Source organism: Candidatus Symbiopectobacterium sp. NZEC151, from assembly GCF_025962655.1.
Lineage (GTDB): Bacteria > Pseudomonadota > Gammaproteobacteria > Enterobacterales > Enterobacteriaceae > Symbiopectobacterium.
Genome location: NZ_JAGFPE010000005.1, coordinates 57672 through 115342, shown reverse-complemented (window position 1 = coordinate 115342; position 57671 = coordinate 57672). Strand labels below are relative to the sequence as shown.

General features: G+C 54.2%; 46 protein-coding genes and 1 riboswitch (1 of these 47 only partly in view). Of the genes, 19 read left to right on the top strand and 27 right to left on the bottom strand.

All coding sequences use genetic code 11. The annotated features are described in order from the left end of the window. Window positions 1–7: 7 nt before the first annotated feature. Window positions 8–610 (top strand): 3-isopropylmalate dehydratase small subunit, encoded by a 603-nt coding sequence (leuD, locus tag J5067_RS15950; protein ID WP_264651533.1) that lies wholly within the window; start codon window positions 8–10, stop codon window positions 608–610. A 33-nt stretch (window positions 611–643) separates the two neighbouring features. Here the strand turns inward: leuD and J5067_RS15945 are convergent, their stop codons facing one another. After that, a complete protein-coding gene (locus J5067_RS15945; RefSeq protein WP_264651623.1) occupies window positions 644–1546 on the bottom strand; it encodes a LysR family transcriptional regulator in 903 nt (300 codons plus the stop codon). Window positions 1547–1650: 104 nt separating this feature from the next. Here J5067_RS15945 and J5067_RS15940 point away from each other — a divergent pair, with 104 nt between their 5' ends. Next, complete coding sequence (locus J5067_RS15940) at window positions 1651–2280, top strand: NADPH-dependent F420 reductase (protein WP_264651532.1); 630 nt, start codon at window positions 1651–1653, stop codon at window positions 2278–2280. A gap of 359 nt (window positions 2281–2639) precedes the next feature. Here J5067_RS15940 and J5067_RS15935 read toward each other — a convergent pair whose 3' ends face one another. Together J5067_RS15935 and sgrT are read right to left on the bottom strand one after the other, a co-directional pair. Beyond that, on the bottom strand, window positions 2640–3644 hold the full coding sequence (locus tag J5067_RS15935; protein WP_264628266.1) for a pentapeptide repeat-containing protein: 1005 nt from the start codon (window positions 3642–3644) through the stop codon (window positions 2640–2642). A gap of 479 nt (window positions 3645–4123) precedes the next feature. Continuing rightward, entirely contained in the window at window positions 4124–4288 is a 165-nt protein-coding gene (gene sgrT, locus J5067_RS15930; protein ID WP_264651531.1) for a glucose uptake inhibitor SgrT, read from the bottom strand. A gap of 90 nt (window positions 4289–4378) precedes the next feature. Here sgrT and sgrR point away from each other — a divergent pair, with 90 nt between their 5' ends. The 6 genes from sgrR to ilvN all read left to right on the top strand — a co-directional run bounded on the left by sgrR (window position 4379) and on the right by ilvN (window position 11890). After that, window positions 4379–6052, top strand: a complete 1674-nt coding sequence (gene sgrR / locus J5067_RS15925) for an HTH-type transcriptional regulator SgrR (RefSeq protein ID WP_264651530.1) — start codon at window positions 4379–4381, stop codon at window positions 6050–6052. A gap of 24 nt (window positions 6053–6076) precedes the next feature. After that, a riboswitch (TPP riboswitch) is annotated at window positions 6077–6206 on the top strand. Between the two features lie 101 nt (window positions 6207–6307). Next, on the top strand, window positions 6308–7264 hold the full coding sequence (gene thiB / locus J5067_RS15920) for a thiamine ABC transporter substrate binding subunit (RefSeq protein WP_264651622.1): 957 nt from the start codon (window positions 6308–6310) through the stop codon (window positions 7262–7264). Next, window positions 7240–8868, top strand: a complete 1629-nt coding sequence (gene thiP / locus J5067_RS15915; protein ID WP_264651529.1) for a thiamine/thiamine pyrophosphate ABC transporter permease ThiP — start codon at window positions 7240–7242, stop codon at window positions 8866–8868. The genes thiB and thiP overlap by 25 nt, the downstream gene beginning before the upstream one ends. Further along, complete coding sequence (gene thiQ, locus J5067_RS15910; protein WP_264651528.1) at window positions 8852–9559, top strand: thiamine ABC transporter ATP-binding protein ThiQ; 708 nt, start codon at window positions 8852–8854, stop codon at window positions 9557–9559. Before thiP ends, thiQ begins: the two co-directional genes overlap by 17 nt. 368 nt (window positions 9560–9927) lie before the next feature. Next, entirely contained in the window at window positions 9928–11592 is a 1665-nt protein-coding gene (ilvB, locus tag J5067_RS15905) for an acetolactate synthase large subunit (RefSeq protein WP_264651527.1), read from the top strand. 4 nt (window positions 11593–11596) lie between these two features. Beyond that, window positions 11597–11890 (top strand): acetolactate synthase small subunit, encoded by a 294-nt coding sequence (ilvN, locus tag J5067_RS15900; RefSeq protein ID WP_222158218.1) that lies wholly within the window; start codon window positions 11597–11599, stop codon window positions 11888–11890. A gap of 64 nt (window positions 11891–11954) precedes the next feature. On the opposite strand, the gene J5067_RS15895 is transcribed toward ilvN, so the two are convergent. The 12 genes from J5067_RS15895 to J5067_RS15840 all read right to left on the bottom strand — a co-directional run bounded on the left by J5067_RS15895 (window position 11955) and on the right by J5067_RS15840 (window position 24939). Beyond that, window positions 11955–12305, bottom strand: a complete 351-nt coding sequence (locus tag J5067_RS15895; RefSeq protein ID WP_264629061.1) for a YebY family protein — start codon at window positions 12303–12305, stop codon at window positions 11955–11957. Between the two features lie 133 nt (window positions 12306–12438). After that, entirely contained in the window at window positions 12439–13212 is a 774-nt protein-coding gene (locus J5067_RS15890; RefSeq protein WP_264651526.1) for a DedA family protein, read from the bottom strand. 200 nt (window positions 13213–13412) lie between these two features. Beyond that, window positions 13413–14108 (bottom strand): ABC transporter ATP-binding protein, encoded by a 696-nt coding sequence (locus J5067_RS15885; protein ID WP_264644543.1) that lies wholly within the window; start codon window positions 14106–14108, stop codon window positions 13413–13415. Continuing rightward, window positions 14101–14880: an ABC transporter ATP-binding protein gene (locus J5067_RS15880; RefSeq protein ID WP_264651525.1), complete on the bottom strand. Its 780-nt coding sequence runs from the start codon at window positions 14878–14880 to the stop codon at window positions 14101–14103. The genes J5067_RS15885 and J5067_RS15880 overlap by 8 nt, the downstream gene beginning before the upstream one ends. Then, the gene (locus J5067_RS15875) at window positions 14870–15913 is read right to left on the bottom strand and encodes a branched-chain amino acid ABC transporter permease (protein WP_264644541.1); all 1044 of its coding nucleotides are present in this window, start codon (window positions 15911–15913) and stop codon (window positions 14870–14872) included. The genes J5067_RS15880 and J5067_RS15875 overlap by 11 nt, the downstream gene beginning before the upstream one ends. After that, on the bottom strand, window positions 15913–16812 hold the full coding sequence (locus tag J5067_RS15870; protein WP_264623732.1) for a branched-chain amino acid ABC transporter permease: 900 nt from the start codon (window positions 16810–16812) through the stop codon (window positions 15913–15915). Before J5067_RS15870 ends, J5067_RS15875 begins: the two co-directional genes overlap by 1 nt. A gap of 24 nt (window positions 16813–16836) precedes the next feature. After that, complete coding sequence (locus J5067_RS15865) at window positions 16837–17973, bottom strand: ABC transporter substrate-binding protein (RefSeq protein ID WP_264644540.1); 1137 nt, start codon at window positions 17971–17973, stop codon at window positions 16837–16839. A gap of 450 nt (window positions 17974–18423) precedes the next feature. After that, entirely contained in the window at window positions 18424–19452 is a 1029-nt protein-coding gene (locus J5067_RS15860) for a substrate-binding domain-containing protein (RefSeq protein ID WP_264644539.1), read from the bottom strand. 29 nt (window positions 19453–19481) lie between these two features. Beyond that, window positions 19482–20891 carry a sucrose-6-phosphate hydrolase gene (locus J5067_RS15855; protein ID WP_264651524.1) on the bottom strand — a complete coding sequence of 470 codons (1410 nt, stop codon included), beginning with the start codon at window positions 20889–20891 and terminating at the stop codon, window positions 19482–19484. Beyond that, entirely contained in the window at window positions 20891–22261 is a 1371-nt protein-coding gene (locus J5067_RS15850) for a sucrose-specific PTS transporter subunit IIBC (protein WP_264651523.1), read from the bottom strand. Before J5067_RS15850 ends, J5067_RS15855 begins: the two co-directional genes overlap by 1 nt. Window positions 22262–22334: 73 nt before the next feature. Next, window positions 22335–23849, bottom strand: a complete 1515-nt coding sequence (locus tag J5067_RS15845; protein ID WP_264644536.1) for a carbohydrate porin — start codon at window positions 23847–23849, stop codon at window positions 22335–22337. Window positions 23850–24012: 163 nt separating this feature from the next. Continuing rightward, window positions 24013–24939: an aminoimidazole riboside kinase gene (locus J5067_RS15840; RefSeq protein ID WP_264651522.1), complete on the bottom strand. Its 927-nt coding sequence runs from the start codon at window positions 24937–24939 to the stop codon at window positions 24013–24015. Between the two features lie 488 nt (window positions 24940–25427). Between J5067_RS15840 and J5067_RS15835 the strand changes: the two genes are divergently transcribed. The 4 genes from J5067_RS15835 to rluA all read left to right on the top strand — a co-directional run bounded on the left by J5067_RS15835 (window position 25428) and on the right by rluA (window position 33290). After that, the gene (locus J5067_RS15835) at window positions 25428–27002 is read left to right on the top strand and encodes a sensor domain-containing diguanylate cyclase (RefSeq protein ID WP_264651521.1); all 1575 of its coding nucleotides are present in this window, start codon (window positions 25428–25430) and stop codon (window positions 27000–27002) included. Between the two features lie 85 nt (window positions 27003–27087). Beyond that, window positions 27088–29475: a DNA polymerase II gene (locus J5067_RS15830; RefSeq protein WP_264651520.1), complete on the top strand. Its 2388-nt coding sequence runs from the start codon at window positions 27088–27090 to the stop codon at window positions 29473–29475. Window positions 29476–29683: 208 nt separating this feature from the next. Beyond that, complete coding sequence (rapA, locus tag J5067_RS15825) at window positions 29684–32587, top strand: RNA polymerase-associated protein RapA (protein WP_264651519.1); 2904 nt, start codon at window positions 29684–29686, stop codon at window positions 32585–32587. A gap of 49 nt (window positions 32588–32636) precedes the next feature. Then, on the top strand, window positions 32637–33290 hold the full coding sequence (rluA, locus tag J5067_RS15820) for a bifunctional tRNA pseudouridine(32) synthase/23S rRNA pseudouridine(746) synthase RluA (protein ID WP_264644531.1): 654 nt from the start codon (window positions 32637–32639) through the stop codon (window positions 33288–33290). Window positions 33291–33337: 47 nt separating this feature from the next. Here rluA and djlA read toward each other — a convergent pair whose 3' ends face one another. Then, window positions 33338–34246, bottom strand: a complete 909-nt coding sequence (djlA, locus tag J5067_RS15815; protein WP_264651518.1) for a co-chaperone DjlA — start codon at window positions 34244–34246, stop codon at window positions 33338–33340. A 185-nt stretch (window positions 34247–34431) separates the two neighbouring features. Between djlA and lptD the strand changes: the two genes are divergently transcribed. From lptD to apaH, 6 genes are all read left to right on the top strand, one after another. Further along, the gene (gene lptD, locus J5067_RS15810; RefSeq protein WP_264644529.1) at window positions 34432–36795 is read left to right on the top strand and encodes an LPS assembly protein LptD; all 2364 of its coding nucleotides are present in this window, start codon (window positions 34432–34434) and stop codon (window positions 36793–36795) included. A 78-nt stretch (window positions 36796–36873) separates the two neighbouring features. Continuing rightward, complete coding sequence (gene surA / locus J5067_RS15805; protein WP_264651517.1) at window positions 36874–38181, top strand: peptidylprolyl isomerase SurA; 1308 nt, start codon at window positions 36874–36876, stop codon at window positions 38179–38181. After that, window positions 38178–39179, top strand: coding sequence for a 4-hydroxythreonine-4-phosphate dehydrogenase PdxA (pdxA, locus tag J5067_RS15800; RefSeq protein ID WP_264651516.1), 1002 nt, complete (start codon window positions 38178–38180; stop codon window positions 39177–39179). The genes surA and pdxA overlap by 4 nt, the downstream gene beginning before the upstream one ends. Further along, complete coding sequence (gene rsmA / locus J5067_RS15795; protein WP_264644526.1) at window positions 39179–39997, top strand: 16S rRNA (adenine(1518)-N(6)/adenine(1519)-N(6))-dimethyltransferase RsmA; 819 nt, start codon at window positions 39179–39181, stop codon at window positions 39995–39997. The genes pdxA and rsmA overlap by 1 nt, the downstream gene beginning before the upstream one ends. A gap of 14 nt (window positions 39998–40011) precedes the next feature. After that, complete coding sequence (apaG, locus tag J5067_RS15790) at window positions 40012–40389, top strand: Co2+/Mg2+ efflux protein ApaG (protein WP_264644525.1); 378 nt, start codon at window positions 40012–40014, stop codon at window positions 40387–40389. 2 nt (window positions 40390–40391) lie between these two features. Further along, the gene (gene apaH, locus J5067_RS15785; protein ID WP_264651515.1) at window positions 40392–41249 is read left to right on the top strand and encodes a bis(5'-nucleosyl)-tetraphosphatase (symmetrical) ApaH; all 858 of its coding nucleotides are present in this window, start codon (window positions 40392–40394) and stop codon (window positions 41247–41249) included. 45 nt (window positions 41250–41294) lie between these two features. Here the strand turns inward: apaH and folA are convergent, their stop codons facing one another. From folA to J5067_RS15770, 3 genes are all read right to left on the bottom strand, one after another. Next, window positions 41295–41774 carry a type 3 dihydrofolate reductase gene (gene folA / locus J5067_RS15780; RefSeq protein ID WP_264644770.1) on the bottom strand — a complete coding sequence of 160 codons (480 nt, stop codon included), beginning with the start codon at window positions 41772–41774 and terminating at the stop codon, window positions 41295–41297. A gap of 108 nt (window positions 41775–41882) precedes the next feature. After that, window positions 41883–42353, bottom strand: a complete 471-nt coding sequence (locus tag J5067_RS15775; RefSeq protein WP_264644523.1) for a threonine/serine exporter — start codon at window positions 42351–42353, stop codon at window positions 41883–41885. Beyond that, window positions 42344–43120, bottom strand: coding sequence for a threonine/serine exporter ThrE family protein (locus tag J5067_RS15770; protein WP_264644522.1), 777 nt, complete (start codon window positions 43118–43120; stop codon window positions 42344–42346). Before J5067_RS15770 ends, J5067_RS15775 begins: the two co-directional genes overlap by 10 nt. Window positions 43121–43336: 216 nt before the next feature. Here J5067_RS15770 and J5067_RS15765 point away from each other — a divergent pair, with 216 nt between their 5' ends. Continuing rightward, window positions 43337–43951, top strand: coding sequence for a LysE family translocator (locus J5067_RS15765; protein ID WP_264651514.1), 615 nt, complete (start codon window positions 43337–43339; stop codon window positions 43949–43951). 77 nt (window positions 43952–44028) lie between these two features. On the opposite strand, the gene J5067_RS15760 is transcribed toward J5067_RS15765, so the two are convergent. From J5067_RS15760 to ileS, 8 genes are all read right to left on the bottom strand, one after another. Beyond that, window positions 44029–46992 (bottom strand): serine/threonine-protein kinase, encoded by a 2964-nt coding sequence (locus J5067_RS15760; RefSeq protein WP_264651513.1) that lies wholly within the window; start codon window positions 46990–46992, stop codon window positions 44029–44031. Between the two features lie 211 nt (window positions 46993–47203). Beyond that, window positions 47204–50428, bottom strand: a complete 3225-nt coding sequence (gene carB, locus J5067_RS15755; protein ID WP_264651512.1) for a carbamoyl-phosphate synthase large subunit — start codon at window positions 50426–50428, stop codon at window positions 47204–47206. 14 nt (window positions 50429–50442) lie between these two features. Continuing rightward, window positions 50443–51591, bottom strand: coding sequence for a glutamine-hydrolyzing carbamoyl-phosphate synthase small subunit (gene carA / locus J5067_RS15750; protein ID WP_264651511.1), 1149 nt, complete (start codon window positions 51589–51591; stop codon window positions 50443–50445). 447 nt (window positions 51592–52038) lie between these two features. Next, window positions 52039–52857 carry a 4-hydroxy-tetrahydrodipicolinate reductase gene (gene dapB / locus J5067_RS15745; protein WP_264651510.1) on the bottom strand — a complete coding sequence of 273 codons (819 nt, stop codon included), beginning with the start codon at window positions 52855–52857 and terminating at the stop codon, window positions 52039–52041. Window positions 52858–53156: 299 nt separating this feature from the next. Then, window positions 53157–54107, bottom strand: coding sequence for a 4-hydroxy-3-methylbut-2-enyl diphosphate reductase (ispH, locus tag J5067_RS15740; RefSeq protein ID WP_264651509.1), 951 nt, complete (start codon window positions 54105–54107; stop codon window positions 53157–53159). Beyond that, window positions 54088–54561: an FKBP-type peptidyl-prolyl cis-trans isomerase gene (gene fkpB / locus J5067_RS15735; RefSeq protein WP_264644515.1), complete on the bottom strand. Its 474-nt coding sequence runs from the start codon at window positions 54559–54561 to the stop codon at window positions 54088–54090. Before fkpB ends, ispH begins: the two co-directional genes overlap by 20 nt. Beyond that, the gene (lspA, locus tag J5067_RS15730) at window positions 54558–55070 is read right to left on the bottom strand and encodes a signal peptidase II (RefSeq protein ID WP_264644514.1); all 513 of its coding nucleotides are present in this window, start codon (window positions 55068–55070) and stop codon (window positions 54558–54560) included. Before lspA ends, fkpB begins: the two co-directional genes overlap by 4 nt. Next, window positions 55070–57671, bottom strand: the 3' portion of a protein-coding gene (ileS, locus tag J5067_RS15725; RefSeq protein WP_264644513.1) for an isoleucine--tRNA ligase. 212 nt of this gene lie beyond the right edge of the window; only the last 2602 of its 2814 coding nucleotides appear in the window; its start codon lies beyond the right edge, outside the window — the gene reads right to left on this strand; it ends in the stop codon at window positions 55070–55072. The genes lspA and ileS overlap by 1 nt, the downstream gene beginning before the upstream one ends.

The window sequence follows — 57671 nt, the reverse complement described above, 5'->3', positions numbered from 1 at the left end:
ACGCCTGATGGCTAAATTTACCCAACATACCGGGCTGGTCGTGCCGCTGGACGCCGCCAACGTGGACACGGACGCGATCATCCCCAAGCAATTTTTGCAGAAGGTCACGCGCACCGGTTTCGGCCAACATCTGTTTCACGACTGGCGTTTTCTGGATGACGCAGGCCAACAGCCCAACCCTGAGTTTGTGCTGAATAAACCGCGTTACAAAGGGGCTACCGTCCTGCTGGCGCGAGAAAACTTCGGCTGCGGTTCCTCCCGTGAGCACGCACCCTGGGCGCTGACCGACTACGGTTTTCATGTGGTGATCGCCCCAAGCTTTGCGGATATTTTCTACGGTAACGCGTTTAACAACCAACTGCTGCCGGTAAAACTGAGTGACGCTGATATCGACGACCTGTTCAAACTGGTCGACGGCACACAGGGCATTACCTTTACCGTCGATCTGGAAGCGCAGACGGTCGATGCCGGTGGGAAAAAATACCCGTTCGAGATCGACAGCTTCCGCCGTCACTGCATGATCAACGGGCTGGACAGCATCGGCTTGACGTTGCAACACGAAGACGCCATTGCGCGCTACGAACAGCAGCAACCGGCATTTTTGCGTTAAATCACAAGGCACCGCGCTGCGGTGCCTTCTTTTTCACAAGCCTAAACCTTCGCCAAAAGCCTCCCTCAACGCCTCCACAAAACAGCGAATCTTGACCGTTTGCCGCCGTGCCGCAGGCACCAGCACATGCATCGGGCGGGCGGGGCCTTGATACTCCGGCAGCACCTGCACCAAACGTCCGGCCTCAATCTCTTTGTCTAACACATCGGCAGGACCCAGGGTGACGCCATAGCCCTCGATTGCCGCATGCAGCAGCGCTTTCCAGTCATTGGCGCGAAATCGCCCGGTTGGCCGGACTTCTTCGCTCTGCCCTTCACGCTGGAACAGCCAGCGACACGGCACGGTGGGCGTCCATTCGCCATACACCAGACAAGCGTGATGCGCCAAATCACTGGGTTTTTCAGGGAAACCTTCGCGCGCCACATAGGTAGGTGAGGCGCAGGCAATCAGCCGATAGGGCCTTAGCGGCCAGGCGATCAACGAGCTGTCGGCCAGTTCACCGATGCGTACGATCACTTCAAAACCCTCCTCAATCGGATCGACCATCCGATCGTTAAGCGTCAGCTCGATCTGCGTATCTGGATAACGATCGAGATAGCGGGTAATAAAGGGCGCAAGCGCATAAGCGCCAAAGGTAACGGGCGCATTAACCCGAATGGTCCCCGATGGCGTTGCTTTCATCTCCAGCGCAATCGCCTCTGCCGCTTCAACTTCCGCTAACACAATCTTGCAGCGTTCATAATAGCTGCGACCGATATCGGTCAAACTTTGACGTCGCGTGGTGCGGTTGAGCAAGCGTGCGCCGAGACGCGCCTCCAGCCAAGCCACATGCTTAGCCACTCCTTGCGGGGAGAGGCGCAACACCTCGGCCACTGCGGCAAAAGAGCCCAACTCAGCGGCTTTAACAAAGATGTGCATGCTGGTCAGCCTGTCCATCATTCACTCCAATTGGTTGTTTATTTATGTCTCATTTGTCATTTTATCTTATTTTAGTGGTGAATTACGCTCTCTGTTGATGAATGACGCAACAGGAGATCAGCATGAAAATAGGCATTATTGGCGCAGGCTTTGTTGGGCGAACGATTGCCACGCTCGCGGTTAACAGCGGGCATCAGGTGATGCTCAGTAACTCACGCGGCCCGCAAACGCTGTTCAGCTTCCGCTCGATGGTGGGCTGTCAGGCAGGAACGGTGGAACAGGCTATTCAGTTTGGTGATGTAGTGGTGATAGCCGTTCCGCTGACGGCCATCGATCAATTGCCTGCCGCGCTGCTGGCAGGCAAGCAGGTGCTTGATGCTGTCAATTATTACCCGGAGCGCGATGGTCAGGTTGATGTGCTCGACAGTGCGCAAACCACCACCAGCGAACTGCTGGCGCGCCATCTACCCGGAGCCATCATCACCAAGGCGTTCAATGCCATTCAGATGACTCAGTTGGAAAGCGATGGTTTACCGGTGGGCAGCCCCAACCGTCGGGCATTGCCACTGGCGGGGGACAATGTGCAAGGCAAGCAGATTGCCAGCGAACTGTACGAAACCTTCGGTTTTGATGCGGTCGATGTGGGTGCGCTCGCCGAAGGATGGCGCTTTGAGCGAGGTACGCCTGCTTACTGTGTGCGTATGACTAAAGAGATGTTGCTGGCAGCGCTGGCAAAAACCCCGGCAAGGTGATTGTTTCGCACCTATATCGGGTTTAGGCGGCCAGAATGAGGATCACCAATTAGCATTAATGATCTTTATAAAAAGCAAGTCTGGATGGTTTCAGGCTTGCACATTGCAGTGTTGAAATAAACAACCACGCATGTGAAAAAAATCACATCAATATCAAATGATAACCCTGCCAATTAAAATGCGATTAATAAAAACAGACAATTATAAATTACACATCAATGAACCAAGCTCAAACAATTACCTAACGATTTTATAACCAAGGATTTGTAATGCAAATCCCAACACCCTCTATATAATAGGAAAATAAACCATTGCATTCATTTTCTAATTTATCTACATGGTTAAAGGTTATCATCTGCCTATAGTCCAAATGGGTTAGTTCCAGCCATGTTAGTTCCTTCCACATTAATCTTGAGCAGGTTAGCTCTTGTTAATATTGCGTCGCGCAGGTTAGCTCTTTTCAGGTTAGCGCTGCTCAGATTGGCATCGGTCAAGTCAGCGTTGCTCAGGTCAGCTCTGATCAAGTTCGCGTTGCTCAGGTTCGCGTTGGTTAAGTCAGCCTCAATCAGGACAGACATTGTCGCGTCTGCGTGGGTTAGGTCTGCTCCGTTTAGTTTGGCATTTAGCAGCTCAGCTTGGGTCAAGTCAGCGTTGCTCAGGTTAGCATTGGTCAGAACAGCATCGTTTAGCTCAGCCCTTTTCAAGCTAGCATAGTTCAGGTTAGCATTGGTCAGGTCAGCGTCACTCAGAACAGACATTGACACGTTAGCGTGGGTTAGGTCAGCTCCGTCTAGTTTGGCATTGCTCAGGTCAGCACCGCTAAGATCAGCGCGTTTCAGGTCAACATCGCTTAGAATTGCGTTTCTTAGATAAGCGCCTTTCAGGTCAGCACCACTCAGGTTAACGCCTTTCAGGTTGATAACCCCATCATCAGTTAAGATATCTTTAATACAGGTGATATTGAGCAATGCTTTCAATTTGAGTGTTTGGAATATATTAAAAAAATTTTCAGCATCAATTTCTTGATTTTCTGACTTATTGCCTTTTGTTACTTCTACAGTAACTTTGTTTGTATGGTCTGTGTAATAAAATGACACCTCACACCCATGAATGCAATCTACGTGTATTTTCCTGCCATCTTCCATTTCTTTGGCTGTGAGTCCGCTAAAAGCACTTTCCATTTTCGTCATTATTTGATTATATAAATCCTCCTTATCTTTTCGTATTTTACCAAATGTAATAAAATTGATAATGTGTTCGAGTAATCCTTTTGGTGAAGTCATCTCTTTTATGGAACTGTCTGTTCCTATCATGGACATGGATAAATCATTTAATAAACGCCCTGCTGATGTATTAAGTAACATTGAAATAACCACAGTCAAAAAAAATATAATTTAATGTAAGTTTTTTGTTATGTTGATTTAATCGGGTTTATAACCGATATTGGTTGCAGTTTATAATGCGGGATTAACGGTCGACCAACCATTTTTTCAAGGTGCTCAATCCACACATCCAGCCACTGATACTAATCAGTGAGATAATCGTGAAGGTTGTAACGGGCCATAATGTCCCCATCGGGTGGCCGAGACGCTTCTCGATGACATGAAGCGGCGCACCAGGTTCTGAACAGTCCTTCACTAGTCATGAAGCGACTAAGGCCCATCTCTGTTTTATCTACTTTGTCTCGGCGTTTTCAGCGTGACTGTCTGCATATAGTCTCTGTAAGCAATGTGTACACGCCTCTTACCTAATACGCAAAATGCACACAAAAATGCCAGCGGCGCAAGCCGCTGGCTGGTGAAAAGCACCATTACTCAGAAGTTTCTCTACTACCTGAACAGCACTAGAGCCAGTGCCGGTACTCTTCTTCCGACATCGCATCGGTATGCCACTGTGTCACTTGCTGTAACAACGCCAGCTTTTGCTGGGCGCTGATCCTCCTCAGCCAGCAGCCAGGGCAGTGCAAGAAGTAGTGCCGGTAAAATTGATTGAGCCGTGAAATCGCCATCAGCCACCTCCGTGCTTTCCATGTTGTGCAGTATCGCCGTAATATAGGGAAAGATAAATTGATGACTTTAGTTCGCGGAGTTCCTCTTTTATGTCTTCGACACGTTTGCAACAGCAGTTTGTGCGCCTCTGGCAGCGCTTTCAGGGGCAAGATACCGACACCACGCTCGAAGAGCTGGCCGGGGTATTACTCTGCTCGCGCCGTCATATCCGTTCACTGCTGGGAGCCATGCAAAAAGAGGGATGGCTGCTGTGGCAGGCGGAAGCGGGACGCGGCAAACGCTCCCGTCTCAGTTTTATCTATACCGGCTTAACGCTGCAACAACAGCGCGCAGAAGACCTGCTGGAGCAGGATCGCGTCGAACAGTTGATCCAGTTGATCGGTGATAAAGAGACGGTACGCCAGATGTTGCTTTCCCACCTGGGCCGCCGTTTTCGTCAGGGGAAACACCTGCTGCGCGTGCTCTATTACCGTCCGCTGCGTAACCTGCTGCCCGGTTCTGCACTACGACGCTCAGAGATGCATATCGTCAGGCAGATCTTCAGCGGGTTAACCAAGATAAATGAGGAAAATGGGGAAATCGCACCGGACCTCGCGCACCACTGGCAGCAAATTACGCCTCAACATTGGCGTTTTTATTTGCGCCCGGCGATCCGGTTCCACGATGGACGCGAGCTGATGATGAAGGATGTCATCGCCTCGGTGATGCGCTTGACGTCGCAGGCCTTGTTCTCACATATCACACGCGTGACCTCCCCCATTCCCTTCGTTATCGATGTAGAACTGAGCGAACCCGATGGCTGGCTCCCCTGGCTGCTCGGCAGCGCACATGCCATGATCCTGCCCCACGACTGGCAGGCACAGGCCGATTTTGCGCGCCACCCTGTCGGCACCGGCCCCTACGCGGTGGAGAAAAACAGCGATAGTCAGTTGAAAATAAAAGCCTTTGATGACTATTTCGGCTACCGGGCGCTGATCGATGAGGTCAATATCTGGGTGCTGCCAGACGCCTCCGAAGAGCTGCCGGTATCCATTCAAGTACACAGCGACACCACCACGCGCGACGAGTTGGAAAGCCGCATGGAGGAAGGGTGCTATTTCCTGCTGTTTGATACCCGCTCTGCGCAGGGCGCGAACAGCGAGGTACGCCGCTGGATCAGTCAGATTTTCCACCCCATTGCCCTACTCGGCCAGACCGACAATACGCGCCGCTATGACTGGTCACCGGCGTACAGTCTGTTGCCACGCTGGCACCACCAGCGTCTCGTCAACCTGCAACCCAAACCCGCCGGACTCACGGACGTGACGCTGACGTTTTATCAGGAGCACCCCGAGTACCGCATCATTGGCGAGATCATGCATGATCTGCTGGCGCAGCAGGGCGTTACGTTGCATATACAGAAAGTCGACTACGAGCAATGGTATCTGGGAGAAGCGCAAAGCGACATCTGGCTGAGCAGCGTCAACTGCTACCCGCCGCTGGAGTTCTCGCTGTTCGCCCTGCTGTATGAGTTACCGCTGCTGCGTCACTGCCTGAGTGATTCGTTACAACAAGATGTACAGCGCTGGCGCGCTCAAACGCTCTCTATCGCTGATTTCAGCCAGCGCCTGATTGAAAGCGGTGAGATCCATCCGCTGTTTCACCACTGGTTACAGTTGCAGGGGCAGCGCAGCATGCGCGGCGTGCGCATGAATATGTTGGGCTGGTTCGACTTCAAATCCGCCTGGTTTGTGCCGCCGGAGCACGACGCCGACTTTCCCTGATGCTACAAACCCTTTACAATAATGACGTTCTCAACGGGGTGCAGGCCGTTTGTTGATAATATCGCCTTGTCAACGCACGGTATTTATGCTGAGAAAATACCCGTCGAACCTGATCCGGTTAATACCGGCGAAGGGATTTGAGAGTGCATTCGCCTGCCTCAAAGTCCTTTGCCACCCTAATCTACCCAGGAGTGCAAAGTGTTACAGTCGCTATTATCCCGTTTATTGCTTCCCGTTTTCGGCCTCACCGCCCTGATGCTCGGCTCCGCTGCCGCGAATGCCAAGCCTGCGTTGACCGTTTACACCTACGATTCCTTTGCGTCTGAATGGGGCCCCGGCCCGGCAATTAAAAAAGCCTTCGAACAAGAGTGCGAGTGTGAATTGAATTTCGTCGCGCTGGAAGATGGCGTTGCTCTGTTGAACCGCTTGCGCATGGAAGGCAAAAACAGCAAAGCGGATATTGTGCTGGGGCTGGATAACAACCTGCTCAAAGCGGCATCAGATACCGGGCTGTTTAGCGCACACAACGTAAAAACCGACGCGTTAACGCTGCCGGGCGGTTGGAACAATGCCACGTTCCTGCCTTATGATTACGGCTACTTCGCGTTCGTCTACAACAAAGACACACTAAAAAATCCACCGACCAGTCTTGATGCCCTGATCAACAGCGATCAGCCGCTGAAGGTGATTTATCAAGACCCGCGCACCAGTACGCCGGGGCTGGGCCTGCTGCTGTGGATGCAAAAGGTGTATGGCGATAAGGCCCCCGACGCCTGGCAAAAGCTGGCACGTAAAACCGTTACCGTCACCAAAGGGTGGAGTGAGGCTTATGGCCTGTTCCTCAAGGGCGAGGCGGATCTGGTGCTGAGCTACACCACCTCTCCGGCCTATCACATTATCGAAGAGAAAAAGACGAACTACGCGGCGGCGCTGTTCAGCGAAGGCCACTATATGCAGGTTGAGGTTGCCGGGCAGTTGAGCGCCAGCAAGCAACCGGAACTCGCAAACCGCTTTATGCAGTTTATCCTCAGCCCGACGTTCCAAAGCCTGATCCCAACCACCAACTGGATGTATCCGGTCACCGGCGTGGCACTGCCGGAAGGATTCCAGTCGCTGGCGCGCCCGGAAAAAGCGCTGTCCTTTAGCGCACCAGAGGTGGCGGACCTGCGCGGGCAGTGGATTCAGGCATGGCAACGCGCCGTCAGCCGCTGATCCCACACTGGCTCTGGCCGGGGCTGTTCACCGCCGCATTGCTGGCAGGCGTAGCCCTGCTGGCGTTTGGCGCACTCTGGCATCAGGCACCGGATACCCCATGGCAAACGCTGTGGGGTGACAGCTATGTGTGGTACGTGGTGCGCTTTACCTTTTGGCAGGCATTGCTTTCGGCGTTACTCTCCACGCTGCCCGCCATTGTGCTGGCTCGCGCCCTTTACCGCCGCCATTTTCCTGGCAGAACCTGGCTGTTGCGCCTGTGTGCCATGACGCTGGTGTTACCGGTGTTGGTGGCGGTATTTGGCATACTGCGCGTTTACGGGCGACAGGGCTGGCTGGCTCAGGGCTTAAGCGCACTCGGTTTTGACTACACCTTTTCCCCCTATGGACTGCAAGGGATCCTGCTGGCCCACGTGTTCTTTAATCTGCCGCTGGCGACACGCCTGCTGTTGCAAGCCCTGGAATCCATCTCCACGGAACAACGTCAGTTAGCGGCACAGTTGGGCATGAATACCTGGCAAACCTTTCGTCTTATTGAGTGGCCCTGGTTGCGGCGTCAGATCCTGCCCAGTGCGGCACTGATTTTCATGCTCTGCTTCGCCAGTTTTGCTACCGTGCTGTCACTCGGCGGCGGCCCGCGTGCCACCACCATCGAACTGGCTATCTATCAGGCATTGAGTTTTGATTACGATCCCGCGCGCGCCGCAGGGCTGGCGCTGATCCAGATGGTCTGCTGTCTGGGCTTGGTGTTACTGAGTCAACGACTCGGATCGTGGTTTGCCGTGGGCAATACCCAACAATTGCGCTGGCGCAACCCGCAGGATTCGCTGGCCGGACGTCTGGGCGATACCGTGATTATCCTGGCAGCGCTGTTATTGCTGGTGCCGCCCTTGCTGGCCGTGGTGCTGGACGGCCTCAATCCGGCGATGCTGACGGTGCTGAAACAGCCCGCACTGTGGCAAACGCTGTGGACATCCCTGCGTATCGCACTCGGTGCGGGTGCGCTGTGCGTTATCCTGACGCTGATGCTGCTGTGGAGCAGTCGTGAGCTGAAACTGCGTCAGCAGCGACTGGCCGGACAGTTGATGGACATCAGCGGCCTGCTGATTCTGGCGATGCCGGGCATTGTATTGGCGACCGGTTTTTTCCTCATTCTCAACAACACCGTCGGGTTACCGACCTCACCGTATGGGCTGGTGGTCACCACCAACGCGCTGATGGCGATCCCCTATGCGCTCAAGGTGCTGGAGAACCCGATGCTCGACGTGGCACAGCGCTATAACCTGTTGTGCCACTCTCTGGATATTCGCGGCTGGCATCGTCTGCGGCTGATTGAGCTGCGCGCGTTGCAACAACCCATTGCGCAGGCGATGGCGTTTGCCTGCGTGCTGTCGGTCGGGGATTTCGGCATTATTGCCTTGTTTGGCAATGAGCAGTTCCGCACGCTACCCTTCTATCTTTACCAACAAATTGGCGCTTATCGCAGCGCAGACGGTGCAGTGACCGCACTGTTACTGATGCTGCTCTGTTTCGCGTTGTTTACCGTGATGGAGACATTGACCCTGTGGCAAAAACGGGCGGGCCGACATGCTGTCGCTGAATAAACTCACTTATCTCTATCAACAGGCTCCCATGCAGTTCGATGTCAACATCGCGGCGGGAGAGCGCGTTGCCCTGCTGGGGCCAAGCGGTGCCGGCAAAAGCACGCTGCTCAGCTTGATTGCCGGGTTTTTATTACCGAACAGCGGCGAACTGTGGCTCAATGGCGACGATCACCGTCATACGCCGCCCGCAGAGCGTCCGGTGTCGATACTGTTTCAGGAAAACAACCTGTTCCCGCACCTGACGCTGGAACAAAATATTTCGCTTGGCCTGCACCCCGGCTTGCGTCTCACGGCAGCACAGCGTCAGGCATTACACGCGATTGCGGAACACGTGGGCTTAAGCAGCCTGTTGCAACGCCTGCCCGCGCAGGTTTCCGGCGGTCAACGCCAGCGCGCCGCATTGGCCCGTTGCCTGCTGCGTCAACGCCCTATCCTGCTGCTGGATGAGCCGTTCTCCGCGCTGGACCCGGCGCTGCGTCAGGATATGCTCACGCTGGTCGATACGGTATGCACAGAACAGCAGCTTACGCTGCTGATGGTCACTCATAATCTGGATGATGCGCTACGTATTGCCCCACGCAGCCTGCTGTTGGTGGAAGGTAACATCGCCTATGACGGCCCCACCATGTCGCTGTGTGACGGCAGCAGCGAGGCGGCGCGAATACTGGGGATTAGCGCAGCGCGTGACTGATCGTCTACACCGGGTGGCTACTCAACACAGGGTATTTTGTGAGCTGAATAAAATTTTCACTTTTTATTCCTTGTGGGTATTGCGCCTATTGCAACGGCCGTGCTTATATAAAACGGCTAATTAACTGACTGATTGACAGGAACACCGTGAGACACTCCGCTGCTATGACTTCTGCACTACTACACACCGCGCATGTTGACGCGGTCGTCGTCGTGCGCGTGGTCGTGGTGGTCGTCGTCGGCGACGCGCCGTAACGGGTTCCGAATCACAGCACGATTCCCAAACCCCGCCGGCGCCAGCCGAGCGGGGTTTCTTGTTTTTACCTCCCCCGCTCCGAAAACGCACCGGCCCAGATGAAGGATATTACTATGCGTTATACCGGAGCACAGTTGATCGTCCGGCTGTTGGAACAGCAGGGCATCACCACGGTAGCGGGCATTCCCGGCGGGGCGGCACTGCCGCTGTACGATGCGCTGGGGCAGAGCAAAACCATTCGCCATATTCTCGCTCGTCATGAGCAAGGGGCAGGGTTTATCGCGCAGGGCATGGCGCGCGCCAGTGGCAAAGCCGCCGTTTGTCTGGCTTCCAGCGGCCCGGGAGCCACTAACCTGCTGACCGCGATTGCCGATGCGAAACTCGATTCCATCCCTCTGGTGTGCATTACCGGTCAGGTCTCCTCGTCGATGATCGGTACCGATGCCTTTCAGGAAGTGGATACCTATGGCATTTCCATCCCCGTCACCAAACACAACTATCTGGTACGGGACATCAACGAACTGCCGCGCGTGATTTCAGACGCGTTTCGCATCGCGCAATCAGGACGTCCCGGCCCGGTGTGGATCGATATTCCGAAAGATATTCAAACCGCTACCATCGAATTGGCAGAGCTGCCCGCGATTGCTGAACGCGATCTCACGCCCGGCATCGATACACACGCCATCGCGCAGGCCGCCGCGATGATCAATGCGGCCGAGCGCCCAATCCTCTATCTGGGCGGCGGCATCATCAGCGCCGAAGCCCACAAACAGGCGATTGAACTTGCCGAGCGCGCCAACCTGCCCACCACCATGACGCTGATGGCGCTCGGTGCCATGCCGACGGATCACCCGCTGTCACTCGGCATGTTAGGCATGCACGCTGCCCGTGCCACTAACCTGATTTTGCAGCAGTCAGATTTGCTTATCGTGCTGGGGGCGCGCTTTGACGATCGCGCTATCGGTAAAGCGGAGCAGTTCTGCCCGGATGCCAGCATCATCCATATTGATATCGATGCGGCGGAGCTGGGAAAAATTCGTCAGGCGCACGTTGGGCTGCATGCCGATGTGGGTGAAGCGCTGACACAACTGTTGCCGTTGATTGAGCCGCAAAAACGCGAGAAATGGCATCAGACGGTATCCGAGCTACAGCAAACCTATCCGTTCCGCATGCCGGGCGCTGACGATCCGCTGAGCCACTACGGGCTGGTGCAGGCGACCGCACGGGCGTTGACGGACGATGCTATCATCGCCACCGACGTGGGCCAGCATCAGATGTGGGTGGCGCAGAGCTATCCGCTGCGTCGGCCGCGCCAGTGGCTGACCTCCGGCGGTCTCGGCACCATGGGGTTTGGTTTGCCCGCTGCAATGGGTGCTGCGCTGGCAGAGCCCGACAAAATTGTGGTGTGCTTTTCCGGCGACGGCAGCATCATGATGAACATTCAAGAGATGGCGACGGCGGCCGAAGAAGGGCTTAACGTTAAGATCATCCTGATGAACAATCAGGCATTAGGGCTGGTGCACCAGCAGCAAGACCTGTTCTATGGGCAGCGCATCTTCGCTGCGGATTACCGCTACCAAACGGATTTCGTCAGCATCGCTCGCGGCTTTGGCTTCGCGGCGTACGATCTGAATAACGCAGACGATCCGACTGCCATGCTGGCAGATGCCCTGCACACGCCGGGTCCGGCGCTGATTCATGCGGCTATCGATGCTAACGAAAAAGTATACCCGATGGTGCCGCCGGGCGGGGCCAACACCGACATGATTGGAGACTGACACCATGCAAAATCAATCAACTTCGTCTCACGTAACGCTAGAACTGGCGGTACGCAACCACCCAGGCGTAATGTCTCATGTGTGTGGACTGTTCGCCCGTCGCGCTTATAACGTGGAAGGCATTCTGTGTATGCCGCTGGCCGGGGGCAAAGAGAGCCGTATCTGGCTTCTGGTGCAGGAAGACAGCCGACTACCGCAGATGATAAGTCAGGTGGAAAAGCTGGAGGATGTGCTACAGGTGCGCCGCCACGGTGCCGACATGCGCATTTTTGATCAGGTGGCTGAGTTTTATCGTTAACGCTCGGCCCATTACCGCGATTAGCAGGATGCGCTGAGTCATCCTGCTAGCGGGCACATGGCGATTAATTACAGAGTTCGCGGCCTTCCATCATGATATCGACGGTAGACATTTGATAACCCGCCACTTGCGGATCCGGCTTGGTAACGGCTTTATTATTCAAAATGGTTGCCTTGCCCAGTTTACGGCCTGAATCAGCCAGCGCATTTGCCATACCATTAAGCGCATACACCTTGCCATCTTTACTGTTTTTCAGCACCACGATGCCCGTCGAACAAATGAGTTCCCCTTTCTCAAAGGTGAACGGCCATTTATCCCCGTAGCTTTTTGCCGTAATCGTTTTGCTTTTATCCCCAGCGGCATAAGCCCCTGCGCTCATCAACAGCACCAGCGCCGTAATCACGATCTTTTTCATTGTTTTTCCATCCATTGGTTATGATAGTAACGTGAACAACGGCAACCCACTGGGTTGCCGCTGCCTTCACGCGGGGATGATAGTAAAACAACGTTTCAAACAGATCTACTTTCGTGACGTATCAACAGGTTAATTAACCACGCAAAATCACTTTCCCGAGCAGATGGCTGTATACCGGCATCATCGGGTGTTGAAGTAACATCACCACCCCGGCGACGGCGGCCGTCATGGTCAACGGTGCCAACCAGCGCAAACGCACTATGGTTAACCACTTCAAACGTTTATGGCTTTTGGTTTGCTTGCGGCTGTTCCACCAGCGCCAGCCTAGCCATCCGGCAAGCCACACCACGATTGCCACCCCCAGCAGCAGCCAGCGAAATGACGCGCTGTTGCCACCGGAAGGAATGTCATACGCGACGCCCGCCAGAATGCCCGGCATAAAATAGACCGGCGGCCAGACAACGCAACCGATGATATTCGGCAGCGCAAAGCGCGCAGGGGGAAGTGCCAGCATTCCTGCCACCATCGGGATCAACGGGCGGGTTGGACCCACGAAGCGCCCGATAATCACCGTGGGCATCGGGTGTTGGTGCAAGGCGTGCTCTGTGCGACGCAGCAAGGTCTGGTATTTCTTTAAAAACGACCAGTTGTGCAGCGGCGTTTTGAATTTCCAGCCGATGAAATAGGATATCCAATCGCCGAGCAGGCAGCCCACCAACCCGGCCCCCCACGCCGCGTACAGGCTCAGTTGCCCGCTACCGATGAGCGCGCCCAGCGTCGCCATCATCACCGTACCGGGCAGCAATAGCCCCACCAGCGCCAGCGATTCTAAAAAAGCCACTAACATCACCGCAATCAGCGAATAAGTGACAGATTGGGTCACAAAATGATCCAGCCACGCTTCCATAAAGTCCTACCGGGTTATTAACGGCACCTTTGGTTTACTAAACAGTATGTTCGATAAACAGTACGTTGGATAAAGGGGAGAGCATTGTCAGGATCATAGCAGACGGCGTCAATGGCGGGTTTTTCTATACCAACAATTACGGGCAATCTCATGATTTCCGCGTGCGCGGAAATCATGAGTAGACAGGCACTCGCGCAGGGTCATCCCCCGAGATACATCCGTTTCACCTCAGGATTGGCGAGAATATCCGCCGCTACACCGTGCAGCACGATGTTGCCATTCTCCAGCACATAGGCACGATCGGCGATTTTCAATGCCGCCGTCGCGTTCTGTTCCACCAGCAGAATGGTGATATTTTCCTTCTGCAACTGTTTGATAATGTTGAACACCTCACCCACAATCTTCGGTGCCAGCCCGAGACTGGGTTCATCCAGCATCAGCAATACCGGTTCACTCATCAAGGCGCGGGCAATCGCCAGCATCTGTTGTTCACCGCCGCTCATGGTGCCCGCCATCTGATGGCGACGCTCCTTTAAGCGTGGAAACAGGGCGTACATCTTTTCGCACAGATAATGGAAATTGACCGGGTTGTTGTAGGCTCCCATTTTCAGGTTTTCTTCAATGGTCAGGTTGGTGAACACCTTGCGCCCTTCCGGCACCAGCGCCAGCCCTTTGCGCACAATCTGGTGCGTTTGGCTGTGTGTGACCTCTTCATTGAGGAAGGTGACCGTGCCCGACGATTTCACCATGTTCAGAATGCCGCTCAGCGCTGAGGTTTTGCCTGCGCCGTTACTGCCGATCAGCGTAACGATTTCGCTGTTGTTAACCTCGATATCGACGCCTTTCAATCCCTGAATCAACCCGTAAAACACCTGTAGATTTTCGGCCTTAAGCATAGTCGATGTCCCCCAGATAGGCGGCGATCACAGCTTTGTCGTTGATCGCCTCCTGCGTCTTGCCGCTAAACAGCGGTTTGCCGTAGTCCAGCACCATCACGCGTTCACACAGCGTGTTGACAAACGACATGTCATGTTCGATTAACAGCACCGTCAGTTTGAAGTCATCGCGCATTTTGAAAATCAACTGCGCCAGTTCGCTGGTCTCTTTCGGGTTCATGCCTGCGGCGGGTTCATCCAGCAGCAGCAATGACGGCGAGGTCGCCAGTGCGCGGGCGATCTCCACCTTGCGCTGATTGCCGTAGCTGAGGTTAGTGGCCAACGCATTGGCATGCTGGGCGATACCGATATACTCCAGAATCTTCATCGCTTCTTCTTTGGCTTTGCGTTCTGCCGAAAAGAAACGCCCCACGTGCAGTGCCGCTTCGATAAACGAGTAGTGAATCGCGCGGTCGAAACCGATCAGCACGTTCTCCAGCACCGTCATGGAGCCAAACAGGCGGATATTTTGAAAGGTGCGCGCAATCCCCTTGTTAACCACCACGTTGGGTTTAAGCCCGGTGATGGTGGTATCCCCTAAACTGACGCAGCCCGAGGTCGGCTTGTAGTTCGAGGTGATCACGTTGAACATAGTGGTTTTGCCCGCGCCGTTTGGGCCGATAAGCCCAAAGATCTCGGCTTCATTGATGCTGAAACTGACGCCATCAATCGCGCGCAGCCCGCCAAACTGCATCACGACGTTGTCGACGTTAAGAACCGTTTTATTTTCCATGGCGGCGCTTCCTGTTGATTTCCCAAATCTCCTGTTTCCCCAGCAGCCCTTCGCGGGCAAACAGCATAATGATCAGCAACACCAGAGAGAACACCACCATGCGCAAGCCCGGATGCGAGCCCAGATCCTGACCGAACAGGTTGAGCGGCTGATCGAGGAAACGCAGCCATTCACCGCTACCAATCACAATGATGGTGCCGAGGATCGCCCCGGTGGTGCTGCCCAAACCGCCCAGCACGATGATGATCAGCAGTTGGAAGGTCAGCATAAAGTCAAACAGATCGGGAGAAATGATGGTCAGTAACGATGCCAGCAGGCCACCGCCGATACCCTCGAAAAAGGCGCTGGTGGCAAAGGCATAGGTCTTCATGCGGAAGGTGTTGATGCCCATGGCAATCGCCGCATCTTCATCATCACGCACTGCCTTCATGGCACGGCCGTATTTGGAATACACCACCTGCAACACCAGCACGATGGCCGCCAGCGCCACCAACCCACACCAGAACAGCATATTGCTGGCCTGCGGGATCTCATTGATGCCGATGGCACCGTTGGTGATTTGCGGGTTATTGATCGCCAGAATTTTGATAATAAAGCCAAAACCCAGGGTCACAATCGCCAGGTAGTCGCCGCGCACCCGGAACACCGGAAACGAGAGACACACCGCCAGCACCGCAGCACACAGGCCGCTGATCAACAGCGCTGGTAAAAACGAGGTGTGGATAGCCAAAATGAACGGACTGGGCGCGGCCATTTCGTACATGTTGGTTTTGGCATCGGCGGTTAACAGCAAAATCGCGGTCACGTAGGCCCCTACCGCAACAAAGCCGTTTGGCTCCAGCGAGAGCTGGCCGGTGACGCCGTTAATCAGGTTGTAGCTCACCGCCAAGATCATAAAGATGAAGATGTTGCAGATAATGCGAAGGATGTAGTCGTTAAACAGGTTCTGAAAAACGCTCAGCATCAACACACTGACAATCAGCAGCGCGGCGTAACAAAAAAGCTGAGAGAGAGACGTGGCTGGCATTTTCATCAGAAGCGACTCCTTTCCAACCGTTCGTCGCCCATAATGCCGACCGGTCTGAATAACAAAACCAAAATCAAAAACATAAATGCAAAGGCATCTTTATAGCCACCCAGTTCCGGCACGGCAGCAACCGCCACCACTTCGGTGAATCCCAGAATAAAGCCGCCGATCACCGCGCCGGTGACGCTGCCGATCCCGCCGAGTACTGCGGCGGCAAAGGCTTTCAGACCGATCAATACCCCCATCAACGGATCGATGGTGGGATAGCTGGTGGCATAAAAGATCCCGCCGAGTGCCGCCAGCGAGCTGCCGAGTGCAAACACAAACGCGATGATATGGTTGGCATCGATCCCCATCAGGCGCACGGTGTTGACATCAAAGGCCACAGCGCGGATCGCCATACCTTGACGGGTGCGGTAGAGAATGAACAAGATCCCGGCCAGCAATACCAGCGTCACCAGCGGCACAATCCAGGCCACGTTGGTGATGATGATGCTGCCGAAGGTGATAGTGCGGTTGAAAAACGGCGGCGTTTCAAAGAAACGCGGGCTGCCGCCAAACAGCACGTTGAACAGGTTTTCCAAAAAGAAGCTGACACCGATGGCGGTGATCAGCATGGAGATTTTTGACGCGCCGCGCAGTGGCCGATAGGCAATCTGGTCAATACAGACCCCAAGCAGCGCAGAAAACAGCACGGCAAACAGAATTGCTGCCCCGAAGGGCAGCGCAAAATAGGTGGTACCAAACAGGGCAAGAAATGCCCCCACCATCATGATATCGGCATGAGCAAAGTTGATCAGACGCAACACGCCATACACCATGGTATAACCGATGGCGATCAACGCGTACATACTGCCCAAACTCATGCCGTTAACCACCTGTTGGAAGAAAATGGCTGCATCCATTTTTTAATCCTTATTTTCCCGCGATTACGGGTTTACCACCGTTTTGAACGCCAGTTCGCCGTTTTTCACTTCGTTGATCACCGCACTGCGGATGGCGTCGCCATCTTTCAGCGTCAGCGTGCCGGTGATGCCGGTGAAGCCGCTGGTAGCACGGATTTTGTCATTGACACAGACACGATCTTTCGGGTTATCACACTGGTTCATGGCATTGACGATCATCTTGTAGGCATCCGCCGTCATCGCGCCCCAGGTGTGAGTCGGTTCGCTGTATTTTTCCGTCCAGGCCTTGATGAATTTCTCCCCTTCAGGCGTTTGCTCTTTGGCGTTCGGCGAGTAGTAATCGGTGGTCATGTAACCTTCTACCGCATCCTGACCCAGCTTGAAGAACACCGGATCTGCCGCCAGACCGTCACCGCCGACTACCGGTACTTTTAAGCCCAGCTGTTTGGCCTGCACCGCAATCAGCGCGCCTTCGGTGTAGTAGATCGGCATATAAATCATGTCGACATTCTTGGCTTTGACCGAGGAGAGTTGTGCTTTGAAATCTTTGCTGCCCCCCGGAGCCTGCACTTCGATAGGAATGGTGCCGCCGTTTTTCAGGAACTGAGTACGGAACGCTTTGGCGAGGCCAACGGAGTAGTCGTTGCTGCTGTCATACATGATAGCCGCGGTTTTGGCCCCCAGATCGCGCGATGCCAGGTTAGCGCCGACGATGCCCTGGAAGCTGTCTGAGAAGCACACGCGGCTCACATATTGACGGCCACGGGTGACGCGGTCGTTGGTAGCGGTGGGAGAAACCAGCGGGGTTTTGGTGTCTTCCGCCATTTTGGTCATCGCCAGCGTGTTGGTAGAGGTCACTTCACCGATCACTGCGTCGACTTTATCGCTTGAGACCAGACGCTGCATAGCGTTAGCCGCTTCTACCTTGTCGCTCTTATCATCAATAACGATCAGTTTGATGGTATCGCCATTTTTCAGTTTCGGCTCCATGCTGTTTACCAGCTCAACGCCTTTCTGAGAGGGCTGACCATATCCGCTGAGCGGGCCGCTTAACGGTAACACTACGCCGATTTTAATTTCTTCCGCCATCACGTTGGCGGCACCCATGACAGAGGAAACCAATGCTGCTGCTACCGTCAGTTTGACCAGTTTGTGATTCATATCATCGCCTCATCAGTAATAAGAGATTACGTCCCTTTAGTAGAATGGAGCCACAGAGTTGGCCCAGTGCGTCGATCAGTGAGCGTGCCACAGGGATATATTCTGTTAGCGAGAAAAGAATCAGCAACAACTGTGCCAGAAGTAAAAAACGGCAATCAATCAATTGATAAATATGAATAAAACTCAGGAGAGAAGGTGGAAAAGCCGGTCATTGAAAAAGCGCCGTCAAGGACATTGCACCAATTCGATTCGTGCGTGCCAGCTAAAAGTGCAGTGGATGGAAATATAACTTTCTATTAAAAAACAATTAACCTTTTTAGCGCTTATAGACATTTCTCTTATTTGCAAAACCGATAATCACTGAGCCAGTGCTAATTCGTTATCACGTTTATATTTCAACACTGGCAGTATTAATTTGGTTTTTAATTTTTTAATGCTGCAAAAACACCATTAATCCCTATTTTTATTTTCTGCTTCATGTCGCCACTGTAAGGTGGCGGGCAAATAACGTTGCAACGCGGTGGGCTCTTCATCATTAACCAACTGGGTAATCATTTCGAAGCAGTGATAGGCCAGTTGGCGGCAATCCTGTTGCACGGTATCAATACGAATAGACAGCGAATCATACAGATAGTGATCGTCGAAACTCGCCAAATGGATATCGCTATTGAGCAGGTTGTGTTGACTCATATAGCGCAATACCCCCTCTAGCAAACCGCAGGCGGCGGTAAACAAAGCTTTAGGTGGGCGCCCGAGCCGTGCGCACAATGATGCAAACATTTCATAACCGCTGCTGGGGTGGTAATTGCCATGAATAATCCACTCCGGTTTCAGCTCAACACCGGCACGTGCCAACCCCTGGCGAAACCCTTCCAACCGATCTCGCGTTGGCGACAAGCGAGATTGCCCGCCAAGAAAATAAAACTCATCAGGGTGCTGGCGCGCAATACGCTCCACCAGTTGCGCCGTGGGAGTGATGGAATCGGTGATCACCAGCGGTAGCGTGGTGTCATTCATGTGCCTGTCGAACAGCACCACCGGCAGTTGTTCATTAAGCTTAATGTAATCACTGTCGCTCAACATGCTGGAAGCCACAATCAACCCATCTACCTGCCGTGAAACCAGGTTGTTCACCACCACCGTTTCCTGACCGGGATTCTCATCGGTGCAGGAGATCAATAATTGCAGCCCCGCTTCCCGACACAAATTTTCCAGTTCGTGAGAAAAAACCGCAAAACCATAGTTGGTGATTTCCGGCACCACCAGCCCCAGCGTATGGCTACGGTTATCGCGCAGCAGCCGCGCATGAATACTCGGCTGGTAGTGTTGCTGTTGAGCAATGGTAAGCACACGTTCGCGCGTTTCCTGTGCGACACGCAGCTCTTTACCGCGCCCGTTAAGCACCAGACTGGCGGTTGCCTTGGATACTCCCGCCAGCGCGGCGATATCACTAATGGTGATGCGTTTGGTTTTTCTCACAACAGTGCGTCATTTAGTAAAATAATCCCTTATTCTACCATGCATGATCGCAACGACCAGTAGCGCGCTCGCAGATTCGTACCACCGCTCAATGCCAACGTGGCGGGATGCACGGGGAAATAGCGGCTGCTCATCACCCCTTCGCCGCCGTTAATGAAGATTTCTACGCTGGAACGATCGCACAAGATGTGCAGTTCGCGCACATCTCCCGGCCAATAGCGGTATTGCCACTCACCGGTTATCCGGCTAAGCCTTGCCAGACGCAGGCCATCGGATTGCCAGGTGAGTATCAGCGTATCGGCAAAATTGAGCATTATCGGCCCTTGGCTGGCAAGTTCCAGTTCCAGGCTCTGCGCTTCCAGCACTGGGGCGTCATCCGCCAGGCCCTGCCAGTGTTGCTCATCCTCACGTAATCCTTGCAATTCACGTATCGGACGTTGGTAAAGCTTGCCATTGTGTTGCGACAGCTCACGCACGCAGGTCATCTGGTGGATCCAACCCTGCGCGGTGGTGGGTTGAGACATCTCCTCGCCATCCGGTACGCCCATCCATCCCACCAGCAAGCGTCGCCCGTCCGCGCTCAGCGTCGTTTGCGGGGCATAAAACTCGAATCCGGCATCCATTTCCACCAAAGGGCCGTGGCGATAACGGGCCCGATGGTAATCGAGCTCACCAGAGACATAGGCGCTCGGGTAACTGTTGAGAAAACGCGTTTCTTCCCGCGCCACACCCTGCGGGCAGACAATCAGAAAATCGTTATCATCCAGGGTGAATAAGTCCGGGCATTCCCACATGAATCCGGCATCGCCAAGCCCGCCGATGCCGCTGCCGGCGATCTCGCCCAACGGTTGCCACTGCATAAGATCGTCAGAGCGCAGGAGCAACACTTTTCCCTGTTTTTGCTGGTCTTGTGCCCCCAGCACCATGTACCAATGCTGCTGGTGATGCCACACTTTCGGGTCGCGCACGTGGCCGGTGTACCCTTCCGGCAATGGGATAACCGGCCCCAGCTTGTCGAAACCGCCGTGGGCATTTTGTACCGCCAGACACTGCCAGGCCGTGCGCTCACCGTTATCAAACTTGACGTTGCCGGTATAGCACAGTGTCAGCATGCCGTGATTATCCACCGCGCAGCCAGAGTAACAGCCGCTGCGGTCGTACTCGCTGTCCGGCATCAGCGCGATAGGCTCATGCTGCCAGTGCAACAGATCCGGCGAACTCCAATGCCCCCAGCATTTATTGGCATGCTGGCAACCCAGAGGATTCCACTGATAAAACAAGTGATAACGCCCCTGGAAGTGAATAAAGCCATTGGGATCGTTCAGTAATCCGGTCACCGGAGCCAAATGCCAGCCGGGATAGTGACTGTCTTGTTGAGCCCGTGATTGACCTTTCATCACTGCCTGCAAAATGTCAGGCAGCAGAGGCTGTAGCGTCATTACTCTGAATCCGTTTTATAGTTAAGTAGGCAAGAAACCACAAAGGCCGTGCCGAAAGCGATGACCATCCCGATGATATAATTCATCAACGAACTGGCCTGCACGATAGCCATACCCGGTATGCCGGTTAATCCCACCGCCGTCATGTACACATGCACCGAGACCACCCAGGCACCGCCTGCCGCTCCGCCGATCAATGCAGCAATAAACGGCTTCACAAAGCGCAGATTGATACCGAAAATGGCCGCTTCCGTGATGCCTAACAGCGCCGAAAATGCAGAAGGCAGCGCAATCGCTTTGATTTTCGCATCCCGAGTTTTAAACCATACCGCCAGACAAGCGCCGCCCTGCGCCACATTGGCCATTGCCCAAATGGGCAACAAAAAGTTGACGCCAATCGACGGGTTGCCGAGCAGTCCCGCTTCGATGGCATGGAAACTGTGGTGCACCCCGGTAATAACAATAGCGGAATAGAGCCCACCGAACAGCAATCCCGCCAACCAACCGGCGTGCGCGATTAGCGTGCTGAGCACAAACGAGATGCCATCGCCCAGTACACGGCCCGCCGGCCCGATGATCAGCAAGGCAACAAACCCGGAGATAATCACCGTGAGGAAAGGCGTCAGAATCAGATCGAGCGCATCAGGAATCACCCTACGCAATTGCCGCTCCACGACACTCATAAACCACACCGCCAGCAGGACGGGAAAGACCGTGCCCTGATAGCCAATCATCGCTATTTCAATGCCGAAAAAATCCATGGTATGGAAACCGGCAGCAACCCCCCAGGCATTAGTGAGCGCGGGGTGCGTCAAAATGCCCCCAAGCGTAGCCCCGAGATAGGGGTTACCACCCAACTCACGCGCTGCGGTAAAGCCGATCAAAATCGGCAGAATGATAAACGCGGCGGAACTGCACATGTCCAGCATGATATAGAGCGCATTATCCGCGCTCACCCAACCGTAGGTTTTCACCATGCCGAGCAGGCCCATCAGTAAACCGGAGGCGACGATGGCAGGGATAATCGGCACAAAGATGTTAGACAGCAAGCGAGCCACACGCTGGAGCGGGTTCAGTTTACGCGCAGCGATTTTCGCTACGTCGGCTTTGCTGGTTTCACCAATCCCTGCCACCTGAATCAGCGCAGCGTAGACCTTATTGACGATCCCAGTACCGAAGATGACCTGCAACTGTCCGGCGTTACGAAAACACCCTTTAACCCCGTCCACTTTACCGATCGCAGTAGTATCCGCCTTGGCATCTTCCACCAGGACAAGGCGCAGGCGCGTCGCGCAATGCGCGGCGCTGGCAATGTTCTCTTTTCCGCCCAGCAACGGCAACAATGACCGGGCAATCTGTTCAACGTCCATAGCAACCTCTGTGTTTTCATTATTTTCGTTGTCAGTGCCCCTGGCGAAGCCGCCTCCGCCAGGGTGATATCAATCAGAACCAGGTTTCCATCTGTACGCCAAAGTTCCACTCGCCACCGGCGACAAAACCATTGCTGCCAAAGCTATCGCTTTTGGCATAGTTATCCAGCCGGTGGTCCCAATCCATCCAGGTAGCAAACAGACGAATCTCTGGGCGTTTGAGGAATTCGCCAATGTCTCCGGCTTTTAGCGTCGGTGCGACGGTAAGCTTGTAGAAATTACCGCTTACCGCATTGCGACTGTTGTAGCCCTGCGGCCGCAGATCCATATATTGATAGCTGCCTTCATATTGCATTTCAAAGTTACGGGTAATTTCTTGAATAAACCGCAGGTTGAGGGTTGCCCACTCGTAGCTATCCCCTTTTACGTAGCGATCCTTGCTGGTTTGCGCCAACAGCGCGGGCGCGATGTGCCAGCCGCCGCCGAGTGGCGTGATGCCGTAGCTCGCCAGCCGCCAGGTATTCGCCTCTGGCAACAGCGCACCGTCAGAGCCTATCGACTTCACCTCAGCCCCCAACCCGTGCCCATACAGCAACGCAGTCTTGGATGAGCCTTCGCGCACGCCATAGAAACTCTCATTGTGTAACCCCAACAGCGCGTGGACCCCGTTGTTAGCAGCATCGCCTTTCACCAGATGGTTATCCACATCGCGCCGCGCATCGTTATCTTTAGCACGCATACCGCTGACCATCAGTTGAACCGGCCCCTGAAAATGATTGAGGCTGAGAATGTAATTCTGCGCTGTATTCTCACTGTTCTCGATGTCCCCGAAAGTGCGGCCATAAACCGAGAAATTGCTATGCGCGTTCTCATCCAAGCGCATATCGTAGATACCCGCGCCGGTCCCTGCGAGGAATACCACATCGGAATCAATCCAGTGGATATCGAAGTTATCGCGATCGAAGCGTTTCCCCGCCCATACCGTGCTGTCTTTAAACGCCCCGGTGAACGTCGGCAAATGGCCCAGTTCGGTAAACGCCTGACGCAGATTGAGATCGCTGCTGGATGCCGTCCAGTCGTTATAGCTGCGCTGTCCATCGGCCAGCATCACCTTGAATCGGGTAGTGGCACCGCTCGCCAATGTCTGTTTATGTTCAAGGTTTAATTCAACGTAGGTATCCGGCTCGTTGCCCAGACGTCCGACATGACCGCCAGTTTCTCCCGCAGGCGTCACCGAGGGGCCACCTTGCGTTTTTGCCGCTGAATTATTCATCAACAGGCCGGAGCGCGCATAGCCATGAAATTCGAAACCGCCGTTGTCACTGGCCTTTTGCTCCAGCTTGGCCGTGCGCTGTTCAACCTGCGCCGTGGTGGTTTGCGTTTTCTGCTGTACGGTAGCCAGCTCACGCGCCTGCTTTTCCGCCGCATCAGCCCGGTTTTCCGCCATGCTCGCACGCTGCTCCGCAGCCTGAAGTCGCTGCTCCAGCGCCATCAGGCGCGCTTCAATACTGCTCTTGCCTGCATCAGCAATCGCCGTACCTGAGCCCATTAACAAGCCGAGGGTGAGGGTAAGAGTACTTTTTTTCATTATTGTGTCTCCCTAAGGAAGCATATGTATCGGTACATTAATTAGCTAAACCGGTTTAGGTTGAAATCATAGACAGGGTTATTTTTCCCGCGCAATGAAATTTGCTAAACCGGTTTAGTCATTGTGAAGCAAGTCGCAAAATGCCGATCAGATGCAAGGTTCCTCAGGGGAGCTGTTGCTGAAGTTGTTCAAGATAAGGCAGCGCAGTCATTGCGCCTTTTGCTGTGGTTGCCAGTGCACCGCAGAGTTGTGCATAGCTTAGGTGGCGGCTGAGCGCAGTAACGTCATGTGGCAAACCGTGTTCAGCCAATCCCCACAGCAGCCCGGCGACAAAAGCATCTCCAGCGCCCGTAGTGTCCACACTCACCACGGGTCGCGCTGCATAATGGTGAATATCACCGTTAAACCACGCGAGTACGCCAGACTTACCCTGAGTAACCAACAGCAGTCTGATGCCATTTTCCTGCGCAAGCCTGGCCATACTATGCGGTACGTCCTCACTGCCGGATATAAACAACCGTTCCTCTTCCGACAGCTTCACCACATCAGCCAGAGGCAGCGCCTGCCGCAGACACTCTCGCAGTAACGTTTTGTTCGGCCAGAGATCTTCACGGATATTCGGATCGAAACTGACGAAACCGCCCTGGGCGCGCATACGCGTCATCGCGGTATAGGTTGCGGTACGCGATGGCTCGGCAGACAAGGCTATCGAGCAGGTATGCAGCCATTCGCCGCGGTGAAATACCGGCAAATCCGCGGTTTCAAGGAACAGATCGGCACTCGGGCGCACCATAAAGGTAAATGAACGCTCCCCCTGTTCGTCCAAAGCAACAACCACGGTTGAAGTACGGTGCGCGGGATCGCAACGCAGGTAGCGGATATCCACGTGCTCATCGTGTAATGTTTGCTTCATAAAATGGCCAAAGGGATCGTCCCCCACGCGACCAATAAAACAGCTACATCCCTTAAGCCGTGCGATGCCCACGGCCACATTGGCAGGCGCACCGCCGGGGCACTGCAACAAACGTCCCTGACCTTCAGGGAGTAAATCCACCACTGCATCGCCCAGCACCCATACTCTTGCCGTCATGATAGTCTCCTAATAAACCGCAAGCTAAACATTAATTAAAACGGTTTAGCTATGCAATAGACAGACAGAACAACGCGACAAAGGATGAGCTGAAAATTGTGATTTAGATCACAATATACAGAAGGGAGCATTCATGAATTATTATAATAATGAGAGGTAGAACATAATAACGTTTTAATACAACGCCGTGATTATCTAAATTATTTTCACTTCTGCCGTGTTCAAAAAGTGTTACGTTTGTTACCGATAAATGACGCTTTTGCACCATTTTCTCGCTTCGCGATAATAGCAGGATTGATGCAATTCAAATTATTTCCTATCTGACAGATTTTAAATAAAAAATGGCATCCACACCTGGGTTATCGAAACACATTGGCGGCAAAGTAAAACAGCAATAATGCCCCCGTCCCAGCAAAAGAGAAGGTATACATAATAGGCAACAACCCTTATCATGAATAACCTTTTCGCCAGGCTTTTTGTCCCTATTTATGTCTTCTAGCGTATTTCACCATGTCGGATTACGCCGTTTAATCCTTCTATTGGCGGTAATGAGTGCCCTGATCACGCTCGCGAATAGCTTTTACGCCACCTACCGCGTGCAGCGCGATCTGTTGATTACCAATACGCTGGAATCAAACCGGGTTTACGCCAGCAAGCTGGCCGCCGAAACGCAGATCTTTTTTGAGAATGCGCAACAGCAGTTGGCCTACAGCGCCACGATCCTGGCAGAAGACTTTAGCGACACGGTCAATCTGGTGCAAGAATCCGATCGGCTACGTTTGCAAACCCACAGTTTTAATTCGGTGCTGGTGGCGGATGCCAAAGGCGTGGTGCGCGCCACCTCGCCGGATACCTTCCAGCTTATCGGACAAAAGCTGACGACCGAAGGCGCACTGGCGGCGCTGAAAGAGCGCGTGCCGCTGATCAGCCAACCCTATATCTCTGCGGCGGAAAATCTGATTGTCTTGATATCCAGCCCAATTTTCGATCGGTCCGGGCGCTATCTGGGGTTTGTTGGTGGTTCTATCTATCTGAAAAAAACCAGCATCCTGAATACCCTGCTCGGGCAACACTACTACCGTGACGGCTCCTATATTTACGTCACCGACAGCCAGCGGCGCATGCTCTATCACAGAGACAACGTGCGTATAGGGCAAACGGAAACCAACAATTTGGTGGTCCCCCATCAAGGCCCGACCAACGGCAGCCAGCAGATGGTGAACTACGTCGGTGAAAAGATGCTGGCAGGTTTTGCTATCGTTCCGGCCACCGGCTGGGAAGTTGTCGCGCTGCGGCCAACGTTAGAGACGCTGAAGCCACTCGATGGCCTGATGCTTAACGTGCTGCGTCATACGCTACCGATGGCGTTGCTGACCATTTTGTGCGTTTGGCTGCTGGCCCGTTTGATTGCCCAGCCGCTGTGGTTGCTGGCGCGCAGCGCCAATAAGATGGATGCCAACGACATCTCTGAAGACATCAACAAGATCTCATCCTGGTATTTTGAGGCGACACAGCTCAAACAGGCCATGCTGATTGGCATCAATCTGTTACAGCAAAAGATTGGCAAGCTGCGTTTCGAAGCGCAAACCGATCCCATGACCGGCCTGTACAACCGCCGCGGACTGGATACCATTCTGAAGTATTGGCAGACCCTGCACCGGGATTTCGCCATTATCGCGCTGGACATCGACCATTTTAAACGGGTTAACGACACCTTCGGTCATGACACGGGGGATGCGGTCATCACGTTTATCGCAGAACAGTTAAGAACCGGTTCTCGCGACAGCGATATTTTGTGCCGCAGCGGCGGCGAGGAATTTTTAGTGCTGCTCCCGGAAACGTCGCAGGATATTGCCGAGCAGATCGCCGAACGGTTGCGCACCAGCACGGAGGCAATGGCATCGCCTGCGGGTAACATCACCATTTCACTGGGTGTTTCCCTGTGGCGCGCGGACAAGAACGGCGATTTTACCATCGACCAGGCGCTCAAGCTGGCCGATAAGGCGCTCTATCGCGCCAAGCAGGAAGGCCGTAATCGTGTGGTGCTGGCTCCGGGTGCTTGAAGATAGCGGGTGTGAAGATAACACTAGACTATAACTGTATATATAACCATACTTAATACTTCTCTCTTGGCTGAGGTATTCAAGCGTGGCGCAGGCGTCTCAGGGGTTTATTCTTACCCGCCACTGGCGTGACACCCCCGCTGGCATTCAGATTGATCTCTGGCTCGCCACCGACGGTGGTCCGGTGCTGGTTGCTTTGCCACCTCAACACGCGGTGGCCTTCATTCCCGCGCAGCAGCAGGCGCGCGCTGAAGTGCTGCTGAATGCCGATACCTCCGCGCCGCGTAAGCAGCGTCCCCCCTCGTTGCGCCCCCTGACCCTGCATGATTTTCACCATCAGCCGCTGCTGGGCCTCTATTGCTCCCATTATCGCCAACTGCTGGCGCTGGAAAAGCGATTACAGGAAGCGGGCATTACCGTTTATGAAGCCGACATCCGCCCGCCCGATCGTTATCTGATGGAGCGCTTTATCACCGCACCGGTGTGGTTCAGCGGTCAACCCGCCGGGCCGAACGCGGTGGTTCAAGCCCAGATGAAGCCCTGCCCTGACTATCGACCCCGGTTAAAACTGGTGTCGCTGGATATCGAAACCAGCCGCCATGGCGAGCTTTACTGCATCGGGCTGGAAGGGTGCGGACAGCGTCAGGTGTATATGCTGGGGCCAGAACCCGACGATGCGCCGCCTGCGCCTGAATTTGCGCTGGAATATGTCAACAGTCGCCCGCAATTGCTGGAGAAACTTAACGCCTGGTTTGCAGAGCACGATCCCGATGTGATCATCGGTTGGAATCTGGTGCAGTTTGACCTGCGCGTGCTGCAAAAACACGCCGAGCGTTATCGCATCCCGCTGCGCTTGGGGCGCGGCAATCAGGAACTGGAGTGGCGCGAGCACGGATTCAAACAGGGGCATTTCTTTGCCAGTACGCCAGGGCGGCTGATCGTAGACGGCATTGATGCCTTGAAATCTGCTACCTGGAATTTTCCCTCGTTCAGTCTGGAGTACGTGTCCCAGACGCTGCTGGGCGAAGGTAAACTGTCGGATAATCCTTACCAGCGCATGGATGAAATCGAGCAGCGTTTTGCGCACGACAAACCCGCTCTCGCCCGCTATAACCTTCAGGACTGCGAGCTGGTCACGCGCATTTTTGAAAAAACCGATCTGATGTCGTTCCTGCTGGAGCGCGCCACCGTCACCGGATTGGCGGCGGATCGCAGCGGCGGGTCGGTCGCCGCATTCAGCCACCTGTATCTGCCGCGCATGCATCGTCTTGGTTACGTAGCTCCCAATCTGGGTGAGGTTGCCGTGGAGGCAAGCCCTGGCGGCTTTGTGATGGATTCAGCGCCTGGGCTGTATGACTCGGTGTTGGTGCTTGATTATAAAAGCCTGTATCCCTCGATCATCCGTACCTTTCTGATCGACCCGGTGGGGCTGGTTTGCGGCATGCAGCAGCCGGATGACGATGCTTCGGTGCCCGGCTTTCGCGGCGCTCGCTTCTCGCGCCAGCAGCACTGTCTGCCCGCCATTGTCGAGCAGATTTGGCAGGGGCGTGATGCCGCCAAGCGCGCCGGAAATAAACCGCTGTCGCAGGCGCTGAAAATCATCATGAACGCCTTCTATGGCGTGCTGGGGGCTAGCGGCTGCCGTTTCTTCGATCCGCGTCTGGCCTCCTCTATCACCCTGCGCGGCCACGAGATCATGCAGCAAACCCGCGCCTTGATTGAGGCGCAGGGCTATCAGGTGATCTACGGTGATACCGACTCCACCTTTGTCTGGCTGAAACGCGCGCACGATAATGATGAGGCCATCGAGATAGGCCGTAAGCTGGCCCAGTTGGTCAATCACTGGTGGCAAAACCACCTGCAACAAACAGTAGGGCTGACCAGCGCGCTTGAGCTGCAATTTGAAACCCACTATTGCCGCTTTCTGATGCCGACCATTCGCGGTGCGGAACAGGGCAGCAAGAAGCGCTATGCGGGTATGGCGCAGACGCCTGACGGGGAAAAAATCGTCTACAAAGGGCTGGAAACGGTACGCACCGATTGGACCCCGCTGGCGCAGCAGTTTCAGCAACAGCTGTATGCGCGTATTTTCCGCCAGCAGCCTTATCAAACCTGGCTGCGTGAATATGTCGAAAAAACCCTGAACGGCGAGTTTGACGATCTGCTTGTCTACCGTAAACGACTGCGTCGCCCGCTCAGTGATTACCAGAAAAACGTACCGCCGCACGTGCGTGCCGCCCGACTCGCTGACGACTACAACCGCCAGATAGGTCGCCCACTTCAATACCAGAACGGCGGTTGGATCAGCTATGTGATGACGCAGAGCGGCCCGGAGCCGATGGAAACCCGCCACTCGACGCTGGACTATACTCACTATGTTGAGCGCCAACTGCAACCGGTGGCCGATGCCATCCTGCCGTTTTTACAGGATGATTTTTCCAGCCTGATTACCGGCCAGATGGGATTATTTTAAGCGTTGAATGGATGACGAATGCCGCGCCTTCCATTACCATACACCCCTTTCAATACTCTAAATAATTCGCGTTGCAGAAAGGCGGGGATCTGCCTGACTGAAAACGGGTATGCATTACCACCACTAACCATTCATCTCCAAAGGGATTAACGACAGGCTTTTCCCTGTCCGACATGCCCGACAATGACAAATATCGAGCTACGAATTTATGCTTTTTACACTTGGTCAACGCTGGATCAGCGATACGGAAAGCGAGCTGGGACTGGGCACGGTTGTTGCTCTGGATGTACGCATGGTCACACTGCTTTTTCCCGCAAGCGGAGAAAACCGCCTCTATTCAAGAAGCGATGCCCCGATTACTCGTGTCATGTTTAATTCTGGCGATACCGTCACCAGCCACGAAGGCTGGCAGCTCAGCGTCACTGAAACCCGCGACGAAAACGGGTTGATCGTGTATATCGGTGAACGCCTTGATGACGGCACCCCGGCAGAACTGCGCGAAGTGATGCTGGACAGCAAGTTGACCTTTAATAAGCCGCAGGATCGCCTGTTTGCCGGGCAGATCGATCGTATGGATCGTTTTGCCCTGCGCTATCGCACGCGTTTACACCAACAGGCTCAGGCGTTGCAGCCTTGGGGCGGCCTGCGCGGCATGCGCGCCAGCCTGATCCCTCACCAGTTGCACATTGCGCGCGAAGTGGGTCAGCGCCACGCGCCACGCGTGCTGCTGGCCGATGAAGTGGGTCTGGGCAAGACCATTGAAGCCGGGATGGTTATCCACCAGCAACTGTTGGCCGGGCGCGCTGAACGCGTGCTGATCGTGGTGCCGGAAACCCTGCAACATCAGTGGCTGGTGGAGATGCTGCGCCGCTTTAACTTGCTGTTTTCCCTGTTTGATGATGAGCGTTATGCCGAGGCCAGACTCGACAGCAGCAACCCGTTTGAAACCGAGCAGTTGATCATCTGCTCCCTACGTTTTGTTCAGAAAAATGCGGCGCGCTTTGAACAATTGCTGGCGGCACATTGGGATTTGCTGGTAGTCGATGAAGCACATCACCTCTCCTGGAGCGAAGCCGCTCCTAGCCCTGAATATCAGGCGATTGAACAGCTGGCACAGCGCATTCCTGCCGTGCTGCTGCTGACGGCAACCCCTGAGCAGCTCGGTCAGGAGAGCCACTTTGCTCGTTTGCGGCTGTTAGATCCAAACCGTTTCCACGACTACCGTGAATTCGTAAAAGAGCAGCAGCAGTATCGTCCGGTGGCAGATGCGGTTGCGCTACTGCTTGCCGGTGAAAACCTCAGCAAAGATGAGATGAACCTGCTCACCGAACTGCTGAGCGAGCAAGACTGCGAACCGCTGCTCAAAGCGGTCAATAGCGACACCGACGATCGCCAAACGGCGCGTCAGGAACTGATCGCCATGCTGATGGACAGGCACGGCACCAGCCGCGTGCTGTTCCGCAATACGCGCCAAGGCGTAAAAGGCTTCCCGCAGCGGGTGCTGCATCAGATCAAGTTACCGCTGCCCGCGCAATACCAGACCGCCATTAAAGTTTCCGGCATCATGAGCGGCGGTAAAACGCCGGAAGCACGCGCGCGCGACATGCTGTACCCGGAGCAGATTTACCAAATGCTGGAAGGGGACGATGCCACCTGGTGGAACTTCGATCCGCGCGTTGAGTGGCTGCTCGGCTACCTGACCGCCAATCGTGACAAAAAAATATTGGTGATTTGCGCCAAAGCGGCCACCGCCTTGCAGCTTGAGCAGGTGCTGCGCACGCGTGAAGCGATTCGCGCCGCCGTCTTCCACGAAGGGTTGTCTATCCTTGAGCGCGATCGCGCAGCGGCCTATTTTGCCTCGGAAGAGGATGGCGCACAGGTGCTGATCTGCTCGGAGATCGGCTCTGAAGGACGCAACTTCCAGTTCGCCAGCCATCTGATCATGTTCGATCTGCCGTTTAATCCGGATCTGCTGGAGCAGCGTATCGGACGTCTGGATCGTATCGGACAAACGCAAGAAATTCAGGTGCTGGTGCCCTATCTGGAAAACACCGCGCAGGCGCTGCTGGTGCGTTGGTATCACGAAGGGCTCGATGCCTTCGAACATACCTGCCCAACGGGCCGCACCATTTATGATGCCCATTACAGCACGCTGATTGAGCGCCTGAGCGCTCCCGGTGAAAGCGACGGGCTGGATGAGTTTATTCATGCCTGCCGTCAACAGCATGATGCGCTGAAAGCACAGCTCGAACTCGGCCGCGACCGCCTGTTGGAAATGCACTCTAACGGCGGTGAAGCCGCGCAGGGGCTCGCCCAATCCATCGCGGAACAGGACAACGACGTTAACCTGGTCACTTTCGCCCTGAATCTGTTCGATATCGTCGGCGTGAATCAGGAAGATCGCAGCGATAATCTGATTATTCTGACGCCTTCCGATCATATGCTGGTGCCGGATTTTCCCGGCTTGCCGCAGGATGGCTGCACCATCACCTTCGAACGTGAGCAGGCGCTGTCGCGGGAAGATGCACAGTTTGTCAGTTGGGAACATCCGCTGATCCGCAACGGCATGGATCTGATTTTGTCCGGCGATACCGGTAGCTGTGCCGTTTCATTGCTGAAAAATAAAGCGCTGCCCGTGGGGACGCTGCTGGCTGAACTGGTCTACGTGGTGGAAGCACAGGCACCGAAACAGTTGCAGTTGACGCGCTTCCTGCCGCCCACACCGCTGCGTTTACTGATGGATCGCACCGGTAAAAATCTGGCACCGCAGGTCGAGTTTGAAAGCTTTAACCGCCAGCTCAACGCGGTGAACCGTCATACTTCCAGCAAGTTGGTGAACGCCGTGCAGGCTGACGTCCACAGTATGTTGCAACAGGCCGAACCGCTGGTTGCCGCTCAGGCGCAGCAGTTGATTATCGAGGCGCAACAGCAGGCCGATCTGCAACTGCGCCGCGAACGCGAACGTCTGGAAGCCCTGAAAGCGGTCAACCCGAACATCCGTGACGATGAGTTGCTGGCGCTGGAAACACAGCGGGAGCAGGTATTGCTCAATCTGCATCAGGCCAACTGGCGACTGGATGCCATTCGTTTGGTGGTGGTCTCTCACCAGTAGTCAATAATGCCAGCGGCAACGGCCCTCCGTTGCCGCCGCAGGAGCCATCATGGAACCCTATAACCCGCCCCTCGATCCCTGGCTGCACGTGCTGTATCAGGATCAACACATTATTGTGGTCAACAAGCCCAGCGGCTTGCTCTCCGTGCCCGGCAGAGCGCCTGAGCACCACGACAGCACGATGAGCCGCATTCAGCGGGATTTTCCCCACGCGGAATCCGTGCATCGTCTCGATATGGCCACCAGCGGTGTGATTGCCGTGGCGTTGACCAAAGCGGCCGAGCGGGAGCTGAAACGCCAGTTTCGCGAACGTGAACCCAAAAAATCCTATATCGCACGCGTATGGGGATGGCTGGAGCACGATGAAGGATTGATCGATCTGCCACTGATTTGCGACTGGCCCAATCGCCCAAAACAGAAGGTCTGTTTTGAAGAAGGGAAACCGGCGCAAACCCAGTATCAGGTTCTGGCACGCGAGGCCGATGGCACCACGCGCGTGAAGCTGATGCCGATTACCGGGCGTTCACACCAATTGCGTGTGCACCTGCTGGCACTCGGACACCCGATCCTCGGTGATGGTTTTTACGCTCACCCTGAAGCCAAAGCGCTGGCACCGCGTCTGCTGCTGCACGCGCAGGAACTGGCTATCACGCACCCTGCTTTTGGTACACCGATACATTTTCGCTGTGAGCCTGATTTCTGATTTTTAGGGTAATCGTCGAGAAAAACGTGGGAAAAACCGGAGAGGGGTTACTTGGCGACGTGGCTGCTCTTCAAAAATTCATAGGCCGCCTGAATGTCTTGCGCCTTGCGTTTTGCCATGTCCATCATGCGCGGAGAGAGCCCCTTGCCCGCCAGTTTATCGGGATGGTGCTCGTTCATCAGTTTACGATAAGCGCGTTTTACCGTAGCGGCATCATCACTGGTGCGCACGCCCAGCGTGCGGCAGGCACTCTCAAGCGTAGGCCCGCGCGTATAAGGTGGCTGCTGACGCTGCCCGCCCTGCGATTGCCCGCCATACGACTGTCCGCCGTAGGATTGATTGCGGCGCTGGTAGGATTTGCCATTCTGCCTCGATTGATGTTGCTTCGATTGGCCCTGTTGCTGCTGAGACTGGCGCTGCTGCCCTTCCATATGGCGCATGAAAAACTCGAACTGTTCACGCGTCACGCCCAGTTCATCCGCAAACACGTACAGTAACCGGCGTTCGTTCGGGTGCAGTGCACCGTCGTTAAACGCGACCTGAAGTTGGATATCAAGAAACATTCTGATCATATCGAAGCGACCCAGGCAGGCATCGCGCAGCTTACGCAGCTTGGTGCGTACCGGGAACGCATTGGATTTCCCTTCACGAAAGGCCTTCTGCGCCGCCAGACGTGCCTCACCAAACAGCTCCAGCCGGTCCATCATCAAGGTGGCAGCATGAATATCCGCTTCGGTGACGCGTCCTTTGGATTTGGTCAGGTGCCCCATGGCCTGAAAGGTGGTGAGAAAAAACAGCGACTGTCGGGTAGACTGTGCGGAGAAAAAATCACGGCGACGCGCAGCCCTGGCTCGATCAACCATATGGCCCATCAGCACGCCCGTAATCACTCCCCACACGCCGCCGCCGGACATAATACCCAGTATCAAGCCCAGCAACTTGCCCCAATAGCGCATATACTTCCTCAAATCCTCATGCCGTCGGCCAAAAATTGCTTTATCATACCCGTCATTTAGCGTTGCACCTAACGGCAGAGCAGAGAAACAGTGGGGAATTTACACTGGCGCAACGTAAGCCAGTGATATAGTCTCTGACCGTTTGCCGGCATGATGCCCTTGATGACGGAACACCGATACCGCGTATGAAAAAATGTTTTCCAACTCTGCTGGCCACCTTGATTGGGTCGGCGCTCTACAGCCAACACGCGTTGGCCGATCTTGCCGCCCAGTGCCGGCTTGGCGTTCCTACGTTCACACGGCCGCTGGTCACTGGCGAGCCCAATACGCTCCCGGTGCATATTCAGGCGGACAAAAGCGAAGCCAACTATCCGGATAACGCCCGTTTCCTGGGTAACGTCAATATCGAGCAAGGCAACAGCCGTTTGCAGGCCGATCAGGTTGAACTGCGCCAGACCGGCACTGACACCGCGGGTGCCCCGGTTCGCACCATCACCGCCACCGGCAATGTCAATTATGATGACAACCTGGTCATCCTGAAAGGCCCCAAAGCCTGGTCTAACCTGAATACGCGAGATACCGACGTGTTTCAGGGCGATTACCAGATGGTTGACCGTCAGGGCCGTGGCGATGCCGATAAAATGCAAATGCGCGGTGACAGTCGCTACACCATTCTGGAAAACGGCTCTTTCACTACCTGTCTGCCGGGTGATGATAGCTGGAGTGTCGTCGGTTCGGAAGTGATCCATGACAGGGATGAGCAAGTTGCTGAAATTTGGAATGCGCGCGTCAAAATTGGCAACGTTCCGGTCTTCTACAGCCCTTACCTGCAACTGCCCGTGGGTGACAAACGCCGTTCCGGCTTTTTGATTCCCAACGCCCGCTACAGCGGCAGCAGCGGCTTTGAACTGATCACGCCCTATTACTGGAATATCGCACCCAATATGGATGCGACCATTACACCGCACGTCCTGACCAAGCGCGGCGTACAGTTGCAAAACGAGTTCCGTTACCTTGCCACCCCGGGCTCCGGTACAGTGCAGTTGGACTGGTTGCCGAATGACAGAGCCTATCGTCGCGACAATATGGACGACAAAGATACGCGCTGGCTGTTCCACTGGCAGCACGAAGGTATCATGGATCAGGTGTGGCGCTTTAACAGCGATTACACCAAGGTCAGCGATATTAACTATTTCAAAGACCTCGATTCTTCTTACGGCTCCACGACCAGCGGCTACGTGAACCAAAAATTCAGCGTCGGCTATGCCAACCAGAATTGGGACGCCACGTTATCCAATAAACAGTTCCAATTGCTGGCAGCCAACACCAACAATGATGTTTACCGCGCCGAACCCCAACTCGACCTCAACTACTACCGAGAGGATATCGGCCCATTCGACATGCATCTTTATGGGCAGGCGGTAAAATTTACCAACATGAACAACAGCCTCCCCGAAGCGACGCGTTTCCATGCCGAGCCAACGGTCAGTCTGCCATTGACCAACCGCTGGGGTAGCCTGAACACCGAAGCGAAGCTGATGGCCACCCATTACCAGCAAACCAATCTGGAACGTTTTCGTACCTACCCCAACAAGCGAAATGACATTGACAGTGATGCGCTGAAAGACTCGGTCAATCGCGTTTTGCCGCAGTACAAAGTTGACGGCAAACTGGTGTTTGAACGCGAAATGGATTGGTCCAACGCCTTTACCCAAACGCTGGAGCCGCGCGTCCAGTACCTGTACGTGCCTTACCGCGATCAGCGCAGCATTTACACCTATGACTCCACGCTGCTGCAAAATGACTACACCGGCCTGTTCCGCGACCGCAGTTACAGCGGGTTGGATCGCATCGCGTCGGCCAATCAGATTGCGACCGGTTTGACCACCCGCGTTTATGATCAAAATCTGGTGGAACGTTTTAATGCTTCCGTCGGTCAAATCTATTACTTCGATCGCCCCAGAACCGGGGATAGCACCACGGTCATGGACCAAAACGACGATAACGGCAGCCTGGTGTGGGCCGGTGACAGCTACTGGAAGATTAACGATGTGTGGGGCATGCGCGGCGGTTTGCAATATGACACCCGCCTTGAGAGCATTTCTCAGGGCAACGCGGTGCTGGAATACCGTCAGGATAGCGAGAAACTGGTGCAGTTAAACTACCGCTATGCCAGCCGGGAATATATTCAAAACTCGGTACAGAATCTGTTGCCGAGCCAAGCCTATCAACAGGGCATTTCGCAGGTGGGGATCACCGCAGCGTGGCCAATTGCCGAGCGGTGGTCAGTGGTCGGTGCGTATTACTACGACACCAAAGCGAATCAAACCGCCAACCAGCGTATCGGCTTTCAATACAATACCTGTTGCTGGGCCGTCAATATGGGCTACGAGCGGAAAATTACCGACTGGAACACCAATCGGCAATCCAGTGAGTACGATAACAAGTTCTCGATCAACATCGAGCTACGGGGTTTAAGCAGCAATGAAACGCTGGGTGCGCAAAAAATGCTGCGCTCCGGTATTCTGCCTTATCAGCGCGCATTCTGATGCGGTCGTGCGCGCGTGGAATAAACGGTAACACATCAACTTTTAATCCGCCTTGCGGGTGAAACTAACGGGAAAGGTATGAAGAACTGGAAAACGCTTATCCTCGGGCTGGCCCTCAGCGCCAATGCAGCGGTTGCTGCGCCACAGGTTGTTGATAAAGTCGCCGCCGTCGTGGACAACAGCGTCGTGCTTGAAAGTGATGTCAGCACGCTTTTACAGTCCGTGAAGATGAATGCGCAGCAAGCGGGACAACAGTTACCGGATGAGAGTACGTTGCGCCACCAGATCCTCGATCGTCTGATTATGGATAACATCATTTTGCAAATGGCAAAAAAAATGAATATCCAGATTGGTGATGCGCAGTTGGATCAGGCCATCAATAATATTGCGGCTCAAAACCGCATGACGCTCGACCAGCTAAAAAGCCAGTTGGCCTATGAGAATTTGACCTACAGCAGCTATCGCAATCAGATTCGTAAAGAGATGACGATTGCCGAAGTCCGTAATAACGAAGTGCGTCGCCGCATTACGGTCCTGCCTCAGGAAGTTGACGCGCTGGCAAAACAGATCGCTAACCAGACCGGTGAAGACGCTGAACTGAACCTGAGCCACATTCTGATCCCGCTGGGAGAAAATCCGTCACAGCAACAAGTGGATGACGCTGAAAACCTGGCTAAATCGCTGGTACAACAGCTGCAAGGCGGGGCCGATTTTGCCAAACTGGCTATCGCACATTCAGCGGATTCACAGGCGCTGAAAGGCGGCCAAATGGGCTGGGGTAAACTTCAGGAGATCCCGTCCCTGTTCGCCGAACGTCTGACACAGACCCAAAAAGGCCAGGTGGTCGGTCCGATCCGTTCCGGCGTGGGTTTCCACATTTTGCGCGTTAACGATATTCGCGGCGGCGACAAATCCGTTTCCGTTACCGAAGTGCATGCACGCCACATCCTGTTGAAACCGTCTGTCGTGATGAACGACAGCCAGGCACAGGCTAAACTGGATGAGGTTGCGCAGCAGATCAAACGGGGAACCACCGACTTTGCCGCTCAGGCAAAACAGCTTTCACAAGATCCCGGCTCGGCCAATCAGGGCGGCGATCTGGGCTGGGCAACGCCGGATATGTACGATCCGTCATTCCGCGATGCGCTGATGAAACTGCGCAAAGGGGAAATCAGCGCACCGGTCCACTCCTCCTTCGGCTGGCACTTGATTCAACTGTTAGACACACGTCAGGTAGACAAAACCGACGCGGCGCAGAAAGATCGTGCTTACCGCATGCTGTTTAACCGTAAATTTTCGGAAGAGGCGCAAACCTGGATGCAGGAACAACGTGCAGCCGCTTACGTGAAGATCGTTAACGGCAGCGACAGCAGCTCAGCACAATGACCACAACCACGTCTCGTATCGTGATCACCCCCGGCGAACCCGCCGGGATTGGTCCCGACCTCATCATTCAATTGGCCCAGCGCGACTGGCCGGTAGAACTGGTGGTGTGCGCCGACCCCACGTTGCTGGGTAGCCGAGCGAAGCAGTTGGGTCTGCCGTTAACGCTGCGAGACTACCAACCCGGAACCCCTGCCAGCGCGCAACGTCCGGGCTCGCTGACGATATTGCCGGTGTCATTATCCGCAGAGTCTTCTCCCGGCGAGCTTAACGTCGACAACGGCCTGTACGTGGTAAACACGCTGGCTCGCGCCTGTGATGGCTGCCTGAGCGGCGAGTTTGCCGCACTGGTAACCGGGCCGGTGCATAAAGGTATCATCAACGATGCCGGTGTGCCTTTCAGCGGACACACCGAGTTTTTCGCCGATCGCAGCGGCTGCGAAAAAGTGGTGATGATGCTGGCAACCGAGGGACTGCGCGTGGCGCTGGCGACCACGCACCTGCCGCTGGCTGACGTTTCCCGTGCCATTACCCGCGACAGCCTGCATGAGGTGATTGCGATTTTGCAGCGCGATCTCCAGCAGAAGTTTGGTCTGGCCCGTCCGTGCATTTACGTGTGTGGACTTAATCCACACGCCGGCGAAGGCGGCCATATGGGACGTGAGGAGTTGGATATCATCATTCCTGCGCTGGATGAGCTGCGCGCACAGGGGATGAATCTGGTGGGCCCGTTGCCCGCAGATACGCTATTCCAGCCCAAATACCTGAAAGAAGCAGACGCCGTACTGGCGATGTATCACGATCAAGGGCTGCCGGTATTGAAATACCAGGGGTTTGGCCGAGCGGTTAACATTACGCTAGGCTTACCCTTTATCCGAACCTCTGTCGATCACGGCACCGCGCTCTCGCTGGCGGGAACCGGTGACGCAGAACCGGGCAGCTTTATCACGGCATTGCAGCTTGCCATCAACATGACTCAACACCATAACGAAACACCGTAATGAATAATCGCGTCCATCAAGGCCACTTTGCCCGTAAGCGTTTCGGGCAGAATTTTTTAAACGATCAGTTCGTGATCGAGAGTATTGTCTCCGCCATTCATCCCCAGGCCGATCACGCCATGGTGGAGATTGGTCCCGGCCTCGGCGCGTTAACGCTGCCCGTTGCCGAACACCTGACCCGGTTTACGGTTGTCGAACTGGACCGCGATCTGGCGGCTCGATTAACGGTACATCCGCAGCTCAAAGATAAGCTAACCGTTATCCAGCAAGATGCCATGACGGTGAATTTCTCCGAGCTATCACAACAGATTGGTCAGCCGTTACGCGTTTTTGGCAACTTACCTTACAACATATCAACGCCGTTGATGTTCCATCTGTTTAGCTATACTCACGCTATTCGCGATATGCACTTCATGTTGCAAAAAGAAGTGGTGAACCGCCTTGTCGCTGGTCCGAACAGCAAAGCCTATGGTCGGTTAAGCGTGATGGCACAATACTATTGCCAGGTGATTCCGGTACTCGAAGTGCCGCCTACCGCCTTTACGCCGCCGCCCAAAGTGGATTCTGCTGTCGTGCGTCTTGTTCCGCATGCCGTACAGCCTTATCCTGTTGCTGATGTCCGCGTGCTGAGTCGCATTACCACAGCCGCATTTAACCAGCGCCGCAAAACATTGCGCAACAGTCTGGGCAATGTGTTCAGCGTCGAGCAGCTTATCGCGTTAGAGGTTGATCCCACCACCCGTGCGGAAAATATCTCTGTAGAGCAATACTGCCGGCTGGCCAACTGGCTGTCTGAGCATCCGCCAACGCAGGAATAACTGGAAGTGTCGCGATGATTAATACGCCCCGTGTTTGTGTTCAGGTTCAGAGTTTTTATGTTGAAGCGCAGTCCGAGCCCGATGAGAGCCGCTTTGTCTTTGCTTACACCATCACAATCCGCAATCTGGGGCGTAATCCTGTCCAACTGCTTGGGCGTTACTGGATGATCACCAACGCCAACGGACGTCAAACTGAAGTTCAGGGCGAAGGCGTGGTCGGGGAACAACCGGTGATCGAACCTGGCAGTGAATTTCAGTACACCAGCGGTACGGTGCTGGAAACGCCGCTGGGCACGATGGAAGGTCATTACCACATGATCGATCATCAGGGCGATGCCTTTCAGGTTCCTATTTCTGTTTTTCGTTTAGCGATCCCCTCACTGATTCATTGATTATGTCTACCTATTTAATTGGCGATGTGCACGGCTGCTTTGACGAGCTAATGGCGCTGTTGGCGCAGGTTTCTTTCAATCCGGCGCACGACAGGCTGTGGTTTACTGGCGATCTGGTGGCACGCGGTCCGGCTTCCTTGGAGGTGCTGCGCTATGTGCGTTCGTTAGGCTCGGCCGCACAGACGGTGCTGGGCAACCACGATCTTCATTTGCTGGCGGTTTATGCGGGTATCAGCAGGAACAAGCCGAAAGACAGGCTTAACGATCTGCTGAACGCACGGGATGTTGATACCCTGATTAACTGGCTGCGCCGCCAACCGGTGATGCTGGTCGACGACGATCTCAAACTGGTGATGGCCCATGCTGGCGTAACGCCGCAGTGGGATCTGGCCACCGCGCAAATGTGCGCACGGGAAGTGGAAGCCATACTCAGCAGCGACAGCTATCCACTGTTTTTGGACGCCATGTACGGCGATATGCCCAATCACTGGAGCCCGGAACTGAGTGGTTTGCCGCGTCTGCGCTTTAGCACCAACGTATTCACCCGCATGCGCTACTGCTTCTCAGGCGGGCAGTTGGACATGATATGCAAAGAGGCACCGTCACAGGCACCTTCATTGCTCAAGCCGTGGTTTTACTTGCCCAGCCCGGTCGTAGAAGGGAATGCAGAAACGCCGGGCTACGCCATCGCATTCGGCCACTGGGCCTCTCTGGAAGGAAAGTGGACGCCGGATAACATTTATGCGTTGGATACGGGCTGCTGCTGGGGAGGCGAATTGACGATGTTGCGCTGGGAGGATAAGCGGATCTTTACTCAGCCGTCATTGGCACAAGGCATGGCAGCAGTCGGCGCAGAATAAGTAAAACACGCGCGGCCAGATTGCCCCGCGCGTGCGCCTATTCAGTTAACGCCGTTCGAGAATCTCAAAGCAATAGCTGTGCGAGTTCTTCTCATCAGCATCATGAAACTCGCTGAACACCGATGACCAGGCATCCGGTTCGTACTCCGGGAAATGGGTATCACCTTCCACTTCGGCGTCAATGTGCGTCAGATACAGACGTGAAGCCTGGGGCAGCATTTGCTGATAAATACTGCCGCCACCAATCACCATCACCTCTTCCGCCCCTTCGGCCGCTTCCAACGCCGCCTCCAGGGTCGACACCCAGGTCACACGCTCATCGTCGCCGGCATGGCTGCTGACGACAATATTTTTCCTTCCCGGCAATGGCTGGCCGATAGAGCGAAACGTGTTACGCCCCATAATAATGGGCTTATTTAACGTCTGGCGCTTAAACCACGCCAGATCCGCCGGCAAATGCCACGGCATGGCGTTTTCCATGCCGATAACACGATCTACCGCCAGTGCTGCAATCAAACTAATCACCATGGTAAAGCCCTATAGCTCAAAAATTGCAGACACTATACGTAAAGGTGATGGGTACGTCGATACGGCGATTTTCTGATGGGCAAAATAAGCAAAATCTTAATGCCGCTACACGCCAGGACGTTTGCGATACAACCAAATCCCCGGAAGAGACAACCCAATCGACAACGCACCGACAATAAATGAGGCCTTAAGGAAATGCGTGATCAGTACGCGCATCAACGCTTCGCTGTATCCCTGATGGGAAAGCTCCACCAGCGAGATCATCGCGGTATACGCTGAAATACCGGGGAACATCGGAATCACCGCCGCAACGGTAAACACTTTCGGGTGCGCCAGCAGCCAGCGCGACCAGCGGATCCCGATCACCCCGATCAATATGGCCGCCAAAAACGATCCCCATTCGACAGGCATGCCCATCTGCACGCACAGGAAACGCGCACCGTGCCCCACGCCACCCAGCAGTGCGCAATAAGGCAGCGCCTTGACCGGCACATTGAACACCATAGCAAAACCCAGCGCAGGCACTGCCGCCAGCAAGACATCCTGCAATAGCCCCCACAGCAGCGTTAAGCCCATGTGCGTAACCCCCATATTGCCATTGCAGCCACGACGCCAATACAGGTTGCCAGCGTCAGCAGGCTGGCAACCGCCCAGCGCGCCAGCCCGGTATTCACATGCCCTTTAAACATATCCGCTACCGCGTTAATCAGCGGAAAACCGGGCACCAGCAGCAGCACACTGGCCGCCATCGCCACCGTCGAGGTTTGATGAAACGTCGGAACACGCAGCAACAGCCCGGATACCGACGTGGCGACAAAGGCGGTAATACAGAAGTTGATCAAGGGATTGAGATGGCGCGACGTCAATACCTGACGCACATACATTGCTACACCGCTGGCAAGCATGGTGACCACAAAGGCATCCCAACCGCCGCCGTTGAGCTTACTGAAACAGCCGCACGACAGCGCAACGATAGTCACCACCAGCCAGCGCGGATAGCGCAGCGGCTTGATGCCCGTCAGGCGTTTTTCAACGCCAGCGACATCCAGCAGCTTGTGCTCAGCCATGATCACCACGTGCTGCACCTCTGTCACCACATGCATGTTGATGCCACGATCGACGTTCTTGCGCGTCGACGTCAGGCAGTGTCCATTCATGATGGTGGTAAGGACAATGGCGTTGGCCGAAATGGAGCTTTCTACGCTATCCACCCCGAGCGCCATCCCGAGGCGCGAAGAGAGTTGCTCAACGACCGTGCTCTCCGCGCCGTGCTGCAACAGCATCAGCGCGCATTGGATACACAGCCGGGTGATTTCCCGTTGCTGTGGTGTTTCACTGACCATACGAAGACCCTGACTGATAAAATGAAGACACACTGAATAATTCGAAATAATAACGGGTATAACCATAAATAAAGCAAGGAGACTTGTTAACACAACGCGGTCCGATTGCCAATATTGCGGGTAAGAATAAAATCTTATGAGTGCATCACGCGCGTTACCGCGTTAAGATCGACCGCACACCCTTTTTCCGCTTCGTCACCCATTTGGACGCTGTTGATGCTTGAAACCTCACTGTTTGTCGCCACCATCGCGACGCTGGGTATGCTTTCACCCGGCCCCGATTTCTTTCTGGTGATTAAAAACGCCGCACGCTATGCGCGTTTGCCAGCCATGATGACCGCCTTTGGCGTTATCGCGGGCGTCGCAACCCACATGGCCTATTGCGTCGCAGGATTAGCGGTGGTAATCACTACCACGCCGTGGCTGTTCAACATTTTAAAGTATGCAGGTGCGCTTTACTTGATCGTGATCGGTATTCAGGCATTACTCTCGCAGGGTGGCAGCAAGCTGAATGTTGCTTCACTACCGCGCCAGGAAGTCAGCTTGAAAAAAGCCTTCCTGCAAGGCTATCTGTGCAATCTGCTTAACCCGAAAGCCACCCTGTTCTTTCTTGCCATGTTCACTCAGGTACTCAGCACCCACTCCAGCGTCGGGGAAAAACTGTGGTATGCCTTTATTATCTGGGCACTTGCCGTCGTCTGGTGGCCGTTGCTGGTACTGCTGTTCCAAAGCGGCCCGGTCCGTCGTGCATTGGAAAAAGCGCAAAAGCTGGTAGATAAACTGCTGGGCACCGTGTTGATTGCACTGGGCATCAAGGTGGCATTGGGGTAACACATCCCCTCACCGCCCTGACAGTAAAAACCAGCGCTTACACGCTGGTTTTTTAATCACGTACCAATTCCCTGCTTTTATTCCCCCCCATCCGCAGACGTTGGCACGCTTTTCTTCTGCGCTATACATTGCAATACAGAAGCCCAATTTCTTTGGTCATAGGTATTTATGGCTATTTTTTCATTGATATCTGAACTGAAATATTTTTCTTTAATATTATTGATATCTATCGGGAAAAAGGATTGCGAGCTCGAATCCCACAGCACATTTTCAGTATGAAGGTCATCATGCATGATGCCCAGCTTGTTGAGTCTCTCGATCATATCAACAAATTTTTCCTCGGCATTATTCGGCAACGAACCGGGTGGTAAGGAACTCAGCGTTTCACCAGGAATTTTATACATTCTGACATATGAAACGCCCTCATCATCCACCAGGTGCATGGCAGCGTCTTCTCCGTAATAGCGCCTAAACACCTCGGCCTCATGTTTGGCAATCTCTGCGATCGACTCCCCCTCATCGGCCAGGTAAACCTTTATGAGATATGCATTATCATCTGCATCAATAAAAACTTCCCCATTGGTCCCCTCACCGATGAGCTTACCTACATGAAAATCAACTTTGTGCACGGGGAAATCGGGCTTCATTAAGGTAATGGTATCCATAATTTTTGACGTTCCTGGCTCTAGAGGCGCGTCTTTTTTTAATCTTTTAGCCCATGGGGGAATTGTACCCGTTTGTTCAATTTCCAACGCAAAGGCATAGTCATTAAAGAGTCCCTTTTCCTGAAAACGATACTCAGAGAGTAATTTTTCCGCCGACGCCTCGGTAAAACCGTCAACCTCTTTCAGTACGCTGAGCGCCGTTTTTCTTTTTCTACCGCCCAGACCTACTGTCATAATATTCTCCAACCTTTCGGCGAGATTCTCCTGGTAAAACTTATTCTTCTTCAGTCGAAGAACTATCTTAGGGCCATGCACCGGTTTCATCAGCAGAAAACGGTTATTACCCATTTTTTTCACATGAATAAATTGGTTGTTAACATTCAAATAGCTCTTGTTATTTTCATCCCATCGCAATCCATTCTTATCCGGAGAGGACAACTGCGTTACATCGATATTATTGGTAAACATATCCGAGGTAATCTGCTTTTCAAGCGCACTCGACACATGAATAGAGGTTGGACGCTCAAATACCCAGCGCCCACCGTCCCAGGATACCAGATAATGTTCTTTATCAGGATAATGACTATTATACACCTCATAATGAACGCCTCGCCCGGGAGAAACCACTTCTCTCACTGGCACAACTTCCCCGTTCATTTCAATATATCGCCCCCAGGGATAATGTGAAGTGTCGTCAATTTTCTCTGCACGATATATCTTTCCCGAGCCATAATACCGTGGGTTATTATTGGTGCAGGGAATATAGTTGAAACCCCTGTCTGGTTCGATGCGGAGCGTGTTAATGATATTTTCCTGTTCGTGGGTAAACACTGGATGCTGGTTATGCGTTCGCATGTGCCAGGTGTTGGATAATGGTTCAAGGTATACCGGTACAAACTCGTGGGAGCCTGAGGCTTTTCGTACCACGATCTCAAACTTTCCCTCTCCATTTTTGTTCAGATCGTAATATTCGCCGTACAACGGTATCTGCTTTTTCCCTTCCCTCACCTCAACATTAAGATTGGCGGCATCGAAGGTGTCAGCATATCGCCACGCAAGCGTCTCCTCATCGACAATCACCTTTCTCTGCAATAACTCAGGTCTGGTAGCATAAGGGTGATATGTCATAAATTCATTGGGATTATCCGTTGGTTTCAGAAAGATCTCCCCACCTTCGGTATGGATAGCGGTATTCCCCGGTTTAAGTTCTAGTAATATTTCTTTCTTAATCCCGCTGCGCGGATTCTGAACATAATAAGCCGCCCTTTTCTGACCCGGAGTGGTATGCAGCAATTCAGTCGGTTTCACTTTACGGGCCACACCGCGGAATTTGAACGCGATACCATCAACATCAAGAGAGGTCGCAATCTCAGCAATGGTTAGTCGACGAAAGCGTTCAGCACAAATTTCATCACCTTGATTTTTATAGTACTCACGGCGTTTTGCATTCGCAATGAGCTTACCAATTAACGGTTTTATCCCCAGCGTCAGTATGTCCGTCACAATATTTAATCCCTCGGCGGCGCCCCGGGCTTCAGGCCGTGGGCCCCCCTCCGTGTCATCATAAATCATCCTGAAGGGGTTCTCTGCTCTCTGGGCTTGAAATAAAAGCAGCTTGCCTTCGTTCTCGCCTTTAGCATTGAGTATTTCTTCCTCAAAGGCACAGTGTTCTTTTATATGCTCTGCGGTTCGAGGATCGTACTCAGGCATCAATGCTCGCTTCACTCGATCAGTGCTCTCAGCCAGTGGAGTAATAAAGAGAGGACCGGCTTTTGCCCACTGCTTCAATGACAGCTCAAAATCCTGACCCTGTTCGGCAGTTAATTGCCCATCAGACACCAGATAGTGCTTAATGGCCGAAATCAGCGCATCCTTTTTTTCATCATCAGAAAGAATGTGGCTGTTTTCATTGATAAAAAGCGTGCCATTACTATTATCATAATATGTCACTTCCCGCTTTACTTCTGGCAACAATAAGGGCGGTTGGGAAACATACCCATCGTCAGCAAGAGACATGGAAATCGGATAATTGTCAAAGGAGTAACTACGATTAGCAAGGGTGAGATCACTATCCAGGTTTGATAATGGATTCTCTTTATAAGCAAACGAAGCAGCATCCGATCTGTGCAAAAAATTCAACAACAGCATAAGTTGAATCGTTGTTGCTATTGCACTTTTCCGAGCAGGAAGAAAGGTTGATGATGTGTTGAATATTCTCGGAGAGTTTTCGACATGGTTAATTTGAGAACTGAAACCCTGAACATTAACAGATGAATTTGAATTAATTGATTTTAAAGCTTTCTCACTTTTTTTATTGCACGATTTATCGTGGTAATATTCCGTAGACAAACGATATTGCAGAGCTGAAACAGGCATTCTTTGACTCCATTCAAAAAAAGAATGGACTATAGGCATCGTATTTACGCCATCGTTATTAAAAAAAAATCTCAATTAAGGATTAACGCTATTTTCGTCCTTTCTTTGAGGGAGTGTTTATTATTAAAACACGTTTAAGATGTGAATAATTGTATTATCTTCGCCCATAAAAAAGCCAGCGCACTCGCGCTGGCTTCTTGGTTAGCGCTGATTAACCTTTAATCTGCGCGTGCATTTCCTGCACCGAGGTCACTTTCTCGGTCGGATCCGCGTTCAGCGCCATCGCCGTAGCGAAGCCGCCGTTCATGGTGGTATCGTAATGCACCTTATACTGCAATGCGCTGCGGCGAATCAGTTTGGAATCTTCAATCGCCTGACGCCCTGCGGTGGTGTTGACGATATAGGTGTACTCGCCGTTCTTGATACGGTCCTGAATGTGCGGACGCCCTTCATGCACCTTGTTCACCAGACGCGGATTGATGCCCGCTTCACCCAACTCAATGGCGGTGCCGTGAGTTGCATCCAGTTCAAAGCCGTGTTTCAGCAGCTTGGCTGCCAGATCCACAACGCGTGCTTTATCCCCTTCACGAACCGAGAGCAAGGCGCGTCCTGATTTCTTCATCGGCGAGTTGCTGCCCAGCATCGCCTTGGCGAACGCTTCGACAAAGGTGCGGCCCACGCCCATCACTTCACCGGTAGAGCGCATCTCTGGCCCTAAAATCGGGTCAACGCCGGGGAACTTGTTGAACGGCAGCACCACTTCCTTCACGGAGTAATACGGTGGGATAACCTCTTTGGTGACACCCTGTTCCGTCAGCGTCTTGCCCGCCATCACGCGCGCGGCCACTTTCGCCAGCGGCACACCGGTCGCCTTGGAGACAAACGGCACGGTACGCGCGGCGCGCGGGTTCACTTCAATCAGGTAGACTTCGTTGTTCTTCACGGCGAACTGCACGTTCATCAACCCGCGCACGCTCAGTTCGAACGCCAGTTTTTCTACCTGCTGGCGCATCACATCCTGAATTTCTTTGCTCAGCGTATAAGCCGGCAATGAACAGGCAGAGTCACCGGAGTGCACGCCCGCTTGTTCGATGTGTTCCATAATGCCGCCAATCAGCACGCGTTCGCCGTCACAGATAGCGTCCACGTCCACTTCGATGGCATCATCGAGGAAACGGTCCAGCAGTACCGGCGCATCGTTGGACACGCTGACCGCATTCTGGAAGTAACGGCGCAAATCGATTTCGTCGTAGACGATTTCCATCGCACGACCGCCCAGCACGTAAGAAGGACGAACCACCAGCGGATAACCGATACCACGCGCTTTTTCCACCGCTTGTTCGATGGAGGTGACGGTGGCGTTTTCCGGCTGTTTCAGACCCAGACGATTCACTGCCTGTTGGAAACGCTCACGGTCTTCGGCACGGTCAATGGCATCCGGGCTGGTGCCAATCACCGGCACACCCGCGGCTTCCAACGCACGCGACAGTTTCAGCGGCGTTTGACCACCATACTGCACGATAACGCCTTTCGGTTTCTCGATGCGGACGATTTCCAGCACATCTTCCAGCGTTACCGGCTCGAAGTAGAGGCGGTCAGAGGTGTCGTAATCGGTTGAGACCGTTTCCGGGTTACAGTTAACCATGATGGTTTCATAACCGTCTTCGCGCAACGCCAGCGCCGCATGCACACAGCAGTAGTCAAACTCGATGCCCTGTCCGATACGGTTCGGCCCGCCACCCAGCACCATGATCTTGTCGCGATCCTGATTCGGGTTAGCTTCGCACTCTTCATCGTAGGTGGAGTACATATACGCGGTATCGGTGGCGAACTCTGCCGCACAGGTATCGACACGTTTGTAGACCGGGTGCAGGTCATATTTGTCGCGCAGTTTGCGGATTTCGTTTTCAGAAACACCGGCCAGCTTCGCCAGACGCGCATCGGCAAAGCCTTTGCGTTTCAGGGTACGCAGGAAATCGGCTGTCAGCGCCGTCGCGCCCTTCTCGGCAACCTGCTCTTCCAGACGCACCAGCTCTTCAATCTGCACCAGGAACCAGCGATCGATGTTGGTCAGGTTAAACACGCCGTCCACAGACATGCCAGCGCGGAAAGCATCCGCGACGTACCAGATACGCTCAGCGCCTGCGTCTTTCAGCTCGCGGCGGATTTTAGTCAACGCTTCCGGATCGTCCAGATCCACTTTCGGATCGAAGCCCGTTGCGCCGACTTCAAGACCACGCAGCGCTTTTTGCAGCGACTCTTGCTGGGTGCGGCCAATCGCCATCACTTCGCCGACTGATTTCATCTGAGTGGTCAGGCGATCGTTGGCACCGGCAAATTTTTCGAAGTTAAAGCGCGGGATCTTGGTGACAACATAGTCAATGGAAGGCTCGAACGACGCCGGGGTACGACCGCCGGTGATGTCGTTCATCAGCTCATCCAGCGTGTAGCCTACGGCCAGTTTGGCGGCAATCTTGGCAATCGGGAAGCCCGTCGCCTTGGAGGCCAGCGCCGAGGAGCGCGATACACGCGGGTTCATTTCGATAATGATCAGGCGACCGGTTTTCGGGTTGACCGCAAACTGCACGTTGGAGCCGCCGGTTTCTACCCCGATTTCACGCAGTACCGCCATGGAGGCGTTACGCATGATTTGGTATTCCTTGTCCGTCAGGGTTTGCGCTGGCGCAACGGTAATGGAGTCACCGGTGTGGATACCCATGGCATCCAGGTTTTCGATGGAACAGACAATGATGCAGTTGTCTTTCTTATCGCGCACTACTTCCATTTCGTACTCTTTCCAACCGATGAGGGATTCATCGATCAGCAGCTCTTTGGTCGGTGACAGATCCAGACCGCGTGCACAAATTTCTTCAAACTCTTCACGGTTATACGCGATGCCGCCACCGCTGCCGCCCATGGTAAAGGAGGGACGGATAATGCAGGGATAGCCCACATCAGCGGCCACGGCCAGCGCTTCTTCCATGGTATGCGCGATACCGGAACGCGCGGTTTCCAGGCCAATCTTCTTCATGGCGATATCGAAGCGGCGGCGATCTTCCGCTTTATCGATAGCATCGGCGGTCGCACCGATCATGGTAACGCCAAATTCCGCCAGCACGCCCTGACGCTCAAGCTCGAGCGCACAGTTCAGCGCCGTCTGACCGCCCATGGTCGGCAGCACCGCATCTGGACGCTCTTTTTCGATGATTTTGCGCACTACTTCCCAGTGGATCGGCTCGATATACGTCGCATCGGCCATTTCCGGGTCGGTCATGATGGTCGCCGGGTTGGAGTTCACCAGAACGACGCGATAACCCTCTTCACGTAGCGCTTTACACGCCTGCGCGCCAGAGTAGTCGAATTCACAGGCCTGACCGATAACGATCGGGCCAGCACCAAGGATCAGGATGCTTTTAATATCAGTACGTTTTGCCATTTTTCTGCTCCCGATTATTTACCATTGGCACGATAAGATTGAATCAGTTCGATAAAGTGATCGAACAAAGGGGCCGCGTCGTGCGGACCAGGGCTGGCTTCCGGGTGCCCCTGGAAACTGAATGCCGCTTTATCCGTGCGATGAATCCCTTGCAGGGAGCCGTCAAACAGCGATTTGTGCGTTGGGCGCAGCGTCGCAGGCAGTGAGTTTTCATCCACGGCGAAACCGTGGTTCTGCGCGGTAATCATCACGCAGTCTGCATCCAGATCTTTCACCGGGTGGTTACCACCATGGTGACCAAATTTCATTTTGACCGTTTTAGCACCGCTTGCCAGCGCCAGCAGTTGATGACCGAGGCAGATACCAAATACCGGAATGTCGGTCTCCAGGAAGGCTTTGATTGCCGTGATGGCGTAGTCACACGGCTCCGGGTCACCGGGACCGTTGGAGAGGAAAATGCCATCCGGATTCAGTTTGAGCACCTCTTCTGCGGAGGTCTGGGCAGGCACAACCGTCAGACGGCAGCCACGATCGACCAGCATACGCAGAATGTTGCGCTTCACACCGTAGTCATAAGCCACCACGTGGTACGGCAATTCACTTTCCGCTTTGGCGGCAGGCAGTTCACCGGCTAACGTCCAACTGCCTTGCGTCCAGCCATAAGGTTCTTGCGTCGTCACTTCTTTTGCCAGATCCATGCCCTTCAGGCCAGGGAATGCCTTGGCTTTTTCCAGTGCCAGCGCGGCATCCGGCGCATCTCCGGCAATAATGCAGCCATTCTGCGCCCCTTTCTCACGCAGCAAGCGAGTCAGCTTACGCGTATCGATATCGGCGATGGCAACGATGTTATTGCGTTTCAGGTAATCCGAGAGGCTCTCTTCATTACGGTAGTTGCTGGCAATCAGCGGCAGATCGCGAATAACCAGGCCTTGAGCATGAACAGAGGGGGATTCTTCGTCGCTGGCGTTAGTGCCGACATTACCAATATGGGGATAAGTGAGAGTAACAATTTGGCGGGAATAGGAAGGATCAGTGAGGATTTCTTGATAACCGGTCATCGACGTATTGAAGACCACTTCCCCCACTGCCGTTCCCTCTGCCCCGATGGCACGACCGTGGAATTGGGTTCCGTCTTCCAGAACCAATAGCGCTGACTTAATCAAAACACCCTCCAAGGAATAAACAATCATGTTATCTGCATATTAATTCAGATTAGTCACTCCAAATCAATGCAAAAATTACCTTTTAGGTAAACTTTTGGCAAATTGCGCGCATTTTAATGATGGCCGTTCAACTTGTCCACTCTAACCGACATTTTTCTCCATTTTTTATGGCTTACAGCGTCACTGACTGGCTACAGCCACAAAAACAGCCCTCAAAAAGGCAAAGTAAACGGTTGCCTGGCAACATTATTAGCCAGAAGGGAATATTTGACCAGCAGGCGCCTGATCAGGCAATGACGGGTTAAAAAAACGCCACCAAAAACAGTAAAAACCGGAGGAAATAGCAATTTTCACCAATTACGACATATAATAATCAAAAAAACTCTAAATAATAAAAAAGGATGACAAATAAGCCATCCAATTCATTGAGTTAACAATAAAATAAAATCAAAGATCGTTCAGTGAAAGCACATCTCTCATATCGAAAATACCTGATTTTTTAGCCTTTAACCAAATTGCAGCACGAACCGCACCATTAGCGAAGGTCATGCGGCTGGAAGCCTTATGGCTAATCTCAATGCGCTCGCCTACATCCGCAAACATCGCAGTGTGCTCACCGACGATATCCCCGGCACGCAAGCTGGCAAAACCGATACTGTTTGGCACACGTTCGCCGGTGTGACCTTCACGCGCATAGACCGCGCAGGTTTTCAGATCGCGCCCTAACGCTCCCGCAATGGCTTCACCCATCGCCAACGCCGTCCCTGACGGGGCATCGACTTTATGGCGGTGATGCGCTTCCAGAATCTCGATATCCGTGTAGTCGCCCATCACCGTGGCCGCTTTCTCCAGCAATTTCAGCATCACGTTGACACCCACGCTAAAGTTGGCGGCAAATACAATACCAATCTCCTGAGCAGCCGCGCTGATAGCCGCTTTGCCCGCATCATCAAAGCCTGTGGTACCGATAATCATGCCCTTGCCATGCTGGCGGCAGAATGCCAGATGTACCAATGTGCCTTCAGGGCGCGTGAAATCGATGAAGATATCAAAATCATCACCTACCGCAGCCAGCGAATCCTGCACGGTAACGCCCAGCGTGCCCAGCCCCGCCAGCTCACCGGCATCAACCCCAACCAGCGATGAACCTTCGCGCTCTAGCGCCGCACCGAGCACCGCGCCTTCCATCTGCGAAACCGCCTGGATCAGTTGACGCCCCATTCGACCACCGGCACCGGCAATCGCTACACGTATTGCATCCTTCATCGTTATCTCTCTTTTTTCACTTGCGCCGTAAAAACGTTCTCAGGTTAGCGGGCCAACGCGACGGCTGCCAGCGGATTTCACACAGGATTAGAAATTTCTGACAAAAAGGGCGAGTAATCAGTAAAAGCTATCCCCCAGAAGGCGTTCGAAGCACAGGGACAGGCAAATTCGACCGAATAGGCAAGAGAGGTAATTACGCATAATCATGCAGTTTTTATGCATTGGAAAGAGGTGAAAACTCAGGCAAAAAAATAGCAGGGATATCACCCTGCTATTTTTTACCCTGCCTCACGCCAGTATCAATCGATCTGCTTCACTTCTACGCGCAGCTCTTTCGGTACTTCAAAGACAATATTCTCTTCACGACCTTCCAGCTCGAGTGCGACTTTTCCACCCAGGGATTTAAGGCGCTCAATCACCTGCTGAACCAGAATGTCCGGCGCAGAAGCCCCCGCCGTCACACCCACGCACGCCGCGTCTGTCAGCCAGCGTTCCTGAATATCATTCGCGGAGTCGATAAGGTAAGCGGGTATGCCAGCACGCTGGGACAGCTCAGCCAACCGGTTGGAGTTGGACGAGTTTTTCGATCCAACCACCAGCACCACGTTGGCGCGTTCCGCCAGATAGCGCACCGCTTCCTGACGGTTGGTGGTGGCGTAGCAGATATCGTCTTTACGCGGGCCGATAATTTGCGGGAAGCGCTCACGCAGCGCATCGATCACCGCCGAGGTGTCATCCACCGACAGCGTGGTTTGCGTCATAAAGCAGAGGTTCCCCTCATCTTTAACCTGCAAATTCCACACATCTTCCGGCGACTCCACCAGATACATGCCGCCGTCATCGTTGCTGTACTGCCCCATGGTGCCTTCGACTTCAGGGTGTCCCGCATGACCGATCAGGATAGCTTCTACCCCTTTGCGGCTGGCGCGCGCCACCTCCATATGCACCTTGGTCACCAACGGGCAGGTGGCATCAAAGACGGTCAGATCGCGATTCTTCGCTTCCGCCCGCACGGCCTGAGACACGCCGTGCGCAGAAAAAATCAGGATCGCCCCATCAGGCACTTCACCAATCTCTTCAATAAAGATCGCGCCACGGTCACGCAAGCCATCCACCACATAGCGGTTATGCACCACTTCGTGGCGCACATAAATCGGCGTGCCGTAAATTTCCAGCGCACGCTCGACAATGCTGATAGCGCGATCGACGCCCGCGCAGAAACCGCGCGGATTAGCCAGTAAGATTTGCACGCTCAACCTCCTGCGCCACAGGATCGATATCGATCACCTCAACGTCAAAACTTACGTGATGACCGGCAAGCGGGTGATTGAAATCGACCGTGATCGATTCTTCCGCCACTTCACGGATCACGCCGGGCATATCATTGCCCGCCACACCGCTGAACAGCATGATGGTGCCTACGTCCGGTACGCCGGTCTGGGCAAAATCGCGGCGCAGAAAGAACTGAATCAAATCCGGGTTGGACGGCCCGAAGGCCGATTCCGGCGGCAACGTGAAACGGTGCTTATCTCCCCGGCACAAGCCGAGGAGTTGCTGTTCCAGTGCCGGAGACAAGCTCTCATCGCCCAGGCGAAACAGCGCGGGTTTGCCCCGTTCGCGGGTCGATTCCGCGACGCTGCCATCTTCCAGCGTCAGCACAAAATGCAGCAGTACGGCGCTGGTATTCTGTACGCTCTGCGTCATGCCTGCCCCTTCGGCTTCGCCGAGGCGTCGTGAGGTGCCAGAAAGCCTTCCAGCACCACCAGACCTGCCCCGATACAAATGGCCGTATCTGCCAGATTGAACGTCGCGAAGTGCCAGTCACCGACATAGAAGTCAATGTAATCGACCACAAAGCCGTGCCAGGTTCTGTCGAACAGGTTCCCCAGCGCGCCGCCGATAATCAGCGCATAGGCAATATTGCTCAGCTTCTGGTCGGCGCGATTGCGGTACATCATTACCAGCAGCGCCACCACGATCATGATGGCGACACCGGCAAAGAACCACCGCTGCCAGCCGCCTTTATCTGCCAGGAAGCTAAACGCTGCGCCGTAGTTACGGGCATAGTGCAGGTTTAACGAGGGAAACAGCGCCCAGGTTTCACCCAACTCAAAATTTGCCAGCACCCAGTATTTGACGCCAAGATCCACCGCCAACACTACCAGCACCAGCCACAGCCAGCGCAACCCGCTTGAACAGATCGATTTATTCATCAGACAAATTTACGCTCTTCGCCATTACCGCCCACATTCGTGGCACAGCGTCCGCATACCTCTGGGTGTGCAGCATCCACACCGATATCGGACTCATAGTGCCAGCAACGCGGGCACTTGTGCCCATCCGCTTTGCTTAAGGCAATTTTCAGGCCAGAGAGTTCACTTGCCTGCGCATCCGCCGGGGCATCTTCATAGCGTTCAACCCGCGCCTTGGAGGTCAGCAACGCAAAATGCAACTCCTGTTGCAGACGCCCCAGCTTCTCGGACAGTTCGGCATCGGCATACAGCGTAACCGCCGCTTCCAGCGAACCACCAATACGCTTGTCGTTACGCGCTTGCTCAATCACCTTGTTCACTTCGGCACGCACTTTAAGCATGTCGGCCCAGAACGCATCGTTCAGGGTTTCCTCTTGCGCCAGCCCGAACAGGCCGTCATACCACTCTTCGGTAAACACGTACTGCGCGCGTTCACCCGGCAGGTAGCCCCAGACTTCATCGGCGGTGAAGGACATGATCGGCGCCATCCAGCGTACCAGCGCTTCCACAATGTGGAACAGTGCGGTCTGGCAACTGCGGCGCGCCACGCTGTCGTGCTTGGCGGTGTATTGGCGATCCTTGATGATGTCCAGATAGAACGAGCCCATTTCAATGGAGCAGAACTGCATCAGGCGTTGCACCACGCGGTGGAAATCGTAACTTTCATAGGCCTCAACGATCTCTTGCTGTGCGGCTTGCGCGCAGCCTACCGCCCAACGATCCAGCACCACCATGTCTTCCGGCTTCACGCTGTGCAATGCCGGATCGAACCCGTTCAGGTTCGCCAGCAGGAAACGCGCGGTGTTACGGATGCGGCGATAAGCATCGGCAGAGCGTTTGAGGATCTCATCGGACACGGCGATCTCACCGGAATAGTCGGTGGAGCCGATCCACAGACGCAGAATATCCGCGCCCAGCTTGTCCATCACGTCCTGCGGCGCGATGGTGTTGCCGATGGATTTGGACATCTTGCGGCCCTGACCATCGACAGTGAAGCCGTGGGTCAGCACCTGGCGGTACGGGGCTTTACCTTTGATCGCCGTAGAGATCATCAGCGAGGACATAAACCAGCCGCGATGCTGGTCAGAGCCTTCCAGATACATATCGGCCGCATGCCCTGCGAATTCCGGGCGCACATCCACCACAGAGGCGTGGGTCGATCCGGAATCGAACCACACATCCAGCGTGTCCGGCACTTTGACATAATTGGCAGCATCAGCGCCCAGCAGATCGGCCGGATCGAGATCCCACCATGCCTGAATACCGTCCTGCTCAACGCGTTTCGCCACCGCTTCAATCAGCTCCGGCGTGCGCGGGTGCAGTTCTTCGGTCTCTTTGTGGACAAACAGCGACATCGGCACGCCCCAGGTACGCTGGCGCGAGATACACCAGTCTGGGCGGTTGGCAACCATGGATTCGATGCGCGCCTGACCCCAATCCGGGATCCACTGCACGCCTTTGATTTCAGACAGCGACTGCTGACGCAGCCCTTTTTGATCCATGCTGACGAACCACTGCGGCGTGGCACGGAAGATGATCGGCGACTTGTGACGCCAGCAGCACGGATAGCTGTGTTGCAGTTTTTCCACATGCAGCAGCGCGCCGCTTTCACGCAGCATGTCAACGATGATGTCGTTGGCTTTGAAGACGAACTTACCGTCCAGATTCGGGTGCGTACCCGGCAGATAGCAGCCGTTCGGCCCCACCGGGTTGGCAATTTCGAGCTGGTATTTCTGGCTGATGACATAGTCATCCGGGCCGTGACCACCCGCGGTGTGCACCGCACCGGTACCGGCATCCAGCGTGACGTGGTCGCCCAGAATCGCAGGCACATCGAAATTCAGGAACGGGTGATTGAAACGCAGCAGTTCAAGATCGCTACCCTTGCATTCACCCAGCACGGTCCAGCTTGTCACGCCCAGGCGCGCCATCACGCTTTCCACCAGTTCGGCGGCCAGGATCAGCGCTTTGCCGTCAATCTGCACCAGTTGGTAAACGAAATCAGCATTCAGCGAAATCGCACGGTTCGCTGGCAGCGTCCACGGGGTGGTGGTCCAGATAACCAGTGCAATCGGGCCAGCAACGGAAGCGACACCAAATTTCTCCGCAACCACTGCTGCATCGACGGCAGTAAAAGCGACATCAATAGACGGAGAGGTTTTGTCGTAGTACTCCACCTCGGCTTCCGCCAGCGCAGAGCCGCAATCGGCACACCAGTGCACCGGTTTAGCCCCTTTGTGCAGATGCCCGTTGTCGATGATCTTGCCGAGCGCACGAATGATATTCGCCTCGGTGTTGAAATCCATGGTCAGATACGGGCGATCCCAATCGCCCAGCACGCCGAGACGGATAAAGTCTCTCTTCTGCCCTTCAACCTGCTCCGCCGCATACTTGCGGCAGGCCTGACGAAATTCCGCCGCGCTCACCTTCTCGCCCGGTTTGCCAATCAGTTGCTCAACTTTCAGTTCGATAGGCAGACCGTGGCAGTCCCATCCCGGCACATACGGCGAATCGTAGCCAGCCAGCCCTTTGGATTTGACAATAATATCTTTCAGAATCTTG

Coding starts and splice junctions, on each gene's coding strand:
- leuD (WP_264651533.1), top strand. CDS start 8: ATGGCTAAATTTACCCAACATACCGGGCTGGTCGTGCCGCTGGACGCC.
- J5067_RS15945 (WP_264651623.1), bottom strand. CDS start 1,546: ATGGACAGGCTGACCAGCATGCACATCTTTGTTAAAGCCGCTGAGTTG.
- J5067_RS15940 (WP_264651532.1), top strand. CDS start 1,651: ATGAAAATAGGCATTATTGGCGCAGGCTTTGTTGGGCGAACGATTGCC.
- J5067_RS15935 (WP_264628266.1), bottom strand. CDS start 3,644: ATGTTACTTAATACATCAGCAGGGCGTTTATTAAATGATTTATCCATG.
- sgrT (WP_264651531.1), bottom strand. CDS start 4,288: ATGGCGATTTCACGGCTCAATCAATTTTACCGGCACTACTTCTTGCAC.
- sgrR (WP_264651530.1), top strand. CDS start 4,379: ATGTCTTCGACACGTTTGCAACAGCAGTTTGTGCGCCTCTGGCAGCGC.
- thiB (WP_264651622.1), top strand. CDS start 6,308: ATGCTCGGCTCCGCTGCCGCGAATGCCAAGCCTGCGTTGACCGTTTAC.
- thiP (WP_264651529.1), top strand. CDS start 7,240: ATGGCAACGCGCCGTCAGCCGCTGATCCCACACTGGCTCTGGCCGGGG.
- thiQ (WP_264651528.1), top strand. CDS start 8,852: ATGCTGTCGCTGAATAAACTCACTTATCTCTATCAACAGGCTCCCATG.
- ilvB (WP_264651527.1), top strand. CDS start 9,928: ATGCGTTATACCGGAGCACAGTTGATCGTCCGGCTGTTGGAACAGCAG.
- ilvN (WP_222158218.1), top strand. CDS start 11,597: ATGCAAAATCAATCAACTTCGTCTCACGTAACGCTAGAACTGGCGGTA.
- J5067_RS15895 (WP_264629061.1), bottom strand. CDS start 12,305: ATGAAAAAGATCGTGATTACGGCGCTGGTGCTGTTGATGAGCGCAGGG.
- J5067_RS15890 (WP_264651526.1), bottom strand. CDS start 13,212: ATGGAAGCGTGGCTGGATCATTTTGTGACCCAATCTGTCACTTATTCG.
- J5067_RS15885 (WP_264644543.1), bottom strand. CDS start 14,108: ATGCTTAAGGCCGAAAATCTACAGGTGTTTTACGGGTTGATTCAGGGA.
- J5067_RS15880 (WP_264651525.1), bottom strand. CDS start 14,880: ATGGAAAATAAAACGGTTCTTAACGTCGACAACGTCGTGATGCAGTTT.
- J5067_RS15875 (WP_264644541.1), bottom strand. CDS start 15,913: ATGAAAATGCCAGCCACGTCTCTCTCTCAGCTTTTTTGTTACGCCGCG.
- J5067_RS15870 (WP_264623732.1), bottom strand. CDS start 16,812: ATGGATGCAGCCATTTTCTTCCAACAGGTGGTTAACGGCATGAGTTTG.
- J5067_RS15865 (WP_264644540.1), bottom strand. CDS start 17,973: ATGAATCACAAACTGGTCAAACTGACGGTAGCAGCAGCATTGGTTTCC.
- J5067_RS15855 (WP_264651524.1), bottom strand. CDS start 20,891: ATGACGCTACAGCCTCTGCTGCCTGACATTTTGCAGGCAGTGATGAAA.
- J5067_RS15850 (WP_264651523.1), bottom strand. CDS start 22,261: ATGGACGTTGAACAGATTGCCCGGTCATTGTTGCCGTTGCTGGGCGGA.
- J5067_RS15845 (WP_264644536.1), bottom strand. CDS start 23,849: ATGAAAAAAAGTACTCTTACCCTCACCCTCGGCTTGTTAATGGGCTCA.
- J5067_RS15840 (WP_264651522.1), bottom strand. CDS start 24,939: ATGACGGCAAGAGTATGGGTGCTGGGCGATGCAGTGGTGGATTTACTC.
- J5067_RS15835 (WP_264651521.1), top strand. CDS start 25,428: ATGTCTTCTAGCGTATTTCACCATGTCGGATTACGCCGTTTAATCCTT.
- rapA (WP_264651519.1), top strand. CDS start 29,684: ATGCTTTTTACACTTGGTCAACGCTGGATCAGCGATACGGAAAGCGAG.
- rluA (WP_264644531.1), top strand. CDS start 32,637: ATGGAACCCTATAACCCGCCCCTCGATCCCTGGCTGCACGTGCTGTAT.
- djlA (WP_264651518.1), bottom strand. CDS start 34,246: ATGCGCTATTGGGGCAAGTTGCTGGGCTTGATACTGGGTATTATGTCC.
- lptD (WP_264644529.1), top strand. CDS start 34,432: ATGAAAAAATGTTTTCCAACTCTGCTGGCCACCTTGATTGGGTCGGCG.
- surA (WP_264651517.1), top strand. CDS start 36,874: ATGAAGAACTGGAAAACGCTTATCCTCGGGCTGGCCCTCAGCGCCAAT.
- pdxA (WP_264651516.1), top strand. CDS start 38,178: ATGACCACAACCACGTCTCGTATCGTGATCACCCCCGGCGAACCCGCC.
- rsmA (WP_264644526.1), top strand. CDS start 39,179: ATGAATAATCGCGTCCATCAAGGCCACTTTGCCCGTAAGCGTTTCGGG.
- apaG (WP_264644525.1), top strand. CDS start 40,012: ATGATTAATACGCCCCGTGTTTGTGTTCAGGTTCAGAGTTTTTATGTT.
- apaH (WP_264651515.1), top strand. CDS start 40,392: ATGTCTACCTATTTAATTGGCGATGTGCACGGCTGCTTTGACGAGCTA.
- J5067_RS15775 (WP_264644523.1), bottom strand. CDS start 42,353: ATGGGCTTAACGCTGCTGTGGGGGCTATTGCAGGATGTCTTGCTGGCG.
- J5067_RS15770 (WP_264644522.1), bottom strand. CDS start 43,120: ATGGTCAGTGAAACACCACAGCAACGGGAAATCACCCGGCTGTGTATC.
- J5067_RS15765 (WP_264651514.1), top strand. CDS start 43,337: ATGCTTGAAACCTCACTGTTTGTCGCCACCATCGCGACGCTGGGTATG.
- J5067_RS15760 (WP_264651513.1), bottom strand. CDS start 46,992: ATGCCTGTTTCAGCTCTGCAATATCGTTTGTCTACGGAATATTACCAC.
- carB (WP_264651512.1), bottom strand. CDS start 50,428: ATGGCAAAACGTACTGATATTAAAAGCATCCTGATCCTTGGTGCTGGC.
- dapB (WP_264651510.1), bottom strand. CDS start 52,857: ATGAAGGATGCAATACGTGTAGCGATTGCCGGTGCCGGTGGTCGAATG.
- fkpB (WP_264644515.1), bottom strand. CDS start 54,561: ATGACGCAGAGCGTACAGAATACCAGCGCCGTACTGCTGCATTTTGTG.
- lspA (WP_264644514.1), bottom strand. CDS start 55,070: ATGAATAAATCGATCTGTTCAAGCGGGTTGCGCTGGCTGTGGCTGGTG.